Origin of the sequence: Undibacterium umbellatum (genome assembly GCF_014284125.1) — a bacterium.
GTDB classification, from domain to species: domain Bacteria; phylum Pseudomonadota; class Gammaproteobacteria; order Burkholderiales; family Burkholderiaceae_D; genus Undibacterium; species Undibacterium umbellatum.
This window is the reverse complement of the sequence record NZ_JACOFX010000026.1, coordinates 1-49,975: the sequence shown is the minus strand read 5'-3', so window position 1 is coordinate 49,975 and position 49,975 is coordinate 1. Positions and strand designations below refer to the sequence as shown.

Here is a 49,975-nt window from a genome sequence, read left to right as displayed (position 1 = left end):
ACTGACGCTATGGATTACTTGAATCATCGACCTAGAAAATGCCTTGGCTACAAAACACCGCACGAAGTTTTTATGGCTCAGATACAATCGCTATAACACAGGGTTGCACTTCGAGCTTGAATCCGCCCATTATGACAAGATATGAAACTTAAAAAGTCATAAAAGCAATCTGCTGAATCAAACGGATCGTATGTCAAAGGTATTCTATCTGGCAATGATGAGTCGAGTTGATCACGAATTAAAATCCAAATTTTTTCAGGATTAATTCTCATTGAGTCAAGAAAATTATCTCGACATTTCCTTTCAATTTGTCGAACCCGTTCTCGGTCAATTTCATATTTCTTTCCAAGTGTTTCTAGGGTTAACTGTTCTTGTATGAAACCTAATCTACTTTGAAAAATATCCACTTCTCTCGGGCTAATTTTAGACAAAAATTCCTCTAAGTCCTCCAATATAACTCTATCAAGTATTTCGATGTCTAATACTTCAATTTTTGAATCGCGAATAAGCCTACTCTCATACTTCTCTAAAACAATTTCACCAGAAATTATTTTTTCTATCTCAGTTAAAAGCTTAATCTTAAGTGTTCTGAAGCCCTCTCGTTTGGCGGGGCCTATTAATGGCAGTGACTTGATAACTGAAAGTTCAAGATTCAAAAGTGTTTTTAGGCTTACGTCAAACTCATTATCTACCATTGCATCGATGAAATTCACTTCATCATCACTCATTCCAAGTTTTACAATTTCCAAACCCGTTAAATCTAAATTTAACGTCGTGCTTTTTCTCTCATTAATCCCCATATTAGTTGGATCAAAGTCTTTATACAGGTCATGCAACTGTTTGAGAGAATTTAAATATGAGCGTCCAATCCCCTCTATCCTGAGAATATCTTCTTCTTTAAGGGAAATTACGTCAGATAATACTTCGCCCAATTTAAAATTCGTATAGCCTTGTCCACTGATATTACGGACTCGACTAGCATTGCGAAGGCGAGTAATTAACTTATTTATGTTCCATGGTAAGTTTAAATTACCGTCTGTGATAGATGTATTTGGATTGGGTAGTTTAATTTCGAATTGGCCTTTATCTTCCTGGAGATCTGAAGAAAGTAGCGGATTTGAATCGCTAATTTTTTTAGGACAAATCTCATAATCATTCTCAATTCGGGAAACGGATTGTTTCGTTATTTTTTTGAACTCAAATAAATCCAACAAGGCGAAAAAATTTTTATTTTCTTGGAGAGCTTTAAATCCATCCTCAGTCAACACGGACAATAATGTAGATAAAGTAAATGTCTGGTGTTCAGGAATAGATTCTATTGCTGAGAGGTGTTCTTCAATTAATTCATTTACCAATGAATCAACCCCAGAAATGTTTATTTTTAATGTATATTTGTCAGTCATTTGCGAACTTCCTACTCGCCTTTATAAACGACGAACGAGACCCAAATGCTTGATCTATGGCCATATTTTCTGATTCAGTAAGGCTTGTGAAATCAGCTAAACTATTTAATATTCCTTTATATTGTTTTAGTAGTTGATTTTTTCTGAATTCAAGATCTTCCTTAAGCTGGTTGTCGCTGATGTGATTTTTTTGAGTACTACGTAAATCAGTCACTTTAGCATTTGTATTCAATCGTTCTTCATTGAGAAGATCAGCAAACTTGTTGTTTAACTCGAATTTTGTATAGATGCATAGCCCGTCATAAGTAAAATTATTTTCAATGGCCGTAAGACTGGGCATAATTCGCCATTGCATGAAGAAATTATCAACATACACATAAATTTGCTCATTAACGGTATTGGAAAAAATTTCCATAACAGAGGCGTCGTTCCCGAATGCTATCGTTAAATAATTACAGTATGAATCAAAGCACGTCGATATTTCATTGAGAGAAACCTCCATCAAACTTACTTCTAGCATTTCTATGCATGGGATCTTTCCAGTTTTTTCATAGTATTTACGGATTTTATCCAACAAGATGTCTCTAAATCCCAATTTCAGCTTGTACTCCTCGATCAGCCTTAAAACGTCAGCGGCAGACTTACTAAAAGAGACTTCTATCGAGGAGTCATGTAAAACATCATAAATGCTCTCATCATCTTCGGTCTCAGAATTTGTCTGCGCTTTTCTATCAAAAGATTTATTTTTAATTTCTGTTTCAAGTTGTTTTATTTCGTAAACTCTCTCTAGGGATCCGACAAAATCTAATACATTTATGAAATTCTTAGTTTTTGTTTTTCGCAATCCTCGACCTAATTGTTGCAGCCAAATTCTCCTTGACCCTGTGAACCTCATAAATACAAGAAGATTTGTTTCTGGAATATCTATTCCTTCGTTAAACAAATCACATACAAGAATATATTTGTAGTCACCTTCTCGAAAATTTCTAATATTATCTCTACGCTCATTTTCTTTCATGTGTGAATGGACGCAAGTAGCCGTTCCTAACTCAAAGAAATTGAGGAGGTGCCTCATATGGTTAATATTTCTGCAAAAAACAATTCCTTTGACATTGTTAATATTCTTATCTTCAACCGTTTTTTCAATTATTCTTACTACCTCCTCATCCTTCTTATGCAGAAAAAGATTTTTATCCAAATCTTTGATTTCAAGTCCAAGTTGCAATTGAGCGATTTTACTTTCGTCAATATCATTCAATAAAACTTCATATTTTGGAAATGCTAGGTATTTGTTTCTGAGGCCCCACGTTAAATCATATCGACCGATATGACAGTCATCTCCCCCAAAGAAATTAATTACGTCACGATTGTCTTCTCGGAATGGAGTAGCTGTCAGACCAATTAGAAGTTCAGGTGAAAAATGTGTTATGACATCGGCGTAGGTCTTTGCTGGAGCATGATGCGCCTCGTCCACAATTACGAAGCTAAAAGACTCCCTTTTTAATTCGGAAAGTTTGCTATGTAAGGTGTCGAAAGTAGCAAATACAAAATCAGTATTTTCAGGTGATACGCCGGCAAAGCATGCAGAATAGTTATAGCTACTTATGCCGAGAACATTCTTAAATGATGTAACGGACTGAAGTAATATTTCGATTTGATGTGCTAAGAATAAAACTCGGGGTCTTGTCTTAGAATTCATTAGTAATTTCTTGATCAAGTGAGCAGCAGTGTATGTTTTCCCTAAGCCCGTTGCCATTTCTATCAATAGTTTTTTCTTCCCTGTTTGAAAATTCGCTATGGCCTCATCAATGATTATTTGTTGATAGAAGCGCGGCCTAATTTCCCGACCTATCTCCGAGTGCTTTTGTATGTACAGATCTTGTAAGCCATCCCTATCAAATAGTTCAACGCCTAATCTTAATGCTCGTGTCTTAACTTCGGATGTAAAGTACGAGTTGGTGACTAGAATCATGTATGTGACGTTTGCTAACTTTGCGCCAGCAACTAGTTGATTCAATGCTTTGATATCGACATTAGCGTGGATATCTCGCTGCTTAACTTCGATTGCGAATTTTCTTTTATTTTTATATGCAAAAATATCTACTCCACCATCGCCGTATCGATATTCTTTTCCAATTTTTGTGATTTCTGCATCAACCCAGCCCGCAGATAAAAAAACATCTCTTACAAAAATTTCAAAATCGCTTGGACTTAAGTTATCAACGTCTTTAAATTCTTTAATCATGAGCACACGCTAAATTTCTATGATCTATTTGTTAATACATTCATTCTATGAGCAATTTGCATTTTTGAATAGCTCGGAAAAATGGTTTCTAGGTGAGCATCTCGTTAAAACTATGTTGAAGAATTGCAATATCAACGACTGTTCGGTACAGGTGGTTTGCCTGGTACTTCCTCTAAGCTGGTTTGGTTAACGATTCAGAGGTGAGTGTCGCTAGGTTTTAGCACGAACTACGTTGAAGGCTTTTTATTACTGCTCATGGAGAATCCTAAAAACGTAAGAAGAAAAATACGCATATTTAAAGGCATTACGATGCTGACAGAAAATTTACTTTTTATCAATCTCGATCTAAACATACAATGACTCAAATAACAGATAACTCCTTGCAAGAATGAATAAGTGAATTTTTTGCTATTAGGTGTACATTCTTTTAAATAGACTCAAAAGAAGATTTCCCTCCCAACCCTTGTGATAATGTACCAATTCAGCAATACTTCGCCTACGCCGAATGCGCTGGTGGATTTTGGTGATCCACGCATATTCGCCGAATAGCTGTTGGCCGCTATCAATAGAATTGCCTGCCAGCATCCTGCAAGAATTTTGTTTTTTGGAGAACACTATGGGTCTGTGGAATAAGCTCAGCAATGAATTTATCGATATTGTCGAATGGCTGGATGACAGTCCCGATGTCATGGTGCATCGTTTTGAGCGCTATCAGAATGAAATCAAGATGGGTGCCAAGCTGACGGTGCGCGAGGGACAGATTGCGGTGATGGTCAATGAAGGCCAGATGGGCAAGGGCCAGGTGGCGGATGTGTTCACGCCCGGCATGTATGAATTGTCGACGGCCAACATGCCTTTGCTGAGTACGCTCAAGGGTTGGAAGTATGGCTTCAACAGCCCTTTCAAGGCGGAAGTGTATTTCTTCAAGACGACCCGTTTCACTAATATGAAATGGGGCACGGCTGGCCCTGCCACCATGCGCGACCCAGAATTTGGCGTGGTGCGTGTGACGGCCTTTGGTATTTATGGCATACGCATAGTCGATGCCAAGGCCATGCTGGTGGAGCTGGTGGGCACCAAGGCTGACTTTACGACAGCGGATATAGAAGAAAACCTGCGCGGCAAGATCGGCACGCGCATCAAGGAAGTGATGCCTGAAATTGGCGTGCCCATCATCGACCTGGAAGCCAAGGTCACCGAAGTGGGCAGGCGCATACAGGAAAAAATTGCGGCTGACTTTGTGCAATATGGTCTGGAACTCTGCGAAGTGCAGGTGCAGGACATAGGCTTGCCGGAAGAGGTGGAAAAAGCCATAGACCAGCAAGGTGCCATGCGCGTGATAGGCAATATGAACCAGTTTGCCCAGTATCAGGGTGCGCAAGCCTTGCGTGATGCGGCCCAAAACCCCGGCGCAGCAGGCACCATGATGGGCGTGGGTGTGGGTGGTATGCTGAGCCAGAGCATGGGTACGCTGTTTGGTAATAACCCGCAACCAGCCGCTGCCCCGGCTGCAGGTGCTGGCATGCCGCCACCTTTACCAACGGCAGTGCAATACTTTGTCGCACTGAATGGCGCGCAGACAGGGCCCTTCGATATGCATGTGCTGCAATCGCAAGCGGGCAATGGCAGCCTGACGCGTGACAGCCTGGTGTGGCGTCAGGGCATGGCTGCCTGGGGCAAGGCGGGTGACCAGGCTGACCTGGCTGCCTTGTTTGCGACCATGCCGCCACCGCTGCCTTAACGAACGACTGCAATCCATCCTTCATCTGATATGGCGTCGCCCCTGCTGGTGGTGGCGCCCTGTGTTTTGTTCTGGAACCCTCACCTGTGACGACGAAAAATTATCCCTGTAAATCTTGCGGTGCCAAGCTGGAATACGCGCCTGGCCAGCATGCCTTGCAATGTCCCTACTGCGGTTCCAAGAATGATATACCGGAAGACCAGGAAGCCACCATTGCGGCGGTAGAAGAGCTGGACTATCAGGCTTATCTGGCAAACCAGGCAGGCAATGAACCCACCATCGCCAGCCAGAACGTAAAGTGCACGGGCTGTGGGGCGGAATCGCAACTGGCGGCCAACCTGGTGTCTGACCGTTGCCCGTTTTGTGCCGTACCCTTGATTGCGACTAATGCTTATGCTGCACGCAAGATCAGGCCCAAGGCGATTGCACCGTTTGATATCAAGGAATCTGAAGCGCGTGGCAAATTTGCCGACTGGGTCAAAGGTTTGTGGTTTGCCCCCAATGCGCTGAAAAAGGCTTACCGGGCTGAGCGCGGCCTCAAGGGTATCTACACCCCTTATTGGACATATGATGCCGACAGTTATACCGCCTATCAGGGCCAGCGCGGTGTTGACTACACGGTGACAGAAACCTATACCGAAAATGGCGAAACCAAAACTCGGCAAGTGACCAGAACCAACTGGTATCCGGCGGCAGGTGCGGTGCAGGTGGCCTTTGATGATGTGCTGGTCATCGGTTCAAAAACCTTGCCGGCTTCATATGCAGCAAACCTGGCGCCCTGGCGTCTGGAAAAGCTGCAGGGTTATCGCGATGACTATGTGTCCGGCTTCACAGTAGAGGCTTACCAGGTCGGCCTGGAACCCGGCTTTGTGGATGCGCGCAACCAGATGGAAAGCGTGATCCGCGATGCCATCTGCCGCGATATCGGTGGTGACCACCAGCGCATCAGCGCCATGCAACCACGCTATTCAAATATCAGTTTCAAGCATATCCTGCTGCCTATCTGGCTGTCGTCATACAAATACAGCGACAAGGTGTACCGCTTCCTGGTAAACGGCCAGACTGGTGAAGTGCAGGGTGAACGTCCTTACTCTGCATGGAAAATTGCGGGGGCGGTGTTACTGGCAATCGCAGTAGTCGTCGTGATTGCAATGCTCAATCAAAAATAATCAGGATCAAGACCTCTCAACACAGAGGGACACGACGCATTCTCTGTGCCCCCTCCTTGAGTTTTTTGGTCTTTCAAAGATCCACTGCAATCCAAAGCTCAACGCTCCATCAACATATCCATCATGCGCTTGGGATTTGCCAGAAAATCCCTCGTCACCTTGTAGTGCTCGGTGTCTTCATATGCAATTTCTGCAATGCCTTCCTTGCCGCATTGGTAGATGCATGCATCGGGATAAGCCATAAGTATGGGTGAATGGGTGGCGATGATGAATTGGGAATTCTCCTCGACCAGGTCATGGATACGTGACAATACTGCGAGTTGCCTTTGTGGTGACAAGGCGGCCTCAGGTTCATCGAGTATATACAGACCCTGGCCGCCAAAGCGTTCTGTCATCAGTTTCAGAAAGGATTCGCCGTGCGATTGCTCGTGCAATGAGATGCCGCCATAGGAATTGATAATCGGCGGACCACCTGGTCCTTCATCCAGTTTTTCAATTTCAGTCGCCACATTGAAGAAACTCTCGGCACGCAAAAAGAAACCATCACGCGGCTTGCGCACACCCTTGGCTATGCGCAAATATTCATCCAGCACAGAATGCGAACGCCGCGTGCCAAAGCTGAAGTTCTTGGTTCCGCCCTCGGCATTGAAGCCCAGGGAAACAGCAATCGCTTCCAGCAAGGTCGATTTACCTGAGCCATTTTCACCAACAAAATAGGTGATCTTGGGATGCAGATCCACATACTCGAAGTTTTTTATAGCCGGTAATGAAAACGGGTAACGCTCAAAAGACTCGACGATATCCCTGCGCAAGCTGACGCGGCTGACATATTGTTTTGAAATCATGCTGCCTCAATAGTTTCAAGAAACATACCCGAAACTTCTATTCAAACTGCTTCTTGAATTCTGCAAACTGGGCACTCAAGTCACTAACCTGCTGTTTGAGTTGGGCAACTTCTGCTTCGAGCAGGCTGACCCTGTCATTTTTTGAACCACCAGTGCTGCCAGGACTGCTGGCTTCTGCCTGGTCCAGGCTGGCTTCATCGCAAGACAACAGATGTGCATAGCGTGGCTCTTTGGTACCTGGTGTCAGGTTCAGGCGGGCGACAAGAGGTGGATATTTGTCCATCAGGTAGTCGAGGCATTTTTCTACATCGGCGACGCTGGCAAATTCATGCAGGCGGCCGACGCGGGCGCGGATTTCGCCTGCGGTCTGGAAGCCGCGCAGCATGAGTATGGTCAGCACAGCCACCTTGGGCTGGTCGAGCATCCATTTGATGCGCATGCGGTGTTCATACTTGGCAACGCGGGCACCGGCCTGGTGGATGGCATTCACCAGCTTTTTGGCAGCCAGCCTGTCTATGGCTTCCAGCACTTCGGACTCGGTGACGGACATGACGGGGTCACGGCTGGTGAGCTGGTTGCAGGCATTCACCAGAGTATTGAGTGACAGGGGGTAATTGTCAGGGGTGGCGGCTTCTTTTTCTGCCAGCACGCCCAGTACGCGCACTTCAACTGCGTCCAGGAATTGTGTATCTGCTGCCGGGATGGCCGACTCGCTGGTGTTTTCTGTGTTCATGGGTATTCCTCAAATGTAAGCTGCGGCTGGTTGCTATACCGCGATAGCTTGATATTATCCTTAAAAATTGAAAATGTGAGACTAGATGACGCTTACACCGCAATCTATTCAATTATTTTTAAAAAATCTTAACCCCTTTTGTTTTGCTGCTCCGTTTAATGAGTATCACCCTCGTTTTTATGGAGAAGAAAATGAACAAATGGAAAACTTTACTGACTGCTCTGGTAATGGTAACTATGGCCACGATGAGTACGATGGCCAATGCGGGGCAGCTTGCTGGCGTCAGCATCATCAGTCAAAGCACGGGGGAAAGGCTGCCTATATGGCGTCATCAGGGTAATAGTTATGTGGCAGGCAAGCCTGGTGAGCGTTATGCGGTAGAAATCACCAACAAGACGGGTGGGCGTATTTTGTCGGTCTTGTCTGTCGATGGTGTCAACGTCCTGACGGGTGCCACAGCATCGCCCCAGCAATCGGGCTATGTGCTGGCAGGAAGGCAACCAGTAGAGGTCAAGGGTTGGCGCAAAAGCATGGATGAAGTGGCAGCGTTCTATTTCACCCAGTTGCCTGATTCGTATGCGGCACGCACGGGCAGGCCAGACAATGTTGGTGTCATTGGCGTTGCCCTGTTCAGGGAATATAAGGAGCCTGTGCCTGTAGAACCCTTGTATTCACGCCGGGCCGAAGCTGCGGCCCCGGCACCTGTAGCCTCCAACTCACCTTCTGCTGAAACGATGGGCAATCTGGCAAAGAGCAAGTCTGATCTGGCAGAAAAATCCATGGATGCCAGGATAGGTACAGGCCATGGCGAACGCATAGACAGCAGCGTCAAAAATACCGATTTTCGCCGTGCCAGCCCGCAGCCTGAAGAAATCATCAGTATCCAGTATGACACCTATGCCCATCTGGTCGCACGCGGCATTATCCCGCGTGGCCGCCATCAGGATGCCAATCCCTTCCCCGGTGGTTTCGTACCTGACCCGAATTAAAGCGCGGCAAATGTAGCGCACGACAAATACCTGATGTCATGCAGCACCTCTATGGGGGTTCCCCAGGCCCTCGTTCACACTAAAAATACAGGAAATTATCAATAATGAAAAAATCTGGCCACTACTTTAAAGCACCTATTTTGTGCCCCTTGCTGCTGATGATGTTGGGCGGCTGCCAGTTTGGCGATGTCGCAGAGACCGTCGCTGCCACGGGTGATGTGATGGTAAGCCCGCAGTCGGATGCAACATCTTCCAAGCAAGCTGGCAACAAGAAGAATAATACTATCGCATCTCAGGATGGGCAAAAACCAGTGCTGGGCCCAGTTGCGGCTGAACCTGCTCCGGCGGCATCAGCCAGAATCAAGCAAGTGCGCGCAGAAGAATTGCCAGCATTGATCAATAGCTACTTTGACACGCATGAGAGTCGCAATCTCTACATACAGGTCGATAAGCCACTCTATAAACCCGGTGAAACGATCTGGTTTAAAAGCTGGGACTTGAAAGCCCGTAATTTGGCGGGTTCAGCGATTAATGAGTCAACGGCGGAACTGATCTCCCCCAAGGGCGCGAGTGTGATCAAGAAGCGCTTGCGTGTCGAGGCGGGCGGCGCAGCCAATGATTTTGAATTGCCCCCTGAGGCGCAAGGTGGTGAATACAAGATACGTATAACAAGCAGCGATGGAAAAACATTGGAACGTGCCGTCATCGTGTCTGCCTTTGAAGCGCCACGCATAAAGAAAACTCTGGAATTTGTGAAAAAATCCTATGGTGCAGGTGAACAGGTCAGCGCCACGATTGCCGTCAAACGCCCCACAGGCGAGATACTATCTGGCAAGCGCCTGGTCGCAGTGGCTACTGTCGATGGCGTGGAATTGCCGCGTGTGAATGTCACCACAGATGCCACTGGTGAGGCGTTAGTGAAATTTGATTTGCCGAAAAACATCAGCACTGGTGACGGTTTGTTGACGATACTGGTGGAAGATGGCGGCGTCACTGAATCAATTTCAAAATCCATCCCCATCCTGCAAAACAAGCTGGCGCTGTCTTTCTTCCCTGAAGGTGGCAAGATGGTTGCGGGTCTGCCTGCACGTCTCTATTTTGAAGCCAAAACCAGATTAGGGAAACCAGCAGATGCCGAGGGCAAACTGGTTGATGACCTGGGTAACACCGTTGCCAAATTCAGTACCTATAAAAATGGTCTGGGCCGCTTGGTATTCACCCCGGCGACAGGTCGCAGTTATCACGCAGAAGTCAGCAAACCCAGCAGCGTCACTGAGCACTATGCTTTGCCGCTGGCAGAAGAAACAGGCTGTGTCATGCGCAGCTATGATGATCTGGATGGGCAGGAAAAAGCCTTGCGTGTTGCCGTGCAATGCAGCACCACGCAAAAAATCGTGGTGGCTGCCACCGTGCGCGATAAATTATTTGATGCAGGCACTATGGAGGCTGGCCCAGCCAAACCGGCAGTCATGTATTTGCAAGCCAAAGACCCTGTCACGACTTCAACTGCAGGCATCGCCCGTGTAACGCTGTTTAGCCAGAACCTGGACCCGCTGGCAGAGCGTCTGGTGTTCCGCAATCGCCGCAACCGGCTTGAGATCAAGGTAGAACAAGACAAGAAGACCTATGTGCCGCGCGGCGAAGTCGCCCTGAGCATCAGCACCAGAGATGCCAGCGGCAAAGCTGTGCCAGCAGAACTGGCGCTGTCTGTTGTCGATGACACTGTACTCTCGTTTGCCGATGACAAGAGTGCTAATATGCTGTCGCGTCTTATGCTGGAAAGTGAATTGCCCGGCAAGATAGAAGAACCCAATTTTTATACCGACCTGGGTGAGGACAAAAGCGCCCTGGCACTGGATATGCTGATGGGCACGCGTGGCTACAGACGCTTTGACTGGGTGCAGGTGCTCGCACCGGTACAGAAGGTCACCGTCACCGGCAACCATATCAGACGGCAAGAGATGAATGCGGCAGCGCCTGTCTATATTGCGCCTTTGATGAAAGCTGCAGCGGTTCCGGCACCAATGGCGGCACCAATGGCAGCCCCCGTGCCTGCGCCTGCTCCCGTAGTTGCAGCAGCACCAGAGCTAAAAAAACTGGCGGCCGCTGAAGCACCAGCAGCACCGCAAAAACCTGCAATGGCAAAAATGAAAGAAGGATTTGCAGCAGGCCGTATCGTGGCCGCTCCACCTGCAGAGATGGAAGCAAGATATTTTCCAGAAACACCCAAGGCTGACAAAGACTTTGCCCGGGCAGAAGCGAAATTAGCGCTGCCACCAGCAGAGATAGCAGCAGCCTTGGCAGCAGTACGGGTGTTCCCGGTTCCGGCATATACGCCTGACTATGCAGGCCCGCGTGATGACTACCGCGACACCGTGCTTTGGGCGCCGTCAGTAAAAACCGACAAAAATGGCAAGGCCACTTTGAAGCTGGCCTTGTCGGATGCGGTCACTTCCTTCCGCGTCACCGCGGAAGGTGTCGGTGGCGGGCAGGCCGGGCATAGTGAAAACGTGCTGAAATCTTCCTTGCCATTTTCTTTGTCAGCCAAGCTGCCACTGGAGATATCGGCAGGTGACAAGCCGCTGATTCCTGTCACCTTGAGCAATGAAAGCGAACAGGCTGTCAATGTCACGCTCAACAGCAATTTTGGCAAACTCCTGAAAGCCAGTGACAGTAATAACAAAGTGGGTGCTATCGCTGCTGGCCAGCGCAAGAGCATGTTCATCCCGCTTGAAGTCACGGGCACACAGGGTTTGTCTCAGGTGCAGTTGTCAGCGACTGCATCGGGTTTGAAAGATGAAGTCTTGCGCAGCATACCAGTGGTCGCCCCTGGCTTTCCGCAATTGCTGGAGAAGTCAGGACAAATCAAGGGACAGGTCACGCATGACATCGATCTCAGCAAAGCCAACAAGGGCAGCGTACAGACATTCATCAAGGTATATACCTCGCCACTCGCTACCATGGTATCTGGCCTGGAAGGCATGTTGCGCGAACCCTCTGGCTGTTTTGAGCAAACCTCATCAACCAATTACCCTAACGTGATGATCATGCAATACCTCAAGCAACATGATGTTGCAGACAGCGCCTTGCTGGAACGCACCAACAAATTGCTCGATAGCGGCTACAAAAAACTGGCTGGTTTTGAATCACCGAAAAAAGGTTACGAATGGTTTGGTGGAGACCCCGGCCATGAAGCACTGACTGCCTATGGCTTGCTGGAATTTGCCGATATGAAAAATATCTACGGCTCTGTCGACAGCGCCATGCTGACGCGTACTGCAAGCTGGCTTAAAACCAGACGTGATGGCAATGGTGGTTACCAACGTGATGCCAAGGCGCTCGACAGTTTTGGCCGTGCAGCACCAGAAGTGACTGATGCCTATATTACCTGGGCCTTGGTCAGCGCTGGTGAAAGCGGGCTGGACAAGGAAATAGACAAATCCGTCAAGCTGGCAGAAACCACGCAAGACGCCTATCAACTGGCATTGGCAAGCGGCACCATGTTGGCACCTTCTGCAAAAACGGCGGTCTCAGAAAAAGCCCGGCGTGCCGCAGTCGATAAACTGGCGGGCATGCAAAATGCCAATGGTTCGTGGACTAACGCGAATCACTCCATCACCCGCAGTGGCGGCAGCAATCTGCATATTGAAACCACCTCGCTGGCGGTGCTGGCCATGTTGAAAGCAGATGGCCACCTTGAACAGGCTCGCAAAGGCATCACCTGGTTACAGGCAAACCGCAGCGGCTATGGTCAATGGGGTGCAACACAGGCCACTGTGCTGGCCCTGAAGGCAATGATCGCCTTTGATGAGGCGACCAAAGTTGCACCCACTGCAGGTAAAGTCAGCTTGCTTGTTGATGGTGTCGTGGTCAGCGAGAAAAGCTATGAGGCAGGCAAACGTGAGCCCTTGTTGTTCAATGGTTTTGAGAACCTGCTGACACCTGGCAAACATAGCATCACCCTCAAAACTGGCAATGGATCTGCCCTGCCCTACTCCATGGCAATTGAATACCGTAGTAACGAACCGGCTTCATCCAATACTGCCGTCATCAACCTGAACACCAGGCTGGCGAAAGCGGATCTGAAAATGGGTGAAACTGTCAGGCTGGATGCAGTAATCAGCAACAAGACGCAAATCGGCCAGCCCATGAGTCTGGTACGTCTGGGCTTACCCGGTGGCCTGACTTTCCAGAACTGGCAGTTGAAAGAAATGCGTGAAAAAGGCCAGATCGATTTCTATGAAACCCGAGCCCGTGAAGTGATACTGTATTTCCGTGACATGAAGCCAGGCGAAGTGAAAAAACTGGCGGTGGACCTTGTGGCGACGGTGCCGGGCAGTTATACCGGGCCTGCCTCTTCTGCCTATCTGTACTATAACGATACTGACAAGACGTGGACAACTCCGCTGGCAATACGCATCGCGCCCTAATACAAGGTAAAGCCCGGCCTTGGCGTTTTTCTGGCAAGTTAATGATTGCCAGAAAAACGCTGAAAGCTGCTTGCTTGCGCTACAGTTTCACCTTAACGGCACATGGAAATTATGCTGGTGAGACGGAATTTTCCGTTAAACTAGCAGCCATGATGACCGAACCCCAGACAGACGAGGCCTTGATGCTGCTCTATTGCGATGGCGACCTGCTCGCCTTCAAAGAGTTGTACCAGCGCCATCGCCTGGGTTTGTATCGCTTTATAGACTGGCGTTCACCGCGTCAGGAATGGGTGGATGAGATTGTGCAGGACAGCTGGGCTGCACTGCATGCGGCCAGGTCGCAATACACCGCGCTTGCCAGCTTCAAGACCTACTTGTACCAGATTGCCCGCAACCGCCTGATCGACATATTGCGTCAGAGGGAAAGCCTGCTCGACAGTGACCCGGATCAATATGAACATACACTGGAAAGCACGCAAGAATCGACACCGCTGACCAGGTCACCAGAAACCCGGCTGGAAAAAAAACAGCAGACCGAGCGTCTGCATGAAGCCATCAGGAACCTGCCCAGCGAACAGAAAGAAGCGCTGGTCTTGCAGCAATTCAATGGCCTGAGTCTGGAAGAAATTGCCACCATTACCGCCGTATCAACGGAGACCGTCAAAAGCAGATTACGTTATGCCATGCAAAAATTGCGTGCCGAATTGCATACCCAGACACAAGGGGAGCCAGCATGACATCCAGGAACGACGACATGCACGAAGCTGAATTTGAGGATTTCCTGCAAGGTAAGGGCGAACTCGCCAGCCTGCTGCAAGATTTGCAGCAAGCACAACCGACGGCAGAGCTGGATGCGGCTATCATCGCGCAGGCCGAACGTGCTCTTGCAGCCGCATTAGTAACAACGACTAAGTCAGAAATCGCGTCGCCAGCAGCCAATGATGTCATCGGCCCTGAAGGCAGCGGCAATCCGCCATCATTTTTATGGCGCTGGAAGCTGCCACTGAGTCTGGCTGCCAGCGTACTGTTTGCCATACCCGTGGTCATGCAGCAGAACCAGGAAACTTTCCCGACAGACCCTGTGACTGTGGCTGCTCCAAATGCGCATGTGCCACAAGAAAAGATCAATTCAGCATTACCGCAACTAGCTCAGGCAGATTTGGCGAAGCAGGCTAAGGTCGCCACCGAGCTTTCACCGCCGGCAGCGGCGAGCATGGACAATGCTATGCCGCCAGCTATGGAAACCAGTAAGACCAAAGAAAGCAGGAAAGCCGACGACTCCAAACGTGCCAGCGTCGCCAATCCACGCAGTGAATACAAACTGGCTGAACGACAGGCCGAGCCAACGCCACCGCCGCCAACCATATTGGCGGCAGCACCGGAACCCACGAAGGTGACGATCACAGGCTCAGCGATACGCAGACAAGAAGTGTCTTCAGCCGCCCCTTTGCAAACAAACAGCAATGTCGCGGGCGCTGAAGAAAAAGAAGCCGCAGAAAACCACTACGCCAGTAATGCAAAAATGCGGGCACTCACTGCGAATGCCAGCCATGCCAAAGCAGAGGCCGCAGGCATGCTGGCAAAATCCAGTGAAACAGCATCGACAGATAAAAAAGCTGACATGCCTGCGGCAGCACCATTCCCTGCCGCACAGCCAGCACCACGCATTGTCATGGCAGCACCGCCTGTGGCAGCTGCGCCACCGCTGTCCGCAGCCCTGGCACCGGAACCGCATCCTGGCGCCTATGACTGGTTGCAGAAAATCGAGCAACTCTTGAAGAACCACCGTAACAAGGAGGCGCTGGACGAGTGGCGCAAATTCCGTGTTATCTATCCGGCATTCACCGTTGACCAATCCCTGCAAAAGCAGATAGACGCATTGCAAAAATATAAGGATCAATGACAAAAATTTGTCATTGATCCTCACATTCACCTTGGTCTATGTTCTGTCCTGCCGGACGATATTGCTATCTGAAATAGCTTACTGACGAAAAGTGCTGGCCGGTATGGATACCGGTGCACTGCCACAGGCAGGTACATTAATCACACGATTTGCCCCCACTTCCCAAGCCAGGGGTTTAATGCCCTGGGTAATGTACTTGTATTCATAAGTGGTGCTGGCATTCAGATTGCGCGACACCGTCCACAGAGGCCATAGGCTACCTGACAATTTGGTGGCCGTTGCAGTATTCCAGTTACCCAGTTCTGCCCCGCTGCCGGTGAGATACACATCTTGCCCCACCACGGTCATGTTATTGGTCACTTGGAAATTCACCTGTACCTGACAAGCACCTGCCAGCGTTTTCGCACTGGCCGCAATGCTGTTGGCTGACACATTATTGGCATTATCGACTGCCGCAACGATATAGCTATACGTGGTGGATGGTGACAAGCCGCTGTCAACAAAACTGGTACTGGTGCTGAATACTGGGCTGCCACCATTGCGTGCAATGTTGTAGCCCTTCATGCCGCTGCCACCAGCATTGTCTGTTGCTGCACTCCAGCTCAGGTTGATGCTGCTACTGCTGGCAGCATTTGCTGTCAACCCGCCCGGAACAGATGGTGCGGTAGTGTCATTCGATGGGCCACCGAGTTTCTGGTTGATGTGCAAAGCCACTGCGGGTACGGTGCTGCCGCCATTCGCGGGTATGCTGAGAGTCGCCATGCCGTTTGCAGCGACCACCACCGAATCGGCCGCACAAGCAGTCTTGCCCGCATTGGCCAGACCATGCACGACATTGCAGTAAGTGCCCGCAGGCAGCAAGGTCTGGAAGCTCTGGCTCCATGCGCTGAACTCATTATTGATGGCGACAAAGCCTTTGCTGCCACGGTTAAAGGCAATCTGATTAGCGCTACCGCTAATAAAGTTGTCGACACCCTGGCCCGATGTCACCGCACGAAAAGCCACCATATTGGCGATGTCAGCCCAGCGATGGATGAAATCCCATTGCTGGTTGATCAGTGGATTGCCATTCGCATCAAAGGGGCTGGCGGCTGGTGCGTCGGCATTGGTGTCCGTGAAGATAAAACCGGAATGCACTTGCGCCTCACCATAAGGCCAGGCCAGCATGAAGATATTCGCCAGGTCATAGCGTTTGCTGCCTTGCGTGTCATTGGCGGCACCACTGCGGTTGCTGGCATTCATGGAATCGCCATTGCGCTCTGTATCCCAGTTATTCACAAACACGGTGGCCTTGCTGCTGTCAGTAAAGAAGCCCCAGGTTCCGCCCCAGTTGCCAGGCGTGCCCATGATGCTGCGTATTTGTGAAATGCTGGCGCCATTCAGGTTGCGGAAAGTTTCTTTCATCGCCGTTGGATACTTGAATTCATTGATGGTGCCTATACTCAGGTAAGAATTGCGATCTACCGTGCCATCAGTAATGATTTCCTGGGTGATCCATAAAGGCTCGCCAGAAGTGGTGGTATGTGTCACGCCATTCACGATGGTTTGCAAATCACTCTGGCGTATATGTTTGGCTGCATCAAAGCGGAAGCCATCTATGCCCATGCCTATCAGGCTGGTCAAATAATTCCTGATCTGGCCCTGCACATAGCTGGCCCCCGTATCCAGATCAGGCAGGCCTACCAGTCGGCACTGGGTGACGGCATTGCGGTTATTGCTGTAATCACTGCCCTGGATATCGCAGGCCGGATGAAAATCAGCGGCACTGAAACGCGGGTAACTGCTGCCCGCCACCCAGTTTGCACCTGCGGTAGAAGTACCACTGCCCGCTGCCAGGTGATTGACGACGATATCCGCATACACACGCACACCGGCTGCGTGGCAGGTATTGATCATGGCTTGCAGTTCAACACCTGTGCCCATCTTGCTGGTCAGATTGGTGTAATCGACAGGCTGGTAGATATCCCACCAGTTACTGCCACGATTGGCTGAACTGGGTGGTGATATCTGCACGCCACCATAGCCTTGCGGACCAAGGAAATTGGTACATTCTTTTGCGATATCGGTCCACTTCCAGTGAAACATCTGCACCGACGTGTCACGCGGATTAAAGGCCAGTGCAGGCGTACTCGCCGCCACCATCGTCATGCCAGCCACACTACAAAGAAATGCTCTTTGTAATGCGCCCCTGATACCGCCTTTGATACTTTTTGTGCTTGTATTTTGATTCATATTGTCCCCTCACTATTTGCCTTGGCAAACTCTAATCCTGAAGATTTGAATTGCCCCCAATTTCATGCAGCTCGATTCATGCCTTGCCTCAACAGCCCCAAACTCACCGCCCGTCTTGCCTGACGGCACCATTGATGGCAAGCCAGGGTGGAAAATCCACCATGCCTGCAAGGCTTACCAGCCCTTATCGCTCATGATTTGCTACATAAGTTTTTGATAAGCTTAAAAATTGTGCTGTAGTTTTAATACAAATGCTATTAAAATATAAATATATTCATGCTGTTGTGCAGCACAGGGAGCTTAGATTTTTCATTAATTCATAATTATTATTCAAGGAAATGAGGCCTATTCACGGTTACTAACACACAACAATGCCAATTAAGTAATTAGACTACATTCTATTGTTTTGGATGAGTTATACCAATCCGGCCGTCAGGCAGACCGTGTCTATAAATAAGATGCCGAAAAATCTGCTCACGACTTTTTTGCGGCAATCGAGCACATCAAAATCACGATATCAATTGATGGCTGGTGATATAAATAGGATGAGATTTGAGCTCGATTTTCATAGTGCAGCCTGGGTCAGCAAGGGTTGCTGAGCAAACAGAACAATAAGCTCTACATTTGCATGCGTCGCAAAAAAACATCACAAATTTGAATAATTTCGTCACGCCATGCTTGTTTTTATAAAAAAGCTGTGGCAAGATACGTACATCAACCAAGCAACACCACACTATTTAGGAATGATCGTGAAAACAACTTTGACACAACAATTGATACAAAACTTGCGCAAGACAGCGCGGGCTTTGGCGTCGGTTGCCAAAGTTGGCAGTGCAGCAGGCGGCACGTGGAATACCTATGAAGCCTCGTATCGCACGGATACAAGCACAACTAAAGATACAGATAGTGAGATGTTCAATGATGTCAGCCCAATTAATTTTGCGGCCACATGGTTTAGCAACACAAGCATTCGAGGGGAAACCCTAAAGGTCACAGGCGGCAGATAAAGCCACCAAGACCCTAGCGCTGAAAAGCCCGGATGCCCTGAAAAGCTCCGGGCTTTTTAACTTTTTGGCGTCTTTTCTATTTTAGATTTTTGGTTTGCTTGCAGCACAACAAGGCAAACCACAGCAGTTAAACCCGCCAACGCGGTCGTGACCGGACAACACCGGATCATGGAAGCTCTTTAACAATTTGGGAAGTTCAACAGTTTTATCCCAAGGGCAAAAACATCTGCTTTTGGGGTAAGGCTGAATACAAAAACTCGTTTCATCATTGAAGATGAAACACGTTTATATGCGGGTGTAGCTCAAAGGTAGAGCTGAAGCCTTCCAAGCTTACGGTAAGAGTTCAATTCTCTTCTCCCGCTCCATCATGAAAGTGACTTTACAAGTACTTACTCTTGCCGAGGTTTTTTTCATGATGTCTTTGTCGTCCAGTGGACTGTCACAGTGAAAGCGGAAGTGAAGGACATGTGCCCGGCGAACCAGGGCAAGGCGCAAAACACAGCGATAGCGGTGCTATCGCGAGTATTTGCAACGCCGCCATGGTCGGCGCGCACATGGCAGACACTTCTGCTTTTCACTGTGACAGTTCACTTAGGTTAGGACAGCTGACTTTCTATCAGCTAATGGCGGTTCGATTCCGCTCAGAGACTCCAGTATCAACAGTTTTACGGATGGTTGCCCGAACGGTAAGGGGTGCGGCTGTAACCCGCAAGCATGCCAGACATAGGTGGTTCAATTCCATCACCATCCACCATTTTGTGTCTCAAGCTAACCAGGTGAAAGCGCCGTTTTGAAAAATCGGAGAGCGTGGATCGTTACCACGGGGACGCACCATTTTGTTCGCAGTAAATAGCGTGGCATTTTCAGTCCATACGCAATCTTTTCACCTATTACGGGGGTGTAGCTCAGTTGGGAGAGCGCCTGCTTTGCATGCAGTATGTCGTCGGTTCGATTCCGGCCACCTCCACCATTTTCTCATTTTCATCACAGGAGTAAATCATGAAGCGAAAGACCAGGCATCGTCAGATGCCACACTTCACCATCACGCGGGATGTAGCTCAAAGGTAGAGCATTCGGCTTTTAACCGAACGGCGAGAGTTCAATTCTCTCTATCCCGACCAGTAAGAATACCGATTAAAGCGCAGTCGTTTTAACCGATATTTTTAAGAATTCCCCGATAGCTCAGTCGGCAGAGCGGCGTACTGTTAATGCGCATGTCCCTGGTTCGAATCCAGGTCGAGGAGCCATTTTGTCCCTTTAGCTCAGTGGGAGAGCAACCGGCTCATAACCGGTGGGTCGCTGGTTCGAAACCAGCAAGGGGCACCATTTTATCTTTACTTGCATAGCTCAATTGGTCAGAGCGTTGCCTTGATAAGGCAGAGGCTGGTGGTTCAATTCCATCTGCAAGTACCAGTTTTTTTATGCATTTCATCAGAATGAAATGCATAACCGTTATCTCAGTAGCTCAATTGGCAGAGTCGCGGTCTCCAAAACCGAAGGTTGCAGGTTCAAGTCCTGCCTGGGATGCCATAATTTTCTCTCGCCTTAGCTCAGTTGGAAGAGCGCAACAATACGAATGTTGAGGCCGCAGGTTCGACCCCTGCAGGCGGGTCCAGTTTTACCGTGTGATCATGTGATCCTCACTACCTCACCAGTGGGATGTGTACACACACGTGCGCGGTATTTTTTAAAAGGAAGATTCGCATAATGGTATTGCACCGGGTTGCTAACCCGGCGGGTTTTCACGAGCCTATGTGCGTTCGAGTCGCACATCTTCCGCCAGTTTTTTGCCTCATTAACTCAATGGTAGAGTCCCCGCCTGTCTAGCGGGTTGCCAGCGGTTCGATTCCGCTATGGGGCGCCAGTTTTTTTGCCGGCTTAGCTCAGTTTGGTAGAGCAACTGATTTGTAATCAGTGGGTCGCGGGTTCGAGTCCTGCAGCCGGCACCAGTCATGGAAGCGTGGCAGAGTGGTAATGCAACTGTCTTGAAAACAGTAGGCTCGCAAGGGTCCGTGAGTTCGAATCTCACCGCTTCATCCACATCAATTCGTGTCAGTAGCTCAAAGGATAGAGCCCCGGTCTTCTACACCGACTGTTGCGTGTATAGTGGACTGCAACAGTGAAAAGCTAAGTGCCTGCCGGGCGCACGTCCTTCACTTTCGCTTTCACTGTTTCAGTCCACTTGTCCCACCTGACGCACCATTTTTGATCGCCACACACAGACCCGTTTCGGCCTTGCCGATTCGTGGCGGTCATTTCCCCATCCCTTGACCATGCGAGATTTAGCTCAGTTGGCAGAGCATTCGCTTCATATGCGAGCGGTCGCTGGTTCAAATCCAGCAATCTCGACCACTATTTCCAGTTTTCATCCCCCACTTAATTCCATTCGCTTACAATTGCCGTCATTCAAAAATACATAAAAATAAAAAGGAATCCCCATGAGAAAATTAGTCACTATCAGAACCGTCAGCAGCATCAGGCCTATCCCTGATGCAGATGCCATAGAATGCGCCAGCATGGATGGCTGGTCTGTAGTCGTCAAGAAAAATGAATTCCAGGTTGGCGATGCCTGTGTCTATTTTGAGATCGATTCCTTTTTGCCTTTGAGCGATGCACGCTTTGCTTTTCTTGAAAAAAACAAAATCATCTGGAATGAAAAAACCGGAATAAGGCTGCGCACCATTAAACTGCGTGGTCAGGTTTCACAGGGCATGATACTGCCGCTGAAAAGTTTCCCGGAACTGACTGAACACAGCAATGCCAAAGATATGGATTTCAGTGAAATGCTGGGCATAGAAAAATGGGAGCCAGTCATTCCTGCTTCACTGTCTGGTGAAGTGGAAGGCGCTTTCCCGGAATACATACGCAAAACTGATCAGGAACGTATACAAAATCTGACTGAAATCCTGATTGAACAGGCACAGGAAGAATTTGAAGTCACCATCAAACTCGATGGCTCCAGCATGACGGTCTTTCACAATGCCGGCGTATCAGGTGTTTGCGGCAGGAACTGGTGGATCAGGGAATCTGAAGCCAATAGCCTGTGGCGCGTGGCAAAGCAAAATCAAATACTGACTGCGCTGCTTGCCTATGGCCGCAACCTTGCAATGCAAGGTGAGATTATCGGTGAAGGCATACAGGGTAACCCTGAAAGGATGCGCGGTCAGGACTTTTACCTGTTCGATATTTTTGATATTGATGCCAGTAGATATCTGGGCAGGACAGAACGTCAGGAGGTACTGGCCGGACTACGCGCCCTGGGGGCTACTGTGAATGAAGTACCCTGGCTGGAAAACATGACGCTGGAAAGATTTGGCGGTGAAGTCGCCAAAGTACTTGACTATGCTGAGGGCGGTTCATTGAACCCAGCTACGGCTAGGGAAGGCGTAGTCTTCAAACGTCTGGATGGCAGCATGTCGTTCAAGGCGATTTCAAACACATATTTGCTGAAACACGGAGACAGGTAGGAAGATCATGGGTGGTAATGCATTAAAAGCTGAGTCAGTTCGTTTGCCTGCTGCACGCTATCGCGAAGTGGAACATGAAGCCGTCGCTATATTGCAGCGGAATTTTCCACAACGCCGTATCGAGGCAATCATCGCTTATGCTGACAAGGCAGACTTTGGTGATCTCGATATCCTGATCGAAGCTGGTGATGACTACGATGCAGCACAATTTTCTACAGCATTGCAGGCGACCGAAATCGTCTTGAATGGCGATGTCACCAGCATAGGCCTGGCGGTAGCAGAAGGCGTGTTCCAGCTTGACCTGATCAGGACAGAATCTGGCTCATTTGATTTTGCTTCACGCTATTTTGGCTACAATGATTTTGGTAATCTGATAGGCCGCATCGCGCATAAATTTGGTGCCAAGTTTGGACATCTGGGCTTGCTGTATCCATTGCGTGCACCGGATGACAAAGGTCATTTGATTGCTGAATTGTGCATCACCACGGATTTTAGTGAGGCACTGAAGCTGCTGGGCTATGATGCCCTGCTGTATGAGAACATGCGCGTGAATGGGCAATTCAGAAACCTGCAAGATATATTTCGCTATGTCGTGTCTTCACCCTATGTGAATCGCGAGATCTACCTGCTGGATAACCGCAATCACAAGGCCAGGATACGCGATGCCAAGCGGACGACTTACAATGCCTTTTTGTTGTGGCTGGATGAGCAGAAAGAAATCACATTGCCAGCCTATCCCTGGGCAGAAGCTGGCACGGCTGCGCGTGATGCACAAAAAGAGAATTTTCTGGAAACGACTTTCATGCTCTTTCCTGATTTCAGGCTGGCTTATGTACAGGCGCTGCAAAAATACGCCCGAAAGAAACGATTGAAGCAGCAATTCAATGGTGAGCTTGCGGCAGAAATTACCGGCCTGTCAGGAAAACGGCTAGGTGAATTAATGGCGCAAGTGCGTCATTCATTTGCTGATGAAGCCAGCTTTGAAAACTTCTTTCTTGAAGCTGACTCTGACGCTGTCAAAGCCAGATTCTTAAAGGAAGCGGCGGTACTCACGTCATCATGAACTTCTCAAATAAGCTACAAAGAAGCCGCTTGCATAACTAAGGTGTCACCAGCCCATCCATACGGATCACTTCAAAACTGCTGCCTTTGACACTGCCCAGTTCTGACACCAGTTTATCGTTATTCCAGCGTGCATCGGGTGCGCCGCTGATGTACCAGTTGGAGCCATTGTCGGCCACTAGCATGCCATAGGTTTTCATGGCTTGAAGAATGGCTTTGCTTTCATTAGAAAATTTGCTGGTAACTGACTTTCAGGCTCACGCAAATGCCCATGGGTGGCATAGTATTAATGGTTTTCGATGATGCCAGTGTACCGCTGGTGGCACATAGGCGCGGCGTATGCGGCTGACCGTAAAACAGAAGGCATGACGTATGCCACTGCTGGCAGCTTCTTCATAACTTACCAGGCAGGTGAAGATGGGTTAGCCTGCGGTATCGGCACTGGTTCAGCCTGATTTGCCACTTGACCTTGGGTTGGCTGCCTGCGACGACAACATAGGGGATGCCTATCGGTGCGCCGTCATACAAGCCGGCGCCAAAGTCAGGATGCAAACCTGTACTTAATCCTTTGCTGGCAACCAGGTCGTCAGAGGCAGGATCAACAGAAACAGCCGTTATATCAGTGTTCCAGCCAATGTTGACGGGGAAAAGCAGGCAGTTTTGGCAAGGAATGTGGTTGCATGGTTTTACTCTTGGCATACGGCACGGGAAAATCAGACTAGTCTTGAAATCCTGAGCCGACAATACGAATTGCATTTCCTTACAAATTGTCAGACTGAAAACAGGTATCATTTTATGCAAAACCATTATCAAAGATCATCATGAACACGACTACCCTGCCACTGGAAGAGCAAGAACATCCGATAGATCCTGTCATACGCGCAGAGATCAATGCGACTTTACAGCGCATAGAGCAGATGCACGATGTCAAAGTCTTGTTCGCCTGCGAATCAGGCAGCCGTGGCTGGGGCTTTGCTTCGCCTGACAGTGATTACGATGTACGTTTTATCTATGCCAACAAACTCGATTGGTATCTGACTGTCTTCCCTGGTCGCGATGTCATCGAATTGCCTGTCAATGAAATCTATGATGTCAGCGGCTGGGATGTGCGCAAGGCTCTGGGCTTGCTGCGCAATGGCAATGCGACCTTGATAGAGTGGCTGTCTTCACCAGTAGTGTATGCTGCTGATCCGGTATTCCTGCAAGCCTTGCAGGCAGCGTCACGCGAAGTGCACAGGCCGGAGCGCGCTTACTACCATTACCTGCACATGGCCAGCAAAAACTATCGCGAGCACTTGCAAGGTGAGATGGTCAAGCTGAAAAAATACCTGTATGTATTGCGCCCCTTGCTGGCTTGTTTGTGGATAGAGCAAGACCTGGGTCCTGTGCCCATGCGCTTTCAGGATATGGTCGATGCGACCATAGAAAATAAGGACTTGCTGGCATCCATCGCCGAATTACTCGTCATCAAGCGCCGCGCCAAGGAATCTGAATTATCAGTCCCCATGCCTGTCATCAACAGCTTCATCGAAAGCCAATTGCAAAGGCTGGATGGTGTCCGGACTAATAGCACGGGAGATATGGATTTCTCGGTACTGGACAGGCTATTGCTTGATACTGTCATGAAAAAAACTGCTTAACAAACACGGCATTTGGGCCTGCAAACAGAAAAACGCGATTTCAACCATAATGGGTTTTTCAAATTTGAAATTGCAGGCTTATGTCTTCTTATCCCTTATCCATACTCGATCTGTCACCGATTGCCGAAGGCAGTGATGCTGCGCAATCTTTCCGCAATTCTCTCAGCCTGGCCCAGCATGGTGAAAGCTGGGGTTACCAGCGTTATTGGCTGGCAGAACACCACGGCATGCCTGGCATTGCCAGTGCTGCCACATCTGTACTGATAGGCCATATTGCTGGTGGCACTAAAAGCATACGCGTGGGGGCTGGCGGCATTATGCTGCCGAATCATTCACCGCTCGTCATCGCTGAACAATTTGGCACACTGGAATCACTCTACCCTGGCCGCATAGACCTGGGTCTGGGGCGCGCGCCAGGCTCAGACCAGCGCACTGCCCGCGCCTTGAGGCGTAACTTGTCCAGCGATGCAGATGAGTTCCCACAGGATGTGGCCGAACTGATGGATTACCTGAGCGATGATTCGCAGCAGGCGGTACGTGCTGTGCCCGGGCATGGTTTGAAAGTGCCCATCTGGATTCTGGGTTCCAGCCTGTTTGGTGCGCAACTGGCGGCAGCGATGGGCTTGCCGTATGCCTTTGCCTCGCATTTCGCACCCCAGCAAATGATGCAGGCAATAGAAATTTACCGTGCCACCTTCCGCCCATCGGCGCAATTGGCTAAACCTTATGTCATGCTGGGCTTTAATGTGTTTGCGGCTGATACGGATGATGAAGCTAATTATCTGGCCAGTTCTGCTCAGCAGGCATTCATTAATTTGCGCATTGGCCGCCCGGCTAAATTGCCTTTGCCCGTACCCAATTTCTTGCAGAACATCGGCCCGCAGGAACATACCTTGCTAGAACAGGTACTATCTTGCTCTGCCATCGGTGCGCCTGATACTGTTGCTGAAAAAATGCAGGCATTCATTGAATATACAGGCGCCGATGAATTGATGATCACGGCACAGATTCACCATCATGCTGCACGCCTGCATTCTTATGAAATTGCTGCGCAGGCACGCCCGAAAATAAAACCAATACTCAAGATTTAATTCGCCATTTATAGAGGTTGTCGCGCATCAAAAAATTAGCAGGAAAATAAATAGTGAGTCGAACTAATTAATCTCGGCATTTGTCTGTATCACTATACAAATATTTATGGAGATACCAGACAATGAAAGCCCTTTCTTGCCGTTTCAAATATACGATGTTGATGACGGTTTTCGCCGCAGCGGGCCTTTGCAGTAGTGCATATTCACAAACAAACAATGTGAGTTTGCCAGATACTGCAGCAGGCTGGGTGAAAGCCGTCAGGCAGGATATCAACGAAGCCTATCAGCTCACGCTGGACAATCATCCAGGCACCTACGACAAGCACAATCCGGACTTCAAAAAGAACCTGGACCTGGCGCGTGATAATGCACTTGCACTTGCAGACCAGGTCAAGGATGCCGCAGCCTATACTGCAGTGATGGATCGCTTCAATGTCAGCTTGCATGATGGCCATGCTGGTGTAAGAACTTCCATTCCCGCGACGACGGCTCCTGCGATACGCTGGCCTGGATTCATCACGGCCTGGCGCGGCAATGGTTTATATGTGTATGCCGCAGAAGATGGCAAGCCGGGGGCCGGCTCTGAAGTCATCAGTTGTGATGGCAAACCTGTCAGGCAAAAGATAGAAGACAATGTATTTTCCTACAAAGGCCGGAGTGACGAGGCTGGTCACTGGTGGGTTTATAGCGGCGAATTGTTTATCGATAACGGCAATCCGTTTGTCCATGCACCTCAATCATGTCAGTTCAAGCATCAGGGTCAAATCACAACGCAAAAAATCGAATGGCAGGCCAGGAATGACAATCTGGCAAACTGGGCGAAATCTGCCTACGTTGGAGAAAAACTACCCGTTGGCATCACCGAACCCAGGAAAAATTTACTCTGGGTCGCCATGCCCACATTCCAGCCAAATGCAGCGGAACAAAAAATCTATGATGACATGACACAAGACATCACAGAGCACAGGGAACGTGCCTTGAATGCTGATGCGATCGTCATCGATTTGCGTCACAACCAGGGCGGTTCATCGGCATGGAGCAAGCAATTTGCCTATGCCCTGTGGGGTAAAGACAGGGTTACCCGGCAACTAAATGCCTATTCGCCCAATACAGAAGTATGGTGGCGTGCTTCGCCAGACAACACCAGGCACATGCTGGACATGGCAGAAAGACTCGCCAAGGAAAATCGCAGTGACATGGCGGCCTGGGCAAAGCGGCACGGTGAGAATATGCAAGCTGCGCTGGTAAAAAAAGAGAATTTCTACATACAGCAGTCAAAGCCCCCGGCTGATAAACCAGCCGTAAACATCACTGACCTGCCGACTGATCCACCAGTCTTAAAAACGCCGGTATATGTTATCGTGGCTGGAAACTGTGCCAGCGCCTGTCTGGATGCGCTGGACGTTTTCACCCGCTTTGGCAATACCACGCTGATAGGCGCGCCAAGTGCAGCAGACTCAACTTATATGGAAGTCAGGATGCAGCCCTTGCCTTCGGGCCTGGCCCGCGTTGTAATTCCCACCAAGGTTTATGTCAATCGTCAGAGAGCCGCCGGACAGGTATACCAGCCTGCCATCACCGCAACTGACCTGGTCTGGTCGGCCAGCAATTTCCTGAAAATCGTGGAGCAAGACCTGGTCAAGCGCAAGTAAATTCAAGGCTCTCCCATCAAAAGCCTGCATAATAAATATGCAGGCTTTTTTAATGAAGATTTAGTGATTATCCATAAAAAAAAGCCTGCGCACACCTCGTTGCGCAGGCTGTCAAAATTGCTGACCAGAGAACAATGGGTCTTATCAGCAAGAGGGAAGCGTTACTACTACAATTCTTTGCTATTTAATTTCAGATTTATCCGTCATATTCTTCAGGCATTTTCAGCCTTGATATTCAATGCTGCATGCGATTTACGGTTTCGACCAGTGACGATGCCAAAAAGTTTCATCAACATGCGATAAATAAAGCGAATAAACAGCAAGGTAAATACTGCTTCCAGCATGGTCATGCAAAAACCGACCAGAGGATTGCGTACTTCCATGCGCATACGCATTTTTGCCATCATGCGGTCACGTGATATTTCTATGCTGTCATAGAAAGTCGGTACGACCAGCAGGGTCAGGATCGTCGAAGTGATGGTGCCACCGATAATCGCAATCGCCAGCGGGCGGTAGAATTCCCCCCCCTCACCCAGGCCCAGTGCCACTGGCAACATGCCTGCAATCAGCGCAAAGGTCGTCATCAGGATAGGGCGCAGACGCACACGGCCAGCATGCATCAATGCTTCTTCACGATCGTAACCTTCGGCCTCTTGTTTGCGAGCCGCGTCAAGCAAGAGAATCGCATTCTTGGCAACCAGGCCCATGAGCATGATGATGCCGATAAAGCTCATCAGATTCAGGGTGCTGCCGGTTGCCAGCAAAGCCAGTACCACGCCTATCAAAGACAGTGGCAAGGACAGCATGACGCCCAGTGGCGCCGTGAAGGAGCCGAACTGTATCACAAGTATCAGATACATCAAACCTATGCCAGACAAAAGGGCGATCAGCATGGCACCAAATACTTCTTGCTGATCCTGGCCAGAACCACCGAGTGACAGACCATAGCCGGGTGGATAATCAAAAGACTTTGCCAGCTTCATGGCATCGTCAATCACTTCGCCGTTGGAGCGACCCTGGGCATTGGCAGACACGGTAATTGTGCGCTTGCCATTGGCATGTTCGATACCTGACGGCCCTTTGCCCATGGTAATGGTAGCGATCTGATCGAGTGGTACCATCTGGCTGGTGCCGGATACAGCGATAGGCAGGCGTTCGATGTTTTCCTTGCTGACGCGGTCATCCGGATGCAGACGCACAGCGACATCGCGAGTCTCCCCAGTCGGATCTACCCAGTCACCCACCTCGATACCGGCAAAGGCAACACGCAGGGCCTGTGCGGCATCATTGGATGAGATGCCCATGGAATTGGCGAGGCCACGATTGAGTTCTATCTTCAGTTCTTTTTTCGGGTCTTGTTCAGACAAACCCACGTCGACTGCACCTGGTACCTGACGCAGTTTATCCATGTAGGCACTGGTAATTTCCAGCAGCTTGCGTGAATCAGGGCCAGTAAATTCTATCTGTACCGGTTTTTGTGCACCATTATTGAGGTCATCCAGCACTACATATTCCGCCCCCACCAGGACACGCACTTTTTCACGCAATTCGACCGCAATTTCCTTGGCACCGCGCTTGCGTTCGGTGCGCTTGCCTATGTCCACATAAATACGGCCACCTGCAGGCGTGATATTGCTATTGGTTTCTTTGGTTTCTGGTATTGTGCGGGCGATTTCTGCTGCTCTTTCCATTTTCAGGCGTGCGTATTCCAGCGAAGATGATGCTGGTGTACGCACAGTGATCATCAGGTTGCCTGAGTCAGCAGCAGGCAAGAAGCTGGTGCCACCCCATTTGATTTGCACACCCAATGCAGCTACCAGGCTCACCAGGGCAATTGCACCCATGGAACGGCGGTGATGCAAAGCCCAGGCAATCAGATTGCCGTAACGGTCAGACTGATGATCAAACCAGTCATTGAAACGTGCCAGCACTTTGCTGATACCTTTCTTGGGCGCAGTATGATGATCTGCAGGATCTCCCCAGTAAGCCGACAGCATAGGATCAAGCGTGAACGAGATACCCAGGCTGACCAGCACAGAACAAGCCACGGTCAGCGCAAACGGACGGAACCATTCACCCGGCATGCCAGGCATGAAGGCGACAGGAATAAATACTGCGATGATGGAGAAGGTCGTTGCGGCCACGGCCATGCCAATTTCTGCCGTGCCTTCGAGCGCGGCAGTGCGTCGGTCAGAACCCTTTTGCATGTGGCGCACGATATTTTCACGCACCACAATCGCATCATCAATCAGCACGCCTATCGCCAGCGACAGGCCCAGCAAGGTCATGAAGTTGAGCGTGAAGCCACACAACCAGACTGCAATGAAAGCAGCGATCACCGAAGTTGGCAAACTCAGTGCCGTGATCAGCGTCGAGCGCCAGGAATTCAGGAAGGCATATACTACGAAAATAGTCAGACCAGCGCCTAGCACCAGGGATTCTATGACGTTGTTCAAACTGCGCTGGGCATCTTCACCACCATCACGGGTGATTTCCAGCTTGGTGCCGGGCAGGTTTTTTTCCAGCTCTGTATTGATTTCCTTGACCTTGTCACGCACAGCCTTGGCAACACTGACGGTACTGGCATCACGGGCACGGGTGACGAAGATACCGACATTTGGTTTGCCACTGCGTATGCTGAGACCATTGACATCAGCAAAACTGTCTTCTATGGTTGCCACCTGTGACAGACGCACGATCTGGTCACCGGTACGTTTGATTACGATGGCCTGAAATTCTTCTGGTGTTTCTATGCGACCCACCAGGCGTATGCTTTCTTCATCCAGATTGCCGCGTATCTTGCCTACCGGGGCATTGGTGTTCTGGTTGCGCAAGGCATTCACCACTTCACCAACCGAGACATTGAATTCACGCAGTTTTTCTGCACGCAAAAGCACAGACAATTCACGCTTCAGAGAACCCGTCACTTCTACCGTCGCCACACCGCTGATGCTGCGCAATTTATCAGCCAGGCTATCTTCTGCCAGACGGGAAATCTCAGCATGAGTCTGCTTGTTGGATGACAGGGCCATGTTAACGATAGGCTGCGCACCCGGGTCCCAGCGGCGTATCATGGGCTCACGCATTTCTGTCGGCATTTTATAGCGCAGGCCAGAGATGACATTACGGACTTCATCTGAAGCCTCGATCATGTTTTTCTTGAAGCTGAAACGCATGTCGAAGCGGCCACTATTTTCTGATGCCGTAGCCCAGACTTCTTCGACACCAGCTACCGCTTGCAGTGATTTTTCCAGGCGGTTGATGACTTCACGTTCTACCGTGTCTGGCGAAGCACCAGGGTAAGTAATGATCACCGACAGGCCAGGTACTTCGACGTCAGGGTTTTGGTTAACGCGCAGTTTGCTGAGTGCCAGCAAACCCAAAGCCATCAGTGCGACGATCAAAACGATGGTTGCAGTCGGCTTTTTGATACTGAAGTCAGATAAGAACATGATTATTTCCCTTGCGCTTTAGTCGCGTCAGCCACTGCGACTTTGGCGGTAGCCAATTCTATGTTCTGACCATCCTTGAAACTGGAACTGGGGCTGCGCATGACGACATCGCCTGCGGCCAGGCCGCTGCGGATTTCATAATTGCCGGTACGCTGGTCACGTTTGCCGATTTGCAGATCAACCTTGCTCAGGGTCTTGCCGGCGACTTTCCAGGCATAGGACTTGTCTCCGGATTTGATGACCGCCGCTTCAGGCAACATCAGGGCACTGACAGTCGCTGCTTCTATATTACCCTCGGCATACAGGCCGGATACCCGCGGCTGATTGCTGTCTGCAAAAGCCACCAGCACTTCCACCTGGCGGGTAACATCATTGGCGGCCGGATCAACCCTGGTAACCTTGCCACGGAATTCTTGCCCGGCATAACCGTTGATACGGAAGCCCACAGGCTGACCAACTTTGACCATGGCGATCTTGTCAGTAGATACGCGACCGGCAAAGCGCATGCTGGTCGGATCGATGACCTTGACCAATTCTTTGCCTATGCCAGCAGTATCACCCGCAGACACCTTGCGTTCGCTGACGACGCCATCAAATGGTGCGCGCACGACGGTGCGTTGCAGCTGTTGGCGTGCCACCACGGCGCGTGCTCTGGAAGCGGACAATTCACTTTGGGCACTGTTGCGGCGCACTTCAGCATCGTCCAGTGCCTGCAAGGATGTCATGCCTGAAGCACGCAGGGTTTTCAGGCGTTGCAGGGCGCGGTCAGACTGATCCAGCGCCATGGCAGCGTTACGGGCATTGTCTTCCGCCGAATTGAGGTTGTCGCGGATAGAAGTTTCATCCAGCTTGACCAGGATATCGCCACGTTTGACAACATCGCCATTTTCTTTCAATACCTGCAAAACCACTGCCCCCACCTCGGCACGCAAATCTGCCTTGCGTTCTGGCTGTATTGAGCCAGTCACGACAGGGCCGGACGCCAGGGCATTGCTTTGTACCGTCATCACATCTTCAGGCGCGATCACCAGCTTGACAGGAGCTTTGTCTTTCTTGTCTTTGGCATCGCCCTTGTCTGCTACTGCACTGGCGCTGGAACTTGCGCTGGCGCTGGCTTTTTCTGTGGCTTTGTCTTTGCTGCAAGCTGCCAGGGCAGAAGCAATGGCAAGAACAAGTAAAGTTTTACGTAACATAATGGTCCCTGTCGCTATCAATATGGGGAAATTGGATGAGAGAGTATTCCCTGTAGTCTTGTCCAGTTCAATCGCCCAGGTTTTGAAGTGCACTTTTTTATGGATGAAATGCGGATTTGGCGGCTTGAAATGCAAACCGACTGCTTGTATTACGGGAATTCAGACCCAGATAACGGTGCTTAGTTCAGGCCAGTGCAGGAAATTTTTTGCACGAGCGTGACATGGATTCAGCCAGGGCCCAGCAATAACTGGCGGACTGCATCGACATAATTCTTGCTGACAGGCACTTCGGCACCACTACGCAGTCTTAGTTGATAGCCGCCATTTCCCAGTGCCTGCAAATGGGCGGGCTGGTCTGCCCTGACGATGAAGCCCCGGTGAACGCGGATAAATTGACGGGGATCGAGATATTCCTCCAGCTTGCTGATGGCTACTCTGTGCAACACCACCCGTTTGTCCAGATGCAGCTCTACATAATTGCCTGCTGCCCCCACCCAATTGACTTCAGAGAGCATAATACTTTCCATCTCGCCAACTGATCTGACTATCACTTGTTGCAGGTAAGCAGGACGCAGACCCGTCGCCAGACATGCCGCCATCGCCTGACCATACGCCGGGGGCCGGATCAGGCTCAGCATTTCTGTGGCTCTGGACAGGGTTTTGGCAAATCTGTCGCTGCTGAAGGGCTTGAGCAGGTAATCCAGTGCATGCAAGTCAAAGGCATCAATGGCATGGGCATTGTAGGCTGTGACAAAGATAATCAGTGGCGGCTTGTCGTGATTCAGGAGGCTGCGGGCCAGTTCCAGACCTGACTCTTTGGGCATCTGTATATCGAGAAACACCACATCAACTGTATGTTGCGCCAGATATTCACGGGCAGTGGCGGCATTTTTCAACTCGGCGACCACACTCCATTCGGGAAACTTGCTGAGCGCATAGCGCAAGGTAATGCAGGCATGCTCTTCATCATCAACGATGATGCTGCGTATAGCGGCAGTCATGTATTCCCTTTCATTCTGACGCTATCATGCTGGTCTGTGCACTGGCATGTTGATCGTTACAACAAAGCGCCCAGCACTGGTCACCGTCTGCAAGGAGGCAGCATCTCCATACGCCAATTGCAAGCGCGCCTGGGTATTACGCAAACCCAGGCCGACTCCGGGGTTGGCAGCCGCCTCGCCATGAATAGGGTTGCTGATTCGTATCAGCAAGCTCTGGGACTGGCAATCAAAACGACACAGGATATCACTGGCGTCTTCGTGGCAATCCAGATCATGGCGCAAGGCATTTTCTATGAGAGGTTGCAATAGCAAGGGTGGGCAATCACAAGCCAGCACCTGTTCATCCACTCCCTCGATGGCAACATGCAGGCGCTCGCCATAACGCAGGCGTTGCAGGGCCAGATAATCCTGCACAAAGGCCATCTCCTCAGAAAACCTGACCCAGTTTTTGTCCCCCGCCGCCAGGGCATAGCGCAAGAGTTCGCTCAAGCCATGGATGCCATTCAGGGCGACATCCTTATTATCTGAAATCACCAGGGCGCTGATGGCATTGAGGGCATTGAACATGAAATGGGGTTCCAGCTGTGCCCGCAAGGCCAGGGATTTTTGCTGCTCCAGCTCCAGCCGCAAGGCCAGGGCATCTGCCCTTTCCAGCGCCCAGGCACGGCCCCGCTCCTGGCTTTGCTGCCAGGTCTTGATGGCAACCACGGCGAAATACACGGCACTGATGGAAGACAAGCGCAGCAAGGCTGCCAACTTGTCGAAGACTTGCAGCTCTGCTTCAATTTTCCCCCAGTTCACATCGTGCGGACCATCCAGGGTGAACAGCTTACCTACATACAGTAATTGCCCAGGCAAGACGATGAACAAGAGCAAGACATAGCCAAGGGCAATATGCCTTGCACTACTGAAAAACCAGGGCCAGCGCGTCAAACAATACATCAGGATATAGCTGAGCAAGGCCAGAGCAATTGCTGAACGTCCCCAGCTTAAGAAAATCAGCCAGAAATCTCCCTGGACTCCTTTTCGCAAATCATCATTGAGGGAAGTCAATGCACCGATCAGGCTGAGCGTGGTCCAGATAAACACATTCAACAGCAATACCTTGATAGCCGCCCGCCAGGAGCCTGGCGCTGAGGGTGGTTTGACAGGTAGATGCATGCTGGTGGTATCCATGAATGCAGTATATCAGCGCCACAGGCCTGAAAATTTTGCCTACTGGATTTCCATCACTGCAAAATTGACTTTCATCACTTAAGTGACATGGCAGGCGAAGCAGTCTGATTCAGAAACCAGGTTCAGGAACTGGACAGGCAACGTATCACGGCATCATCCACTGCCTTGCGTGCTGGCAGGCATTCGCGCAGGGTTTTCCGGGGCTTGCCTTTGTTGGCATTGCTGGCATTGATAGTCTGCTGATCGGGGATGAGCCAGCTCTGGTAACGCGGTGCAAACATGCCATCGTGGCTATTGTGGAAGCGGAATGGCAGGGAAATGATGGTGCCGTTCTGGTTCACCTGCACATGAAAATGCAGGTGCGGCGTGGTCGAGTATCCGCTATTACCCGACAGGCCGAGGACATGGCCAGCGTCTACCCGCATGCCAGGCTGGACCTGGATGGCATGCTGCATAAGATGGAAGTAGTCAGCCCAACTACCATCATCATGCAAGATGCGGACATAATTAGCCTTGTCAAAAAATTCAGGTTCAGGCTTGCCATTGTCGTTAAAGCCGCTGGCAACTTCCACCACACTACCCGCCCGTGCCGCAATGACCGTGGTACCCATGGGCATATTGATGTCCACCGCATAGCGGGTGGCAACGGTGTGGTGCGAAAACAGCGGGCCATCTGCCGATTGCAAGATCTGGTATGCCTGGTCTGCCATAAAGGGGATGCGATAACTGACATTCTCATCATGCTGCGCCCTGGGGTCACCCTGCACATAATGCTTTTGAAAATCAAAGGTATAGCCAAACTGCTGGTCGGCAGCCGAAACTTCAACCAGCTCCATGCTTTGCCCGCTGGCCAGTTGCACCTGTATCGGCCAGGCCCGGCTGGATGCGAGATTGCTATAACTGCTGAGTTGCAGCGTCACCGTCGCAGGCATGCGCCCATGATTACTTGCCAGCACAGCATGGGAGTGGGCTTTTTTTACTGTTTCTATTTTGACGAGTTCACTACCGCTCTGGGCAAAACCGGGCCAGCTGAAAAACAGCGTGAAACCACATAGCAACAAAAAGAATAAACGGCTGGCTGGCATGCTCACAACTCAGCGTGCTGCACGCCAGATCGTACGGCCACCCAGGTTCACACTCTCCAGTTCACCAGCATTGCGCATAGTTTCGAGTATGCCTGAGACCACGGATAAGGGAAGAGCATCATCTCGCCATTGTATCCAGAATTGCTGTATCCCCTCTACAGTGTCAGCACTGTTTGGACGTGCCTGCAAATAACTGAGTATGGAGTTCCTGACAAACTCCAGATCCTGGGCTTGCATCAACCTTCCTCCCTCGTGATCTCTTGCTGTCTTTCTTTCTGTATGGCGAGGACCAGCCCGGCACTGGCATCCTGAATATAGTCCAGGACCTGGTCAAACCCGTCCGGGCCACCGTAGTAAGGGTCAGGCACAATGTCGCTGTCACTCTGACTGGCATAGGCCATCATGAGTTTCAGCTTGTGCTGCTGCGCTGGCGGACAGGCGGCCTTCATCCTGGCCAGGTTTTCTTTGTCCATGGCCAGCAGCAAATCAAATTTTTCAAAATCTTCGTTGTTGAGCTTGCGGGCTCTTTGCTGCGACAAGTCTATGCCACGGCGCGCGGCAAATTCCTGCGAGCGTGAGTCTGGTGGCTCACCTACGTGGTAAGCATGGGTACCGGCAGAATCAATATGCAGATCCAGCCGCGCCGCTTCAGCATGGGCGCGAAATACCCCTTCTGCACTGGGTGAACGGCAGATATTACCCATGCAGACAAACAATATTGCCCTGGTAGTCGCTTTTTTCATCGAAAATCAAAATTTCCTGATGGCGGGAATTCATATAATCATGACATGCTAACACGGGGTTTTCGCATCGGCAAAGCCAGATTCTGGCGTGAGAAAGACACATGTTATTATTTCAGCCCAAAGCTAGCCAGTAATCCTCTCCTACATAGAAGCGTATGACAGAAAATATTTCAAGCAATACAACAGCCATCAGCTTTCGACCAGCAGTTGATGCTGATGCGGACATTATCGCAGCCCTGGTGAACAGCGCCTACCGTGGCGACAGCAGCCGCCAGGGCTGGACCACAGAGGCAGACTTGTTGCAAGGCTCGCGCATATTTGCACCTGAAGTGCGCGAGCTGATCGCCAATCCGGATTCCGTCATTCTGCTGTGCCTGCAAGGCGATGACATCATAGGCTGCGTCAACCTGGAAAAAACCGAAGGTGCTGCCTACCTGGGCATGTTTGTCGTGCGCCCTGTGCTGCAGGGAAATGGCATAGGCAAGCATTTCATGAAAACTGCAGAGCAATATGCGCAAGAATTATGGGGTATTCAAAAAATCTGGATGACCGTCATCAGCGTTCGGAAAGAACTCATCGCTTACTATGAACGCCGAGGCTATGCCCGCACAGGCCGCTTCAAACCCTTCCCTTCCGACAATGGCAAGGAACAAATGCTGGTTGAAAATCTGCAGTTTGAAGAGATGGAGAAAATCCTGAACTGAAGCGCTTAATTGTGAGTAGCTGGATAATAAATACTGACAGCAATGGCTATGCAAAAAGCGATGCCTGTGCCATACAGCATGCGTATGTCGCTACCGATGAAGTAGGGGTAAAACATCAAACCCACAGACAGCCATTTGACTCTCTTGTTGGGTTTCTTCCTGCCATAGTAAAACGCCGCCATACCCAGCAAGCCAAAAGCAAAAGCGGCAATCAGGTAGGCGGGTGAGGGTAGCAGGCTCCACAATAGTTCCAAGAGTTCTTGCTGGTCCATGACATCCATCCTTTTAGAATAGCCCTGATAGTACAGGAAAATGAGCGCAACAAAGATAAGCAACATATTGCAGCAGGCAATCGCCCTCCATCAGCAAGGTCGGCTCGATGCAGCAGAAACCCTGTACCAACAGGTATTGAAAATAGAACCTGAACATTTTGATGCCCTGCAATTGCTGGGCGTGATCGCCAGGCAGAGCGGCGACGCCGAGCTGGCAGTGACCCGTTTGCGCCAAGCTATCATTGTCGATGCGCAGCAAGCTATTGCCCATGGCAATCTGGGTGCGGCATTGCAAGACCTGGGCTTGGCAGAAGAAGCATTGGCCAGTTATGACCGAGCCTTGCTATTAAAACCGGATTACGCCATGGCCTGGAATAACCGGGGCAATACCCTGCGCAGCCTGGGCAAGCTGGCTGCTGCCTTGCACAATTATGATAAAGCGCTGGAATTCAATCCACGTTATGCCGAAGCTTTGCTAAACCGTGGTATCGCTCTACAAGATATGGACGAGCATGAGCAAGCCTTGCAGGATTTTGATGAAGCCCTGCAACTAAAACCGAAAGATATCGCACTACTTTTTGCCCGCTCTTTTAGTCTGCAATGCTTGCGCCTTGAGGAAGATGCCATTGCCGGATATGAAGATGTCTTGCGCTTACAGCCTGGGCACATACAAGCCTGGTGCAACCGTGGTATCTGTCTGCAAAAACTACAACATCTGACAGCCGCACTCGATAGCTTTGAAGAGGCGATAAAAATCAAGCCTGCGTATACCAAAGCCCATCTGCAATACGGCAATACATTGCGCCAGATGGGGCAAGACAATGCGGCCATCAAAGCTTATCAAACAGCAGCGGCACATTGCAGCGACGAGACAGAATTGACTCAAATCAATTATGCACTGGCCGCATTGGGAGCGTTTGACACTCCTGTGATGTCACCACCCGCCTATGTCGCTGACTTGTTTGATCAGTACGCCACGCATTTCGACCAGCATTTGCTGGAGGTCTTGCATTATCAAGTGCCTGCCCTGTTGAGCAAAGCCGTCAACAGACATGTCAAAGCAGAACCCGGCAATTACCTGGACCTGGGTTGCGGCACAGGTTTATGCGCCCCGTATTTGCGGGCGCAGGCAAGCAAACTGACTGGTATAGACTTGTCTGAAAAGATGCTGACCAAGGCTAAAAATACTGGTTTATATGATGAATTGCATTGTGCAGAAATAAGCGACTGGCTGCAATTGCAAGACCAGGATTTTGATCTTATCATTGCGGCCGATGTGTTTGTGTATATCGGTGATCTTGACCCGGTATTTGCTGCCGCCAGCCGTGTCATGCCTGCAGGTGCTGTGCTGGGATTTTCTGTGGAAATGACTGACGACAGTGCTGACTATCTTTTACTCCCATCGCAACGCTATGCACACAGCTATGCCTATCTACAGCGCCTGGCGCGATTACACGGCTTTGTCATTGCTGACGCCAGCCAGCAAGTCGCACGCCAGGACAAAGGCGAAGACATACTCGCCCATATCCTGGTGATGATAAGAAAATAAACTAGGCCGCCATTAACAAAATTGCGATACTGGTAGCCAGGCCACCGCTCCAGACCAGGGTACGCAAAGTACCCTGGTTCATCAGATAGGTGATGGTGTAGACAATGCGCAAGGCGATGAACAAGACTGCCAGTTGATCTATGCGCGCCTGATCAGCGTGGGCTTGCTGGGCCAGGATGACGGCTGCAATGAACAGCGGCAGGGCTTCGAAACCATTTTGCTGCGCCGCATTGGCACGCTGCTGCCAGCCACTCAAGCCCTTGGCCCATTCCCTGGGACTATTATTATCATACCGGCCTGCATCACGCGGCATTTTCGCGGAATGTGCTTTGGCTATGCCCACCGTCATTATTGGTAAAACACATGCAGCTAATACGCACCAGTTTGCTATGTTCATCTTGTCTCCCGGATTAATGTGAATTCAAATTTGTTTTTCCAGGACCTCACAATACCAGCAGTAAAATAAATTAGCAGAAAAATATGTCTCTACACCAGCTTCCAGCCCGCCTGCACCAAAGGCAGGCGTGTAACTGGCTTGCCGCTGGCAGCCAGCAAGGCATTGGCAATCGCCGGGCCTATCGATGGTGGGCCTTCTTCACCTGCACCCGCAGGTTTATCGCCGGTGCTGATGACCAGCACATCCAGTACGGGTGTCTGCGCCAGCGTGACCAGAGGATAGCCATCAAAATTACCTTGTTCCACCTGCCCATCCTTGAAGCTGATTTCACCAAACAAGGCGGCTGATAAACCGAACAATGTACCGCCCATCATTTGCGCTTCGACTGCCTTGGGATTGGCGACCACACCGGGGTTGATGCCAGCAGTGATTTTAATGAGACGGAATTGTCCCGGTTTATTGACAGCAATTTCCACGATATGGCCGCTGAATAATTTGTCGCCATCCCCATTCATGGCAAAGCCACGGTAATGTCCTTTGGGCAAGGCCTTGCTCCAGCCTGCCCGTTCCGCCAATGCATTGACGAAAGCAATGGCCTTGGGATTATGCTGCAATAAGCGGCAGCGGTATTCAAGGCTATCCATGCCTGCCTTGCGTGCTGCCTGCTCCAGCGTATGTTCGAGGAAAAAACAGTTTTGCGAATTGCCTACCGAACGCCAGTAAGAACAGGGCACGCCAAAGTCCACCCTGGTCCAGCGCGTATCGAACAAGGGGAATTTGTAGCTGCTGCCAAACCAGCCCATGATAAAGGTCCAGTCAAAACCTTCACTGGCCGGACTATTCGTGACACGCGTATATTCCAGCAGCGATGGTCCAGCGGTATCAAGCCGCAAGGCCAGCGGCAAATGATCTTTATCCAGTGCCAGTTGTACGCGGGCCGCAGTGATGGGCCGGTAATAGCCAGCCCGCATATCATTTTCACGCGACCAGACGGTTTTTACAGTGACACCGGCAGCCTTGGCGATCAATGCTGCCTCGATGGCAAAATCATGTTCCAGCCTGCGGCCAAAACCGCCACCGACGTGTTGAGTATGGACTTGTACTTGCTCAGACTGCAAACCCAGGGCCCTGGCCACACCTTTTTGCGTATCAGTCTGGCTTTGTGTGGACAGCCAGATTTGCGCACCTGTTGCAGTGACTTCGACTGTTGCATTCAAGGGTTCCATGGCTGCATGCGCCAGGAAGGGGACATCAAAGCTGGTGTCGATGACAGTAGTGGCCGAAGCCATGGCCGTTTGGGTCGCTTCAGCTTTTTGTATTTTCGGGCCTGGAAAGGGCTTGCCCTCACCGGCGGCGACAGCTTTCAACAAGCTATCGCGCATCTCTGCGGTATTGATGCTGGCATGCGCACCGTCTTGCCAGACTGGATTGAGCAATCGCATAGCCTTGTGCGCGATCCAGTAGCGCTCTGCGACTACCGCCACGGCATTCGACAGATGCACGACCTGGCGTACACCTTTAACGGCCAGCGCCGGGCTATCATTCACACTTTGCAAACTGCTGCCAAAGCGCGGTGCATGCAAGACAGCGGCCATGAGCGTACCGGGCCGTTGCACATCGATACCGAACACGACACTACCATCGACCCGCGCCGGGATATCAGGGCGTTGCGCTGACTGCCCCAGCACCTTCCAGTCCTTGGGTGATTTGATCACGGGTTTTTCTGGTGGCGTCAGCAGCGCCGCTGCCTTGATCAAAGCGGTATAGGGCATGCTGCGGCTTGTGGCAGCATGAGCCACTTGTGCATTGCCAGCCACGCAATCTTTGATATCGACTTGCCATTGCAAGGCTGCAGCTTGCAGCAACATCTGTCTGGCTGCTGCGCAGGCTGGTGCTATCGTCGCCAGTGCCGAATTGAAGCCGGCGCTGGCGAAAGTCGTGATACCGGGTGGCCATTGCCGATGGAATTGTTTGATGACGGGTGCATGTTCTATGCGCACATTTTCCAGTGGCATTTCAAGTTCTTCTGCGACGATCTGGGCAATGGCTGCATGCGTGCCCTGCCCCAGATTGGTGACTGTGGTGTAAGCCGTTACCAGGCCGCTAGCATCCATGCTGAGCCAGAAATCGAAAGGAGATATGGCCTTGTTTTTTCCCTCTGCCGCCAGGCTGTCGAGCATGGGCAGACTGCTACTACCCAATACCCAGGCACCGGCTACCAGAGTAGATTTCAGGAAATTCCTGCGTGTGGGTGAATTTACGGTATTCATATTTTCCCGCCATTCTTGCCTGCCAGCGGCTTGAGTTTGCCTGCGGCCGTGTGTATGGCCGCCCTGACACGCGGATAAGTACCGCAGCGACACAGATTGGTCATCGCGGCGTCAATTTGCTGGTCGCTGGGATGTGGCGTAGTCTTTAGCAAAGCGGCGGCGGCCATCAGCATGCCAGACTGGCAATAACCACATTGTGGCACCTGATGCTCTATCCAGGCCTGTTGCAAGACATGGCTGCGGTCGGGGGACAAACCTTCTATCGTAGTGATATTGCGCCCATTCAGACTTGCCACCGGCATGACGCAACTGCGCAGAGCCTGCCCATCCAGATGCACGGTACAGGCACCGCATTGCCCGGCACCACAACCAAACTTGGTGCCGGTCAGGCCCAGGTCTTCGCGCAATATCCATAGCAGCGGAGTATCGCCATCTGCCTGACACTTGCGTACTTGTCCATTCACTTTCAGATTCACATCCATCCTGCCCTCCATTGCCCACGCTGAGATTGACTGCTGCAGGCGATTATCTGGCAACGGTAAATGCCATGGCAGACCTTGTGACGAAACCCCGAAACCCTGTTTCTACTCCCTCTGAAGGCCAGCAAATACCGCCGTGCTGACTGCTATACTGTTCAATATGGAAAATGCCAGCCCTGACACTACGCGATGACCCAGCCTCCAGCCTATACGGCAGCCAGTCTGCTCAAGCTTTTGCTGAACAACATCCTGATATGGACCAGCTTGTGTGCAGTCGGTGCGCTGGGCAATTATGGTGATCTGGTCAAGCATGGTACCCAGCGTAGCTACAGCGACATACTGTGGGCCTGGGTCAGCAGCCATCTGCTGATGATGGTCTTCAGCACCTGCCTTTACCTGATTTTCATGCGGCGTGAACGACTTCTCAGCAAAGCGGGTGGCATCGCGCTGGCCTATGGCGTGATGCTACTGGGCTTTCTGCCGCTGGAATTGATGTATATCGCCATCCTTGATCTGCTCAGGGACAAACCCGGTTTCGGCTTGCAGGACATAGTGAGCACCGCTTTCAATCTGCGTGGTTTTACTATCTTCCTCGAATTTGCCTGGTCTACCGGCACCTTCATTGCCGTGCTGGCAATCTGCACCTGGCGACAGGCACGAATACGTGAACAAGTTTTGCAGCAATCCTTGAACGATGTATTGCATCTGCGGCTGGATCTGGAACAGCAAAGACTGGATGCCTTGCGCGGGCAACTGGAGCCGCATTTCATATTCAACTGCCTCAATGCCATCAGCGCCCTGGTACGTGCCGACGACAAGCGCATTGCCCTGACCGGCCTGAACCGGCTCAGTGATTTGCTGCGTTATGCGCTGACCGCCAGCACCAAGGACTGGGTGCGCCTGGAAGATGAAATGACATTCATACGCGATTATCTGGAATTGCAAAGGCTGCGTTATGGTCAACGTCTGCAGATCAGCATCGCCGGCGATACAGCAAACGTATTGGCGGGTGATTGCCCGCCCCTGCTGCTGCAACCCTTGCTGGAAAATGCCTTGCGCCATGATCTGGATTGCCATGAAGGCAGCAGCGATATCCGCATGCAATTCAGCCTGCAAGCAGAAGAACTCAGCATCAAGGTCAGCAATACCGTCACCGATGGCATCGCTGCCAACCCCGGCCTGGGACTGGGCCTGCCTCAAACACGCGCCAGGCTGGAATTGATTTATGCAGGACGCGCCAGCATGCATAGCGAACGTACACAAGGTGATGGTCAGCTTCGCTACGAAGTGGAAATCCGCATGCCCTTGCATATGCCGGAAAGCGCCGCCGCATGAACACTATACGTGCACTGATCGTCGATGATGAAGAACCGGGGCGCGCCAATTTGCGCTATGCCTTGCAGGATCATCCTGGCTGGAGCATCGTCGCCGAGTGTCCCAGTGTTGCCACAGCGCGCGAAGCACTGCATGCCCACGCCGTCGACATCATCTTCCTCGACATACAAATGCCACGCGAAACCGGCCTGGCGCTGGCGCGTGAACTGAGTACACAAACCTCGCCGCCACTGGTGATATTTGTGACTGCATTTAACGCCCATGCGATAGAAGCCTTTGACCTGCATGCTCTGGATTATTTGCTCAAGCCTTTTGACGACCAGCGCCTGGCGATATCTCTGGAACGCGCTGCTGCCATGCTCAAACAGCGTCAGCAAGCCAGTTATGCACAAGCCATGGGGCATTACGTCAAGGCAGAAGATGAAGCGAAGAAAGAGCAACCAGCTTACTGGCAACAAATAAGTGTACGCTCGATAGGCCGCATAGAATGCATACAACTGGCCGATGTATTATGGATAGAAGCAGCAGGAAATTATATGCAATTGCACATGGTGCAGAGAAAAGTATTGCACAGGGTTGCTCTGAGTCAGCTGGAAAAACATCTCGATCCGGCAAGCTACCTACGCGTACACCGCAGTGCCATCGTGCGCTGCGACCAGTTCAGCCAGCTTGAAGTGCTGGGGGATGGTGTGTATCAACTAGTGCTCGCCAACCAGGATAAAGTCCCCGTCAGCGAGCGCTATGTTGCCGAAGTCAGGCGACGCATGCATGATGGCATGCGGCCAGCCTGAACTCATCTTGCCTTACCAGATCTTAACGCGATCTTTTGGTGCCAGGTATTGCTTGTGCCCAGGCTGTACGGCAAATGCATCGTACCAGGCATCCAGGTTACGTACCGTCAGCACCCGGTATTGTACTGGTGCATGTTCATTGGTAATGATGACCGTACGCAAAGTTTCATCACGCATCTTACGACGCCAGCTATAGGCATAAGACAAGAAAAATTCTTTGTCATCTTCCTTGGTGATCGCCTGTCCCTTTTGCTTCATGGAAGCGTGATAGGCATCATAGGCGGCCATCAAGCCAGCCAGATCAGCAATATTTTCACCCAGTGTCTGAGCGCCATTGACAGCCAGATCAGGGAAAGCCTGGTACTGGTTAAATTGCGCGATCAAGGCTTTGGATGAAGTTTTGAAATATGCCATATCAGCCTTGCTCCACCAGTTGCGCAATTCACCTTTCGCATCAAACATGGAACCTGAATTGTCGAAGCTGTGACTGATTTCATGGCCTATGGTGGCGCCCAGCGCGCCATAGTTAGTCGCATCACTGGCATTCAAATCAAAATTTGGTGACTGCAAATAAGCCGCAGGAAAATTGATGGCATTTTGCATAGGCATGTTAACCGCGTTCACCAGTTGCGGATTCATACACCATTCAGTGGCATCGACGGGCTGGCCAAATTTTGCCAAGGCACGGCGATAGGCAAACTCTTGCACACGTTCGTTATTGCCGTAAGCATCATTCACGTCCACACTCAAACCCGAATAATCACGCCATTTGTCAGGGTAGCCGACACCCACATAAGTCGCCTTGATCTTCGCCAGGGCTTCCTGCTTGGTGGCTGGTGTCATCCATTTCAGTGCCTGCACGCGTTCGCCAAAAGCTGTCAGCAAATTCGTCACCATACCGTTGACACGGGTCTTGGCCTCGGGTGAAAAATTCTCGGCCACATAGAGCTTGCCGACTTCTTCACCGAGCGCCTCATTGGTTGCGGAAACTGCATACTTCCAGCGCGGCTGCGGTGCCTTGGCACCGGTGAGGGCACTATAGAATTTGAATTTCTGTTCAAAGAAAGCCTGCGGTAACACATTGACGCGCTGATTGATGACATGAAAACGCAAATAATCCTGCCAACTTGCCAGTGCCGTATTAGCGACCAATGTGGACGAGGCTTTCAATGCACTGGGATGCCAGATGATGAATTTTTCTTGCCCATCCAGACCAGCCGCCTTGAAGTAAGCCTTCCAGTCCAGGCCACGTGCTTTCTTGTGAAAATCGGCCATGCTCCAGGTATTGTCAGCCTGCATCACATCGGAAGTTGCTTCACGATTGGTGTGACCTTTGGCAATCGCCATTTCCAGGTCAAATACCCGCTTGGCAGCTTGCTCTGCATCAGGAACATCGGCCAACTTCAGTGTCCCAGCAATGTAAGCCAGATAATTTTTCCTGAGCTCGACCATCTTGGGGCTTCTGGACAAATAATATTCACGATTTGCCAGACCCAGCCCACCTTGCAAGAGGTAGGGCATGTATTTTTTATGGTCATGAAAACCCTGTGCCACCCACAGTCCAAACAGATTTTCTGTAAAGATGTTGGCAGTATTAAGTGGGTCAACATCGGCACGCAAATGCTTGCCCAGGTAGGTCGCGAGACTGGTTTTATCTTGCAATGCAGAAATGCTTTGCATCTCGCCTTGCAATGGTGCCAGGCCACGCTGATTGATCGCATCAATATTCAGATGTGCGGAGTAAAAGTCGCCGACCTTGCGTACCGGGCTGCCTGGCGCTGCCGTGGTGGCCTGCTCGATCAATTTCAAAACTTTGGTGTCAGACTGTTCTATCAGGCTATCAAAATTCCCTACTGCGACTTTATGGTCAGGGATGGCCACATTCTTCAACCAGCCACCATTCACATAGCGATAAAAATCATCTCCCGGTGCGACCGAAGTATCCATGCCCGACTCTTTTTTTACTGCAGCAAGGGAGGTCTCGGCGGCATGCGCCATACTGTGCGTCAATGGCAAGGCCAGCATGACTCGCAGACATACACTGGCAATTGGCGTTAATGCGAACTTTGTCTTACTCATTATTTTCTTTCTTGTAGATGAAGTGGCTTGCAAGCCTTGCTTAAGCCTGCCGATATCAAGACTATTTATTTTCCTTTTCAATGAATGAAAAGCGTTTTGCTTGATCATAAAATCGGGCCTGAAAGCCACATGTGAGTGGCACAGCTTTGAGACTAGTGACTACAACAAGTTCAAGTGTTTGTTCGATTTTTCTTATTTTCGCACTTTGGAAAAAACATCATTTTCCTTCCACGCAGGCATCGATTTAGCGTTGGCAATTTCTCGCCCCAGATTCAAGGTAAACTGCGCCTGTTCGGTCATTCCAGACAAATCCCAACTGGCATCATATTCATCAGTGACCTGGTGATAGCGCTTGCCATAGCCACGGGCTTTTTCCAGTGAAGCTTGCGGCTCATGGATATAGTCACGGCCACTGCCTATGGAGAATGCCGGTACACCGGCCTTGGCAAAGCTGAAGTGATCACTGCGAAAATAGCCGCCCGCCACATCCACACGAGGTGGGGCTATTACCATACCCATGCTTTGCGCCACCTTGTTGGCAGCGACGATGAGGTCACTGCGGTCTGCGCCAAAGGCACTGATATCTTTGGTGCGACCGACAAAATTGAGGGTATCCAGATTCAATGCGGCAGCCGTTTTATTCAGTGGCCATATTGGATGCGCAGCATACCAGGCGCTACCGAGCAGGCCCTGTTCTTCAGCAGCTACCCACAAGAACATCTGGCTGCGTTTTGTCGGTTGCTGCACTGCTGCTTTTGCCATCGCCAGTAAGGCTGCTGTTCCTGAACCATTGTCAACGGCACCGTTATAAATGACATCACCAGCTCCCTCCTGCTTGCCCATGTGATCCCAATGTGCGCTGTAGATCACCAGTTCATCTTTCAGTTGCGCGTCTGTACCTGGCACGATGCCAGCAATATTGAATTGCTCCAGCTGGCGTATTTGTGATTTTGCTTCACCCTTGAGCCTGGCCTTGATGGCGACAGGCTTGAAATCCCTGCGCTCGGCAGCCTGGCGCAGGGCATTCAAATCCAGGCCCGATGCCGCAAACAGGGTGTTTGCGGCACCATCGGTGATCCAGCCCTGTATCGCCAGGCCTTGAGCATCCTTTTTCACCAACTGGAATTGCTCACCCATGCCACCGTTTTTCAAAACATCCCAGTTGGCGTTGGCAGAGGTGTCAGTGTGTATCAGCAAAACGCCTGCAGCACCGCGCCGCAAGGCCTCCTCAGTCTTGTAAGAACGACGACCATAATAAGTCAAGGCCTTGCCACCAAAGCGGTCTGGCTGCTCAGCAGTCGGTTGAGGATCATTCACCATAACGACCAGGATTTTGCCTTTGCAGTCTACATCTTTGAAGTCATCCCATTGCTCTTCTGGCGCATTGATGCCATAACCGACGAACAGTAATTCATGATCAAACCGATGCGAGCTCATGGCATCACCTGCACTCCAGAGCCAGTCAGTGCCAAAAGTCAGATTGAGTGACCTGGCAAGATGTATATTGACAGAGCTTTCCATTGGCAAAGACTTGATACCCCTGATGCTGACGGCCTGCCTGTAGCTCTTGCCATTAGGTGGCAATAACCCGGCAATGGCAGCTTGCGTTTCTAAATAAGCTACCGTCAGGTCACCCCCATGCTGACCTGTGCCTCGGCCTTCAAACAAGTCAGAAGAAAGAAGAGCCAGATGAGCGCGCAAGGTGGTTTCATTTACCTGCATCTGGGCGAAGCCATGTGCCGGAAGCCCTAGTACAAATGTCAGGAAGGCAGAAGATAAATAGTATGCGGAATGTTTTTTCATTATTATTCGAGACCAGATGAGAGAATAAGGCAGCCAGTTTAGAGCAAGAAAATCAGAATACGTTCAACATCTACGTATAAAATTTCCTATAAATCTATTCCCTGTAAAGTCGGGTTGCACCGCACAACTAAAATGAATACGACAATTAAGACCACCTCCTTGGTCATGACACTGAGCTGTATCCTGGCGACACAGGTACATGCCGCCAGTTGCAAGCTGGAGAGTATCCCGGTTACCCCGCTCAAGCCTGGGCAGTATGAGACATTCCATGCAAAGGCAAAATCCGTGGAGTTGCGCTTCCATAGCGATGCCAATAATCCGGAGGTTGATGCTTTCCCTGAACCACCCTTGCAGGTATTGCACAGCGCAAACCAGAGCCAGTGCGGAATCAATAGCGGTATCTGGGTCAGAAAGGATGTCTATCTGAGCCAGGATGAGCAAGTATTGGTCACCCATGAATTCAGTGGTTCAAATGACTTTTTGATGTTTTACAAGACAGGCGATTGCAGCAAGCTGCATGAACTGAATGTATCTGCTTCCAGATGGAAAATCACCGGCAACACGATAAGCGTACAGAGCATGGAAGGTACAATGAAAAACCGACGATCCAGGCATTATGTACTGGATGCAAGCTGCATACCTGCAAATAGACAATAAATCCAATGCGTAGGGCGAGCGATTGCACGGGATTAATTGCCGTGAGTCTTGCTTGTTGAAGATGTGAATTAATGCAAAAAAAGTACTTCTCCAGACATAGACAAAGAGTACTACTTCGGAAGGACAATCGCGCGCCAATGAATGAATGAATGAATGAACGACCTGACTTCGCTTCCTTTAATTCAGATAGGATTTATGAATGCGGTGGCCAAGCACTGAATTTTTTAATGTGCAAAAAAAGAATATCCGCCTCGATGCCTATTGGGAATTAGAAATTGAATATGACATTTAGAATCTGGACAAACAAAGTCGATACCAATCATGACTTTACCGAATCGAAAGTTCGGAATATGAAGGCACTCATGGGCATTAATCTGACTGGAGGGCTGCAATTGGCCGAGATATGGCCAAATGTCATAATCGACGTCTTGTCAGAGTACCCCCCTGCAGATAGTTTTCTATGCGGGCCAATGCTAATTCTACGTAAACCACTAGCCGATGTTCTTTTTGAGTTTGCATCAAAAGATGATCTTGAGTTTCTTCCAGTGGACGTGATTTTCAATTGCAAGTTTCAAGGCGAATACGGATTCATGAACGTGCGCTCGATTTGTGACGCACTAGACCGAAAGAGATCAACATTCACTGAACTGGATGGCGTAGTCGACTCGATCAATCGCATTCGCATTGACGGACTTGCAGCCAAAAATAAATCAATATTTTTATTGGATTCCATTGAGTGGGTTCTCTGCATTTGCGATGTACTAGCGGAGCGTATTGAGAGGGAAAATTTCTCAGGTCTTTCATTGAAGCAAGATATCGAGTGGCGTCCATTCTAACCTCCCGACACGGCGGCCTCAGACATCATAAGAAAACATCTTAATTCATTGATTTTCAATGAGTCTTCGCTATGCTCACAACCCGTTTAAGACTCGTAAAAAGCAGATTTGTACTGACTAATGCCTTCTAATAACTCTTGCGAAAGAGTATCATTTACCAAAGTTGGTGAGGTTTCCTCATCCGTAAACATAACAAGAAACACGGCCGGGTCTTCATTTTCATCGCAGATAAAGTACTTATATTGATACCCTTGATATGCGGCAAAAACAAATGCATTGTCAGGCAGCGCTATACCCTCAGTAGCGAGCTCTCGCTCCAGTTCATTTTTTAAATTACACACACGAGGGAAAGTAAAATCAGAATCTCTTGCATAGAGTCCAGCACCTCTTCCGCATTGAAGCATAAATTGCTTATATTGAGGTATCCTGATTTTTTAGGACATTCCTGTTTGTTAAAATAAACGATCAGGAGAAATAATGAAACAGAAAAAGAGATATACACCGGAATTGCGGGAAGAAGCAGTGAAACTTGTGCTGGCACAAG

Annotated in this window: 39 protein-coding genes and 15 tRNA genes; 34 read left to right on the top strand and 20 right to left on the bottom strand. The window is 50.2% G+C overall.

Annotated elements, in window-relative coordinates:
* Nucleotides 1-77 precede the first annotated feature (77 nt).
* Both H8L47_RS27055 and H8L47_RS27050 read right to left on the bottom strand, forming a co-directional pair.
* Complete coding sequence (locus H8L47_RS27055) at nt 78-1,403, bottom strand: sigma factor-like helix-turn-helix DNA-binding protein (protein ID WP_186956933.1); 1,326 nt, start codon at nt 1,401-1,403, stop codon at nt 78-80.
* Nucleotides 1,396-3,648, bottom strand: coding sequence for a DEAD/DEAH box helicase family protein (locus H8L47_RS27050; protein ID WP_186956932.1), 2,253 nt, complete (start codon nt 3,646-3,648; stop codon nt 1,396-1,398). Before H8L47_RS27050 ends, H8L47_RS27055 begins: the two co-directional genes overlap by 8 nt.
* Nucleotides 3,649-4,264: 616 nt before the next feature.
* Here H8L47_RS27050 and H8L47_RS27045 point away from each other — a divergent pair.
* Entirely contained in the window at nt 4,265-5,389 is a 1,125-nt protein-coding gene (locus H8L47_RS27045; protein WP_186956931.1) for an SPFH domain-containing protein, read from the top strand.
* Between the two features lie 86 nt (nt 5,390-5,475).
* Nucleotides 5,476-6,558: a hypothetical protein gene (locus H8L47_RS27040; RefSeq protein WP_186956930.1), complete on the top strand. Its 1,083-nt coding sequence runs from the start codon at nt 5,476-5,478 to the stop codon at nt 6,556-6,558.
* 98 nt (nt 6,559-6,656) lie between these two features.
* Here H8L47_RS27040 and H8L47_RS27035 read toward each other — a convergent pair whose 3' ends face one another.
* Nucleotides 6,657-7,403, bottom strand: coding sequence for an AAA family ATPase (locus H8L47_RS27035; protein ID WP_186956929.1), 747 nt, complete (start codon nt 7,401-7,403; stop codon nt 6,657-6,659).
* Between the two features lie 37 nt (nt 7,404-7,440).
* Nucleotides 7,441-8,136: a YceH family protein gene (locus H8L47_RS27030; RefSeq protein WP_186956928.1), complete on the bottom strand. Its 696-nt coding sequence runs from the start codon at nt 8,134-8,136 to the stop codon at nt 7,441-7,443.
* Nucleotides 8,137-8,327: 191 nt separating this feature from the next.
* On the opposite strand from H8L47_RS27030, the gene H8L47_RS27025 reads away from it, so the two are divergent.
* The 4 genes from H8L47_RS27025 to H8L47_RS27010 all read left to right on the top strand — a co-directional run bounded on the left by H8L47_RS27025 (nt 8,328) and on the right by H8L47_RS27010 (nt 15,458).
* A complete protein-coding gene (locus H8L47_RS27025; protein WP_186956927.1) occupies nt 8,328-9,125 on the top strand; it encodes a hypothetical protein in 798 nt (265 codons plus the stop codon).
* A gap of 104 nt (nt 9,126-9,229) precedes the next feature.
* On the top strand, nt 9,230-13,555 hold the full coding sequence (locus H8L47_RS27020) for an MG2 domain-containing protein (protein ID WP_186956926.1): 4,326 nt from the start codon (nt 9,230-9,232) through the stop codon (nt 13,553-13,555).
* Nucleotides 13,556-13,704: 149 nt separating this feature from the next.
* Complete coding sequence (locus H8L47_RS27015) at nt 13,705-14,292, top strand: sigma-70 family RNA polymerase sigma factor (protein ID WP_230413932.1); 588 nt, start codon at nt 13,705-13,707, stop codon at nt 14,290-14,292.
* On the top strand, nt 14,289-15,458 hold the full coding sequence (locus H8L47_RS27010) for a hypothetical protein (protein WP_186956925.1): 1,170 nt from the start codon (nt 14,289-14,291) through the stop codon (nt 15,456-15,458). The genes H8L47_RS27015 and H8L47_RS27010 overlap by 4 nt, the downstream gene beginning before the upstream one ends.
* A gap of 78 nt (nt 15,459-15,536) precedes the next feature.
* On the opposite strand, the gene H8L47_RS27005 is transcribed toward H8L47_RS27010, so the two are convergent.
* Nucleotides 15,537-17,690 (bottom strand): carbohydrate-binding module family 20 domain-containing protein, encoded by a 2,154-nt coding sequence (locus tag H8L47_RS27005; RefSeq protein WP_186956924.1) that lies wholly within the window; start codon nt 17,688-17,690, stop codon nt 15,537-15,539.
* Between the two features lie 674 nt (nt 17,691-18,364).
* Here H8L47_RS27005 and H8L47_RS27000 point away from each other — a divergent pair.
* From H8L47_RS27000 to H8L47_RS26915, 18 genes are all read left to right on the top strand, one after another.
* Nucleotides 18,365-18,697 carry a hypothetical protein gene (locus H8L47_RS27000; RefSeq protein WP_186956923.1) on the top strand — a complete coding sequence of 111 codons (333 nt, stop codon included), beginning with the start codon at nt 18,365-18,367 and terminating at the stop codon, nt 18,695-18,697.
* A gap of 291 nt (nt 18,698-18,988) precedes the next feature.
* A tRNA-Gly gene (locus H8L47_RS26995) sits at nt 18,989-19,062 on the top strand.
* Nucleotides 19,063-19,366: 304 nt separating this feature from the next.
* A tRNA-Tyr gene (locus H8L47_RS26990) sits at nt 19,367-19,451 on the top strand.
* A 140-nt stretch (nt 19,452-19,591) separates the two neighbouring features.
* Nucleotides 19,592-19,667: transfer RNA gene (locus tag H8L47_RS26985), tRNA-Ala, on the top strand.
* Between the two features lie 77 nt (nt 19,668-19,744).
* Nucleotides 19,745-19,818: transfer RNA gene (locus tag H8L47_RS26980), tRNA-Lys, on the top strand.
* A gap of 50 nt (nt 19,819-19,868) precedes the next feature.
* Nucleotides 19,869-19,944, top strand: a tRNA-Asn gene (locus H8L47_RS26975).
* Between the two features lie 4 nt (nt 19,945-19,948).
* Nucleotides 19,949-20,023, top strand: a tRNA-Ile gene (locus H8L47_RS26970).
* Nucleotides 20,024-20,033: 10 nt separating this feature from the next.
* Nucleotides 20,034-20,110: transfer RNA gene (locus H8L47_RS26965), tRNA-Ile, on the top strand.
* A gap of 41 nt (nt 20,111-20,151) precedes the next feature.
* Nucleotides 20,152-20,227, top strand: a tRNA-Trp gene (locus H8L47_RS26960).
* A gap of 9 nt (nt 20,228-20,236) precedes the next feature.
* Nucleotides 20,237-20,312, top strand: a tRNA-Arg gene (locus H8L47_RS26955).
* A 78-nt stretch (nt 20,313-20,390) separates the two neighbouring features.
* A tRNA-Ser gene (locus H8L47_RS26950) sits at nt 20,391-20,479 on the top strand.
* Nucleotides 20,480-20,486: 7 nt separating this feature from the next.
* Nucleotides 20,487-20,561 (top strand) — tRNA-Asp (locus H8L47_RS26945).
* Nucleotides 20,562-20,569: 8 nt separating this feature from the next.
* Nucleotides 20,570-20,646, top strand: a tRNA-Thr gene (locus H8L47_RS26940).
* Nucleotides 20,647-20,650: 4 nt separating this feature from the next.
* Nucleotides 20,651-20,737: transfer RNA gene (locus H8L47_RS26935), tRNA-Ser, on the top strand.
* 9 nt (nt 20,738-20,746) lie between these two features.
* A tRNA-Arg gene (locus H8L47_RS26930) sits at nt 20,747-20,899 on the top strand.
* A 74-nt stretch (nt 20,900-20,973) separates the two neighbouring features.
* Nucleotides 20,974-21,049 (top strand) — tRNA-Met (locus tag H8L47_RS26925).
* An 86-nt stretch (nt 21,050-21,135) separates the two neighbouring features.
* Complete coding sequence (locus H8L47_RS26920) at nt 21,136-22,164, top strand: RNA ligase (ATP) (RefSeq protein ID WP_186956922.1); 1,029 nt, start codon at nt 21,136-21,138, stop codon at nt 22,162-22,164.
* Between the two features lie 7 nt (nt 22,165-22,171).
* Nucleotides 22,172-23,227, top strand: coding sequence for a hypothetical protein (locus tag H8L47_RS26915; protein ID WP_186956921.1), 1,056 nt, complete (start codon nt 22,172-22,174; stop codon nt 23,225-23,227).
* 37 nt (nt 23,228-23,264) lie between these two features.
* Here the strand turns inward: H8L47_RS26915 and H8L47_RS26910 are convergent, their stop codons facing one another.
* Nucleotides 23,265-23,426 carry a hypothetical protein gene (locus H8L47_RS26910; protein ID WP_186956920.1) on the bottom strand — a complete coding sequence of 54 codons (162 nt, stop codon included), beginning with the start codon at nt 23,424-23,426 and terminating at the stop codon, nt 23,265-23,267.
* A gap of 99 nt (nt 23,427-23,525) precedes the next feature.
* Here H8L47_RS26910 and H8L47_RS26905 point away from each other — a divergent pair, with 99 nt between their 5' ends.
* From H8L47_RS26905 to H8L47_RS26890, 4 genes are all read left to right on the top strand, one after another.
* Nucleotides 23,526-23,681 carry a hypothetical protein gene (locus H8L47_RS26905; RefSeq protein WP_222616703.1) on the top strand — a complete coding sequence of 52 codons (156 nt, stop codon included), beginning with the start codon at nt 23,526-23,528 and terminating at the stop codon, nt 23,679-23,681.
* A 366-nt stretch (nt 23,682-24,047) separates the two neighbouring features.
* The gene (locus tag H8L47_RS26900) at nt 24,048-24,866 is read left to right on the top strand and encodes a nucleotidyltransferase domain-containing protein (protein ID WP_186956918.1); all 819 of its coding nucleotides are present in this window, start codon (nt 24,048-24,050) and stop codon (nt 24,864-24,866) included.
* An 80-nt stretch (nt 24,867-24,946) separates the two neighbouring features.
* A complete protein-coding gene (locus H8L47_RS26895; RefSeq protein ID WP_186956917.1) occupies nt 24,947-25,957 on the top strand; it encodes an LLM class flavin-dependent oxidoreductase in 1,011 nt (336 codons plus the stop codon).
* Between the two features lie 122 nt (nt 25,958-26,079).
* Nucleotides 26,080-27,609, top strand: coding sequence for a S41 family peptidase (locus H8L47_RS26890; protein WP_186956916.1), 1,530 nt, complete (start codon nt 26,080-26,082; stop codon nt 27,607-27,609).
* A 212-nt stretch (nt 27,610-27,821) separates the two neighbouring features.
* Here H8L47_RS26890 and H8L47_RS26885 read toward each other — a convergent pair whose 3' ends face one another.
* The 7 genes from H8L47_RS26885 to H8L47_RS26855 form a co-directional block, all read right to left on the bottom strand.
* Nucleotides 27,822-31,061 carry an efflux RND transporter permease subunit gene (locus H8L47_RS26885; protein WP_186956915.1) on the bottom strand — a complete coding sequence of 1,080 codons (3,240 nt, stop codon included), beginning with the start codon at nt 31,059-31,061 and terminating at the stop codon, nt 27,822-27,824.
* A gap of 2 nt (nt 31,062-31,063) precedes the next feature.
* Nucleotides 31,064-32,254, bottom strand: coding sequence for an efflux RND transporter periplasmic adaptor subunit (locus H8L47_RS26880; RefSeq protein WP_186956914.1), 1,191 nt, complete (start codon nt 32,252-32,254; stop codon nt 31,064-31,066).
* A gap of 227 nt (nt 32,255-32,481) precedes the next feature.
* On the bottom strand, nt 32,482-33,255 hold the full coding sequence (locus tag H8L47_RS26875) for a LytR/AlgR family response regulator transcription factor (protein ID WP_186956913.1): 774 nt from the start codon (nt 33,253-33,255) through the stop codon (nt 32,482-32,484).
* Nucleotides 33,256-33,279: 24 nt separating this feature from the next.
* Nucleotides 33,280-34,431 (bottom strand): sensor histidine kinase, encoded by a 1,152-nt coding sequence (locus tag H8L47_RS26870; RefSeq protein WP_186956912.1) that lies wholly within the window; start codon nt 34,429-34,431, stop codon nt 33,280-33,282.
* Nucleotides 34,432-34,553: 122 nt separating this feature from the next.
* Complete coding sequence (locus H8L47_RS26865; RefSeq protein ID WP_186956911.1) at nt 34,554-35,516, bottom strand: M23 family metallopeptidase; 963 nt, start codon at nt 35,514-35,516, stop codon at nt 34,554-34,556.
* 9 nt (nt 35,517-35,525) lie between these two features.
* A complete protein-coding gene (locus H8L47_RS26860; RefSeq protein ID WP_186956910.1) occupies nt 35,526-35,753 on the bottom strand; it encodes a hypothetical protein in 228 nt (75 codons plus the stop codon).
* Nucleotides 35,753-36,259: a low molecular weight protein-tyrosine-phosphatase gene (locus H8L47_RS26855; protein ID WP_186956909.1), complete on the bottom strand. Its 507-nt coding sequence runs from the start codon at nt 36,257-36,259 to the stop codon at nt 35,753-35,755. Before H8L47_RS26855 ends, H8L47_RS26860 begins: the two co-directional genes overlap by 1 nt.
* Before the next feature lie 155 nt (nt 36,260-36,414).
* On the opposite strand from H8L47_RS26855, the gene H8L47_RS26850 reads away from it, so the two are divergent.
* Nucleotides 36,415-36,963, top strand: a complete 549-nt coding sequence (locus tag H8L47_RS26850) for a GNAT family N-acetyltransferase (RefSeq protein WP_186956908.1) — start codon at nt 36,415-36,417, stop codon at nt 36,961-36,963.
* A gap of 5 nt (nt 36,964-36,968) precedes the next feature.
* On the opposite strand, the gene H8L47_RS26845 is transcribed toward H8L47_RS26850, so the two are convergent.
* Nucleotides 36,969-37,235 (bottom strand): hypothetical protein, encoded by a 267-nt coding sequence (locus tag H8L47_RS26845; RefSeq protein ID WP_186956907.1) that lies wholly within the window; start codon nt 37,233-37,235, stop codon nt 36,969-36,971.
* Nucleotides 37,236-37,275: 40 nt separating this feature from the next.
* Here H8L47_RS26845 and H8L47_RS26840 point away from each other — a divergent pair, with 40 nt between their 5' ends.
* Complete coding sequence (locus tag H8L47_RS26840; RefSeq protein ID WP_186956906.1) at nt 37,276-38,784, top strand: tetratricopeptide repeat protein; 1,509 nt, start codon at nt 37,276-37,278, stop codon at nt 38,782-38,784.
* A gap of 1 nt (nt 38,785) precedes the next feature.
* On the opposite strand, the gene H8L47_RS26835 is transcribed toward H8L47_RS26840, so the two are convergent.
* The 3 genes from H8L47_RS26835 to H8L47_RS26825 all read right to left on the bottom strand — a co-directional run bounded on the left by H8L47_RS26835 (nt 38,786) and on the right by H8L47_RS26825 (nt 41,927).
* The gene (locus tag H8L47_RS26835) at nt 38,786-39,181 is read right to left on the bottom strand and encodes an MAPEG family protein (protein ID WP_186956905.1); all 396 of its coding nucleotides are present in this window, start codon (nt 39,179-39,181) and stop codon (nt 38,786-38,788) included.
* 89 nt (nt 39,182-39,270) lie between these two features.
* Complete coding sequence (locus H8L47_RS26830) at nt 39,271-41,451, bottom strand: xanthine dehydrogenase family protein molybdopterin-binding subunit (protein WP_186956904.1); 2,181 nt, start codon at nt 41,449-41,451, stop codon at nt 39,271-39,273.
* Complete coding sequence (locus H8L47_RS26825; protein ID WP_408057753.1) at nt 41,448-41,927, bottom strand: (2Fe-2S)-binding protein; 480 nt, start codon at nt 41,925-41,927, stop codon at nt 41,448-41,450. The genes H8L47_RS26830 and H8L47_RS26825 overlap by 4 nt, the downstream gene beginning before the upstream one ends.
* Nucleotides 41,928-42,119: 192 nt before the next feature.
* Here H8L47_RS26825 and H8L47_RS26820 point away from each other — a divergent pair, with 192 nt between their 5' ends.
* Together H8L47_RS26820 and H8L47_RS26815 are read left to right on the top strand one after the other, a co-directional pair.
* On the top strand, nt 42,120-43,265 hold the full coding sequence (locus H8L47_RS26820; RefSeq protein ID WP_186956902.1) for a sensor histidine kinase: 1,146 nt from the start codon (nt 42,120-42,122) through the stop codon (nt 43,263-43,265).
* Nucleotides 43,262-44,056 carry a LytR/AlgR family response regulator transcription factor gene (locus H8L47_RS26815; protein ID WP_186956901.1) on the top strand — a complete coding sequence of 265 codons (795 nt, stop codon included), beginning with the start codon at nt 43,262-43,264 and terminating at the stop codon, nt 44,054-44,056. The genes H8L47_RS26820 and H8L47_RS26815 overlap by 4 nt, the downstream gene beginning before the upstream one ends.
* Before the next feature lie 12 nt (nt 44,057-44,068).
* Here H8L47_RS26815 and H8L47_RS26810 read toward each other — a convergent pair whose 3' ends face one another.
* Both H8L47_RS26810 and H8L47_RS26805 read right to left on the bottom strand, forming a co-directional pair.
* Nucleotides 44,069-46,135 (bottom strand): M13 family metallopeptidase, encoded by a 2,067-nt coding sequence (locus H8L47_RS26810; protein WP_230413931.1) that lies wholly within the window; start codon nt 46,133-46,135, stop codon nt 44,069-44,071.
* A 192-nt stretch (nt 46,136-46,327) separates the two neighbouring features.
* Entirely contained in the window at nt 46,328-47,938 is a 1,611-nt protein-coding gene (locus H8L47_RS26805) for a M28 family peptidase (protein ID WP_186956900.1), read from the bottom strand.
* A 132-nt stretch (nt 47,939-48,070) separates the two neighbouring features.
* On the opposite strand from H8L47_RS26805, the gene H8L47_RS26800 reads away from it, so the two are divergent.
* Nucleotides 48,071-48,595: a hypothetical protein gene (locus tag H8L47_RS26800; RefSeq protein ID WP_186956899.1), complete on the top strand. Its 525-nt coding sequence runs from the start codon at nt 48,071-48,073 to the stop codon at nt 48,593-48,595.
* A 281-nt stretch (nt 48,596-48,876) separates the two neighbouring features.
* Nucleotides 48,877-49,431, top strand: a complete 555-nt coding sequence (locus H8L47_RS26795) for a hypothetical protein (RefSeq protein ID WP_186956898.1) — start codon at nt 48,877-48,879, stop codon at nt 49,429-49,431.
* A gap of 328 nt (nt 49,432-49,759) precedes the next feature.
* Here H8L47_RS26795 and H8L47_RS29565 read toward each other — a convergent pair.
* On the bottom strand, nt 49,760-49,975 hold a 216-nt coding region (locus H8L47_RS29565), incomplete at its 5' end, for a hypothetical protein (RefSeq protein WP_222616702.1).

Coding starts and splice junctions, on each gene's coding strand:
- H8L47_RS26835 (WP_186956905.1), bottom strand. CDS start 39,181: ATGAACATAGCAAACTGGTGCGTATTAGCTGCATGTGTTTTACCAATA.
- H8L47_RS26830 (WP_186956904.1), bottom strand. CDS start 41,451: ATGAATACCGTAAATTCACCCACACGCAGGAATTTCCTGAAATCTACT.
- H8L47_RS27005 (WP_186956924.1), bottom strand. CDS start 17,690: ATGAATCAAAATACAAGCACAAAAAGTATCAAAGGCGGTATCAGGGGC.
- H8L47_RS27045 (WP_186956931.1), top strand. CDS start 4,265: ATGGGTCTGTGGAATAAGCTCAGCAATGAATTTATCGATATTGTCGAA.
- H8L47_RS27030 (WP_186956928.1), bottom strand. CDS start 8,136: ATGAACACAGAAAACACCAGCGAGTCGGCCATCCCGGCAGCAGATACA.
- H8L47_RS27010 (WP_186956925.1), top strand. CDS start 14,289: ATGACATCCAGGAACGACGACATGCACGAAGCTGAATTTGAGGATTTC.
- H8L47_RS26905 (WP_222616703.1), top strand. CDS start 23,526: ATGATGCCAGTGTACCGCTGGTGGCACATAGGCGCGGCGTATGCGGCT.
- H8L47_RS26845 (WP_186956907.1), bottom strand. CDS start 37,235: ATGGACCAGCAAGAACTCTTGGAACTATTGTGGAGCCTGCTACCCTCA.
- H8L47_RS26875 (WP_186956913.1), bottom strand. CDS start 33,255: ATGACTGCCGCTATACGCAGCATCATCGTTGATGATGAAGAGCATGCC.
- H8L47_RS26860 (WP_186956910.1), bottom strand. CDS start 35,753: ATGCAAGCCCAGGATCTGGAGTTTGTCAGGAACTCCATACTCAGTTAT.
- H8L47_RS26820 (WP_186956902.1), top strand. CDS start 42,120: ATGACCCAGCCTCCAGCCTATACGGCAGCCAGTCTGCTCAAGCTTTTG.
- H8L47_RS26865 (WP_186956911.1), bottom strand. CDS start 35,516: ATGCCAGCCAGCCGTTTATTCTTTTTGTTGCTATGTGGTTTCACGCTG.
- H8L47_RS26850 (WP_186956908.1), top strand. CDS start 36,415: ATGACAGAAAATATTTCAAGCAATACAACAGCCATCAGCTTTCGACCA.
- H8L47_RS26895 (WP_186956917.1), top strand. CDS start 24,947: ATGTCTTCTTATCCCTTATCCATACTCGATCTGTCACCGATTGCCGAA.
- H8L47_RS27000 (WP_186956923.1), top strand. CDS start 18,365: ATGCTTGTTTTTATAAAAAAGCTGTGGCAAGATACGTACATCAACCAA.
- H8L47_RS26880 (WP_186956914.1), bottom strand. CDS start 32,254: ATGTTACGTAAAACTTTACTTGTTCTTGCCATTGCTTCTGCCCTGGCA.
- H8L47_RS27055 (WP_186956933.1), bottom strand. CDS start 1,403: ATGACTGACAAATATACATTAAAAATAAACATTTCTGGGGTTGATTCA.
- H8L47_RS26840 (WP_186956906.1), top strand. CDS start 37,276: ATGAGCGCAACAAAGATAAGCAACATATTGCAGCAGGCAATCGCCCTC.
- H8L47_RS27020 (WP_186956926.1), top strand. CDS start 9,230: ATGAAAAAATCTGGCCACTACTTTAAAGCACCTATTTTGTGCCCCTTG.
- H8L47_RS26890 (WP_186956916.1), top strand. CDS start 26,080: ATGAAAGCCCTTTCTTGCCGTTTCAAATATACGATGTTGATGACGGTT.
- H8L47_RS27050 (WP_186956932.1), bottom strand. CDS start 3,648: ATGATTAAAGAATTTAAAGACGTTGATAACTTAAGTCCAAGCGATTTT.
- H8L47_RS27025 (WP_186956927.1), top strand. CDS start 8,328: ATGAACAAATGGAAAACTTTACTGACTGCTCTGGTAATGGTAACTATG.
- H8L47_RS26805 (WP_186956900.1), bottom strand. CDS start 47,938: ATGAAAAAACATTCCGCATACTATTTATCTTCTGCCTTCCTGACATTT.
- H8L47_RS26815 (WP_186956901.1), top strand. CDS start 43,262: ATGAACACTATACGTGCACTGATCGTCGATGATGAAGAACCGGGGCGC.
- H8L47_RS26900 (WP_186956918.1), top strand. CDS start 24,048: ATGAACACGACTACCCTGCCACTGGAAGAGCAAGAACATCCGATAGAT.
- H8L47_RS26855 (WP_186956909.1), bottom strand. CDS start 36,259: ATGAAAAAAGCGACTACCAGGGCAATATTGTTTGTCTGCATGGGTAAT.
- H8L47_RS26870 (WP_186956912.1), bottom strand. CDS start 34,431: ATGGATACCACCAGCATGCATCTACCTGTCAAACCACCCTCAGCGCCA.
- H8L47_RS26920 (WP_186956922.1), top strand. CDS start 21,136: ATGAGAAAATTAGTCACTATCAGAACCGTCAGCAGCATCAGGCCTATC.
- H8L47_RS27015 (WP_230413932.1), top strand. CDS start 13,705: ATGATGACCGAACCCCAGACAGACGAGGCCTTGATGCTGCTCTATTGC.
- H8L47_RS26810 (WP_230413931.1), bottom strand. CDS start 46,135: ATGAGTAAGACAAAGTTCGCATTAACGCCAATTGCCAGTGTATGTCTG.
- H8L47_RS27035 (WP_186956929.1), bottom strand. CDS start 7,403: ATGATTTCAAAACAATATGTCAGCCGCGTCAGCTTGCGCAGGGATATC.
- H8L47_RS26800 (WP_186956899.1), top strand. CDS start 48,071: ATGAATACGACAATTAAGACCACCTCCTTGGTCATGACACTGAGCTGT.
- H8L47_RS26885 (WP_186956915.1), bottom strand. CDS start 31,061: ATGTTCTTATCTGACTTCAGTATCAAAAAGCCGACTGCAACCATCGTT.
- H8L47_RS26795 (WP_186956898.1), top strand. CDS start 48,877: ATGACATTTAGAATCTGGACAAACAAAGTCGATACCAATCATGACTTT.
- H8L47_RS26915 (WP_186956921.1), top strand. CDS start 22,172: ATGGGTGGTAATGCATTAAAAGCTGAGTCAGTTCGTTTGCCTGCTGCA.
- H8L47_RS26910 (WP_186956920.1), bottom strand. CDS start 23,426: ATGAAAACCTATGGCATGCTAGTGGCCGACAATGGCTCCAACTGGTAC.